At 49.2% G+C, this 57671-nt stretch carries 59 protein-coding genes and 6 pseudogenes (1 of these 65 running past the window's edge); 50 read left to right on the forward strand and 15 right to left on the reverse strand.

Translation table 11 applies throughout. The features are described from left to right. The first annotated feature begins 177 nt into the window (after positions 1–177). The 33 genes and pseudogenes from Selli1_RS11210 (at position 178) to Selli1_RS11370 (ending at position 28958) form a co-directional block, all read left to right on the forward strand. Positions 178–450 carry a hypothetical protein gene (locus tag Selli1_RS11210; protein WP_281873038.1) on the forward strand — a complete coding sequence of 91 codons (273 nt, stop codon included), beginning with the start codon at positions 178–180 and terminating at the stop codon, positions 448–450. Further along, the gene (locus tag Selli1_RS11215; RefSeq protein ID WP_281873039.1) at positions 404–1144 is read left to right on the forward strand and encodes a class B sortase; all 741 of its coding nucleotides are present in this window, start codon (positions 404–406) and stop codon (positions 1142–1144) included. Before Selli1_RS11210 ends, Selli1_RS11215 begins: the two co-directional genes overlap by 47 nt. 80 nt (positions 1145–1224) lie before the next feature. Next, the gene (locus tag Selli1_RS11220) at positions 1225–2739 is read left to right on the forward strand and encodes a DUF6788 family protein (protein ID WP_330616918.1); all 1515 of its coding nucleotides are present in this window, start codon (positions 1225–1227) and stop codon (positions 2737–2739) included. A 140-nt stretch (positions 2740–2879) separates the two neighbouring features. Next, entirely contained in the window at positions 2880–4715 is a 1836-nt protein-coding gene (locus tag Selli1_RS11225; protein WP_281873040.1) for a VirB4 family type IV secretion system protein, read from the forward strand. A 470-nt stretch (positions 4716–5185) separates the two neighbouring features. Further along, a pseudogene (locus tag Selli1_RS18555) lies at positions 5186–5662 on the forward strand (CHAP domain-containing protein); the annotation flags it as partial. A gap of 9 nt (positions 5663–5671) precedes the next feature. Then, positions 5672–5893 (forward strand): DUF5348 domain-containing protein, encoded by a 222-nt coding sequence (locus Selli1_RS11235; protein ID WP_281844953.1) that lies wholly within the window; start codon positions 5672–5674, stop codon positions 5891–5893. 12 nt (positions 5894–5905) lie between these two features. Next, positions 5906–6328, forward strand: a complete 423-nt coding sequence (locus Selli1_RS11240; RefSeq protein WP_281873041.1) for a hypothetical protein — start codon at positions 5906–5908, stop codon at positions 6326–6328. 18 nt (positions 6329–6346) lie between these two features. Further along, positions 6347–6655, forward strand: a complete 309-nt coding sequence (locus Selli1_RS11245; protein WP_281844950.1) for a hypothetical protein — start codon at positions 6347–6349, stop codon at positions 6653–6655. 129 nt (positions 6656–6784) lie between these two features. Further along, a complete protein-coding gene (locus tag Selli1_RS11250; RefSeq protein ID WP_281844949.1) occupies positions 6785–7834 on the forward strand; it encodes a DUF6329 domain-containing protein in 1050 nt (349 codons plus the stop codon). Positions 7835–7845: 11 nt separating this feature from the next. Beyond that, positions 7846–8106, forward strand: a complete 261-nt coding sequence (locus Selli1_RS11255; RefSeq protein ID WP_281844948.1) for a DUF6103 family protein — start codon at positions 7846–7848, stop codon at positions 8104–8106. A gap of 88 nt (positions 8107–8194) precedes the next feature. Next, entirely contained in the window at positions 8195–9835 is a 1641-nt protein-coding gene (locus tag Selli1_RS18790; RefSeq protein WP_281844984.1) for a DNA cytosine methyltransferase, read from the forward strand. 23 nt (positions 9836–9858) lie between these two features. Then, positions 9859–10542, forward strand: a complete 684-nt coding sequence (locus Selli1_RS11265; RefSeq protein ID WP_281844946.1) for a hypothetical protein — start codon at positions 9859–9861, stop codon at positions 10540–10542. A gap of 403 nt (positions 10543–10945) precedes the next feature. Then, positions 10946–11383, forward strand: a complete 438-nt coding sequence (locus Selli1_RS11270) for a hypothetical protein (protein ID WP_281844945.1) — start codon at positions 10946–10948, stop codon at positions 11381–11383. Positions 11384–11482: 99 nt separating this feature from the next. After that, positions 11483–12508 (forward strand): toll/interleukin-1 receptor domain-containing protein, encoded by a 1026-nt coding sequence (locus Selli1_RS11275; RefSeq protein ID WP_281873043.1) that lies wholly within the window; start codon positions 11483–11485, stop codon positions 12506–12508. Between the two features lie 231 nt (positions 12509–12739). Beyond that, positions 12740–13393 (forward strand): GNAT family N-acetyltransferase, encoded by a 654-nt coding sequence (locus tag Selli1_RS11280; RefSeq protein WP_281844943.1) that lies wholly within the window; start codon positions 12740–12742, stop codon positions 13391–13393. Continuing rightward, positions 13374–14078, forward strand: coding sequence for an L-2-amino-thiazoline-4-carboxylic acid hydrolase (locus Selli1_RS11285; protein ID WP_022789868.1), 705 nt, complete (start codon positions 13374–13376; stop codon positions 14076–14078). Before Selli1_RS11280 ends, Selli1_RS11285 begins: the two co-directional genes overlap by 20 nt. Continuing rightward, a complete protein-coding gene (locus tag Selli1_RS11290) occupies positions 14066–14938 on the forward strand; it encodes an acyl-CoA thioester hydrolase/BAAT C-terminal domain-containing protein (RefSeq protein WP_022789869.1) in 873 nt (290 codons plus the stop codon). Before Selli1_RS11285 ends, Selli1_RS11290 begins: the two co-directional genes overlap by 13 nt. Positions 14939–14940: 2 nt before the next feature. Further along, the gene (locus Selli1_RS11295) at positions 14941–15426 is read left to right on the forward strand and encodes a hypothetical protein (protein ID WP_281844937.1); all 486 of its coding nucleotides are present in this window, start codon (positions 14941–14943) and stop codon (positions 15424–15426) included. A gap of 102 nt (positions 15427–15528) precedes the next feature. Then, the gene (gene mobP3 / locus Selli1_RS11300; protein ID WP_281844936.1) at positions 15529–18684 is read left to right on the forward strand and encodes a MobP3 family relaxase; all 3156 of its coding nucleotides are present in this window, start codon (positions 15529–15531) and stop codon (positions 18682–18684) included. A gap of 120 nt (positions 18685–18804) precedes the next feature. Then, positions 18805–19383: a TetR/AcrR family transcriptional regulator gene (locus Selli1_RS11305; protein WP_281844934.1), complete on the forward strand. Its 579-nt coding sequence runs from the start codon at positions 18805–18807 to the stop codon at positions 19381–19383. A gap of 110 nt (positions 19384–19493) precedes the next feature. Beyond that, positions 19494–20108: a class I SAM-dependent methyltransferase gene (locus Selli1_RS11310; protein ID WP_281844932.1), complete on the forward strand. Its 615-nt coding sequence runs from the start codon at positions 19494–19496 to the stop codon at positions 20106–20108. Positions 20109–20112: 4 nt separating this feature from the next. Next, positions 20113–20718: a class I SAM-dependent methyltransferase gene (locus tag Selli1_RS11315; protein ID WP_281844930.1), complete on the forward strand. Its 606-nt coding sequence runs from the start codon at positions 20113–20115 to the stop codon at positions 20716–20718. 12 nt (positions 20719–20730) lie between these two features. Next, a complete protein-coding gene (locus Selli1_RS11320; RefSeq protein ID WP_281844928.1) occupies positions 20731–21636 on the forward strand; it encodes an alpha/beta hydrolase in 906 nt (301 codons plus the stop codon). Positions 21637–21680: 44 nt separating this feature from the next. Further along, on the forward strand, positions 21681–22364 hold the full coding sequence (locus Selli1_RS11325; RefSeq protein ID WP_281844926.1) for a class I SAM-dependent methyltransferase: 684 nt from the start codon (positions 21681–21683) through the stop codon (positions 22362–22364). A gap of 44 nt (positions 22365–22408) precedes the next feature. After that, positions 22409–23110 (forward strand): L-2-amino-thiazoline-4-carboxylic acid hydrolase, encoded by a 702-nt coding sequence (locus Selli1_RS11330; RefSeq protein WP_281844925.1) that lies wholly within the window; start codon positions 22409–22411, stop codon positions 23108–23110. Between the two features lie 27 nt (positions 23111–23137). Next, positions 23138–23914 (forward strand): ZIP family metal transporter, encoded by a 777-nt coding sequence (locus Selli1_RS11335; protein ID WP_281844915.1) that lies wholly within the window; start codon positions 23138–23140, stop codon positions 23912–23914. 8 nt (positions 23915–23922) lie between these two features. Then, positions 23923–24420: a hypothetical protein gene (locus tag Selli1_RS11340; RefSeq protein WP_281844913.1), complete on the forward strand. Its 498-nt coding sequence runs from the start codon at positions 23923–23925 to the stop codon at positions 24418–24420. 10 nt (positions 24421–24430) lie between these two features. After that, positions 24431–25204 (forward strand): alpha/beta fold hydrolase, encoded by a 774-nt coding sequence (locus tag Selli1_RS11345; RefSeq protein WP_281844910.1) that lies wholly within the window; start codon positions 24431–24433, stop codon positions 25202–25204. Between the two features lie 9 nt (positions 25205–25213). Next, complete coding sequence (locus tag Selli1_RS11350) at positions 25214–26056, forward strand: class I SAM-dependent methyltransferase (protein WP_281844908.1); 843 nt, start codon at positions 25214–25216, stop codon at positions 26054–26056. Further along, positions 26053–26979 (forward strand): ketopantoate reductase family protein, encoded by a 927-nt coding sequence (locus tag Selli1_RS11355; RefSeq protein ID WP_281844906.1) that lies wholly within the window; start codon positions 26053–26055, stop codon positions 26977–26979. Before Selli1_RS11350 ends, Selli1_RS11355 begins: the two co-directional genes overlap by 4 nt. Then, the gene (locus Selli1_RS11360) at positions 26937–27638 is read left to right on the forward strand and encodes an L-2-amino-thiazoline-4-carboxylic acid hydrolase (protein WP_330677565.1); all 702 of its coding nucleotides are present in this window, start codon (positions 26937–26939) and stop codon (positions 27636–27638) included. The genes Selli1_RS11355 and Selli1_RS11360 overlap by 43 nt, the downstream gene beginning before the upstream one ends. Next, a complete protein-coding gene (locus Selli1_RS11365; protein WP_281844902.1) occupies positions 27635–28234 on the forward strand; it encodes an L-2-amino-thiazoline-4-carboxylic acid hydrolase in 600 nt (199 codons plus the stop codon). Before Selli1_RS11360 ends, Selli1_RS11365 begins: the two co-directional genes overlap by 4 nt. Positions 28235–28253: 19 nt before the next feature. Then, on the forward strand, positions 28254–28958 hold the full coding sequence (locus Selli1_RS11370; RefSeq protein ID WP_281844900.1) for a DUF6796 family protein: 705 nt from the start codon (positions 28254–28256) through the stop codon (positions 28956–28958). 160 nt (positions 28959–29118) lie between these two features. On the opposite strand, the gene Selli1_RS11375 is transcribed toward Selli1_RS11370, so the two are convergent. The 6 genes and pseudogenes from Selli1_RS11375 to Selli1_RS11400 all read right to left on the reverse strand — a co-directional run. After that, positions 29119–30852, reverse strand: coding sequence for an ABC transporter ATP-binding protein (locus tag Selli1_RS11375; RefSeq protein WP_281844899.1), 1734 nt, complete (start codon positions 30850–30852; stop codon positions 29119–29121). Beyond that, on the reverse strand, positions 30852–32609 hold the full coding sequence (locus Selli1_RS11380; RefSeq protein ID WP_281844898.1) for an ABC transporter ATP-binding protein: 1758 nt from the start codon (positions 32607–32609) through the stop codon (positions 30852–30854). Before Selli1_RS11380 ends, Selli1_RS11375 begins: the two co-directional genes overlap by 1 nt. A gap of 21 nt (positions 32610–32630) precedes the next feature. Continuing rightward, positions 32631–33206: an MptD family putative ECF transporter S component gene (locus Selli1_RS11385; RefSeq protein WP_281844892.1), complete on the reverse strand. Its 576-nt coding sequence runs from the start codon at positions 33204–33206 to the stop codon at positions 32631–32633. 52 nt (positions 33207–33258) lie between these two features. After that, positions 33259–35421: an ATP-binding cassette domain-containing protein gene (locus tag Selli1_RS11390; RefSeq protein WP_281844890.1), complete on the reverse strand. Its 2163-nt coding sequence runs from the start codon at positions 35419–35421 to the stop codon at positions 33259–33261. A gap of 87 nt (positions 35422–35508) precedes the next feature. After that, positions 35509–36117, reverse strand: coding sequence for a TetR/AcrR family transcriptional regulator (locus Selli1_RS11395; RefSeq protein WP_281844889.1), 609 nt, complete (start codon positions 36115–36117; stop codon positions 35509–35511). Positions 36118–36398: 281 nt separating this feature from the next. After that, a pseudogene (locus Selli1_RS11400) lies at positions 36399–36653 on the reverse strand (recombinase family protein); the annotation flags it as partial. Here Selli1_RS11400 and Selli1_RS11405 point away from each other — a divergent pair. From Selli1_RS11405 to Selli1_RS11435, 8 genes and pseudogenes are all read left to right on the forward strand, one after another. Continuing rightward, positions 36652–36903: pseudogene (locus Selli1_RS11405) on the forward strand (tyrosine-type recombinase/integrase); the annotation flags it as partial. The pseudogenes Selli1_RS11400 and Selli1_RS11405 overlap by 2 nt on opposite strands. A 16-nt stretch (positions 36904–36919) precedes the next feature. Continuing rightward, positions 36920–38677, forward strand: coding sequence for a tyrosine-type recombinase/integrase (locus tag Selli1_RS11410; protein WP_281844888.1), 1758 nt, complete (start codon positions 36920–36922; stop codon positions 38675–38677). After that, a complete protein-coding gene (locus tag Selli1_RS18375) occupies positions 38667–39095 on the forward strand; it encodes a hypothetical protein (protein ID WP_330677567.1) in 429 nt (142 codons plus the stop codon). Before Selli1_RS11410 ends, Selli1_RS18375 begins: the two co-directional genes overlap by 11 nt. 22 nt (positions 39096–39117) lie before the next feature. Further along, complete coding sequence (locus tag Selli1_RS18380; RefSeq protein WP_330677568.1) at positions 39118–39849, forward strand: tyrosine-type recombinase/integrase; 732 nt, start codon at positions 39118–39120, stop codon at positions 39847–39849. Next, positions 39824–40207 carry a DUF6262 family protein gene (locus tag Selli1_RS11420; protein ID WP_281844886.1) on the forward strand — a complete coding sequence of 128 codons (384 nt, stop codon included), beginning with the start codon at positions 39824–39826 and terminating at the stop codon, positions 40205–40207. Before Selli1_RS18380 ends, Selli1_RS11420 begins: the two co-directional genes overlap by 26 nt. A gap of 250 nt (positions 40208–40457) precedes the next feature. Next, positions 40458–40691 (forward strand): annotated as a pseudogene (locus Selli1_RS11425) (flavodoxin); the annotation flags it as partial. A 23-nt stretch (positions 40692–40714) separates the two neighbouring features. Further along, on the forward strand, positions 40715–41248 hold the full coding sequence (locus Selli1_RS11430) for a flavodoxin family protein (protein ID WP_138373605.1): 534 nt from the start codon (positions 40715–40717) through the stop codon (positions 41246–41248). A 32-nt stretch (positions 41249–41280) separates the two neighbouring features. Continuing rightward, positions 41281–42327, forward strand: coding sequence for an aldo/keto reductase (locus tag Selli1_RS11435; RefSeq protein WP_281844885.1), 1047 nt, complete (start codon positions 41281–41283; stop codon positions 42325–42327). Positions 42328–42412: 85 nt separating this feature from the next. Here the strand turns inward: Selli1_RS11435 and Selli1_RS11440 are convergent. Both Selli1_RS11440 and Selli1_RS18560 read right to left on the reverse strand, forming a co-directional pair. Beyond that, a pseudogene (locus tag Selli1_RS11440) lies at positions 42413–42607 on the reverse strand (cyclophilin-like fold protein); the annotation flags it as partial. A 38-nt stretch (positions 42608–42645) separates the two neighbouring features. Then, entirely contained in the window at positions 42646–43047 is a 402-nt protein-coding gene (locus Selli1_RS18560) for a transposase (protein WP_281844883.1), read from the reverse strand. A gap of 300 nt (positions 43048–43347) precedes the next feature. Here Selli1_RS18560 and Selli1_RS11455 point away from each other — a divergent pair. The 7 genes and pseudogenes from Selli1_RS11455 (at position 43348) to Selli1_RS11490 (ending at position 48268) form a co-directional block, all read left to right on the forward strand. After that, positions 43348–44245: pseudogene (locus tag Selli1_RS11455) on the forward strand (IS30 family transposase). A gap of 400 nt (positions 44246–44645) precedes the next feature. Beyond that, positions 44646–44894 (forward strand): hypothetical protein, encoded by a 249-nt coding sequence (locus Selli1_RS11460; RefSeq protein ID WP_281873045.1) that lies wholly within the window; start codon positions 44646–44648, stop codon positions 44892–44894. A gap of 19 nt (positions 44895–44913) precedes the next feature. After that, complete coding sequence (locus tag Selli1_RS11465) at positions 44914–45351, forward strand: cupin domain-containing protein (protein ID WP_281873047.1); 438 nt, start codon at positions 44914–44916, stop codon at positions 45349–45351. A gap of 310 nt (positions 45352–45661) precedes the next feature. Next, positions 45662–46033: a GntR family transcriptional regulator gene (locus tag Selli1_RS11475; protein ID WP_087167909.1), complete on the forward strand. Its 372-nt coding sequence runs from the start codon at positions 45662–45664 to the stop codon at positions 46031–46033. A 3-nt stretch (positions 46034–46036) separates the two neighbouring features. Then, complete coding sequence (locus tag Selli1_RS11480) at positions 46037–46888, forward strand: ABC transporter ATP-binding protein (RefSeq protein WP_087167908.1); 852 nt, start codon at positions 46037–46039, stop codon at positions 46886–46888. Then, positions 46885–47544 carry an ABC-2 transporter permease gene (locus tag Selli1_RS11485; RefSeq protein ID WP_087167907.1) on the forward strand — a complete coding sequence of 220 codons (660 nt, stop codon included), beginning with the start codon at positions 46885–46887 and terminating at the stop codon, positions 47542–47544. The genes Selli1_RS11480 and Selli1_RS11485 overlap by 4 nt, the downstream gene beginning before the upstream one ends. Before the next feature lie 61 nt (positions 47545–47605). Beyond that, entirely contained in the window at positions 47606–48268 is a 663-nt protein-coding gene (locus Selli1_RS11490) for a hypothetical protein (protein ID WP_281873049.1), read from the forward strand. Between the two features lie 111 nt (positions 48269–48379). Here Selli1_RS11490 and Selli1_RS11495 read toward each other — a convergent pair whose 3' ends face one another. From Selli1_RS11495 to Selli1_RS11515, 5 genes are all read right to left on the reverse strand, one after another. Further along, positions 48380–49450 carry a tyrosine-type recombinase/integrase gene (locus Selli1_RS11495; RefSeq protein ID WP_281873050.1) on the reverse strand — a complete coding sequence of 357 codons (1071 nt, stop codon included), beginning with the start codon at positions 49448–49450 and terminating at the stop codon, positions 48380–48382. A 275-nt stretch (positions 49451–49725) separates the two neighbouring features. Further along, positions 49726–50424 carry a P-II family nitrogen regulator gene (locus Selli1_RS11500; RefSeq protein ID WP_281873051.1) on the reverse strand — a complete coding sequence of 233 codons (699 nt, stop codon included), beginning with the start codon at positions 50422–50424 and terminating at the stop codon, positions 49726–49728. After that, a complete protein-coding gene (locus Selli1_RS11505) occupies positions 50421–51938 on the reverse strand; it encodes a DUF1538 domain-containing protein (RefSeq protein WP_405593639.1) in 1518 nt (505 codons plus the stop codon). The genes Selli1_RS11500 and Selli1_RS11505 overlap by 4 nt, the downstream gene beginning before the upstream one ends. A 23-nt stretch (positions 51939–51961) precedes the next feature. Beyond that, entirely contained in the window at positions 51962–52522 is a 561-nt protein-coding gene (locus Selli1_RS11510) for a GNAT family N-acetyltransferase (protein WP_118638059.1), read from the reverse strand. Between the two features lie 89 nt (positions 52523–52611). Continuing rightward, complete coding sequence (locus Selli1_RS11515; protein WP_204863873.1) at positions 52612–53091, reverse strand: hypothetical protein; 480 nt, start codon at positions 53089–53091, stop codon at positions 52612–52614. A gap of 292 nt (positions 53092–53383) precedes the next feature. Here Selli1_RS11515 and lon point away from each other — a divergent pair, with 292 nt between their 5' ends. Continuing rightward, positions 53384–55654 carry an endopeptidase La gene (lon, locus tag Selli1_RS11520; RefSeq protein WP_281844872.1) on the forward strand — a complete coding sequence of 757 codons (2271 nt, stop codon included), beginning with the start codon at positions 53384–53386 and terminating at the stop codon, positions 55652–55654. Positions 55655–55690: 36 nt separating this feature from the next. On the opposite strand, the gene Selli1_RS11525 is transcribed toward lon, so the two are convergent. Together Selli1_RS11525 and Selli1_RS11530 are read right to left on the reverse strand one after the other, a co-directional pair. Further along, a complete protein-coding gene (locus Selli1_RS11525) occupies positions 55691–56425 on the reverse strand; it encodes a class I SAM-dependent methyltransferase (RefSeq protein WP_281873053.1) in 735 nt (244 codons plus the stop codon). Next, positions 56406–56903: a MerR family transcriptional regulator gene (locus tag Selli1_RS11530; protein WP_281873054.1), complete on the reverse strand. Its 498-nt coding sequence runs from the start codon at positions 56901–56903 to the stop codon at positions 56406–56408. Before Selli1_RS11530 ends, Selli1_RS11525 begins: the two co-directional genes overlap by 20 nt. 140 nt (positions 56904–57043) lie before the next feature. On the opposite strand from Selli1_RS11530, the gene Selli1_RS11535 reads away from it, so the two are divergent. Next, positions 57044–57671, forward strand: the 5' portion of a protein-coding gene (locus tag Selli1_RS11535) for an iron-containing alcohol dehydrogenase (protein ID WP_281873055.1). It continues 545 nt past the right edge of the window; only the first 628 of its 1173 coding nucleotides appear in the window; the start codon lies at positions 57044–57046; its stop codon lies off the right edge, out of view.

The raw sequence follows: 57671 nt of genomic DNA on the forward strand, positions 1-57671 counted from the left end.
AATGGTCTTTAAAAATGGTTTGTAATATATTCATAAGTCTATTATGCAGGAAAAACACATAAAAAGAAACCCCCAATTCCCCCATGAATGGGGGCTAGGGGGCTGAAGTGTCGAAGACACTTTTTTATGGGAAAAATCCCCCTATCCTACAAGCTATAAGGAAAGGAGGTCATATCCATGAACACCAAGATCTGCTATCTATATCGGGATGCAGGTAACTATAAGGTTCATAATGAGTGCGTTATCCAGGGGGAATTATCCAAGGAGCAAATCCAAAGCATTCTTGATTGCTGTGACATGGGGGAATATTTTATCCCAAGACAGGTCGGGATGCCGGAAAGGAGATTCGATGAGTATGATACCGAGGTCGATCATTGCTGGTTTGAAATCAGCGAAGATGGGTTTGAGCGCACAAATCAGCCTGCTGTCGGTTTTCATGGCGGGCCATGACCTGTGGAGGCAGAAACAGGCGCAGGATACTTTCGAGGATCTGGCGGAGCTGGTAACTGCGCCGGAAGATCCGAAGGAATCACAGGCGGAATCCTCTGCGCCGGAGGAATCTGCAGAAACCCAGGAGCCGCAGGAGGAACAGAGAAATCTCTCCTTATTATTCGAGCAGAACGCAGACTGCATCGGCTGGATCTGCATCCCAGGCACAGCGGTGGACTATCCGCTGATGCACACCCCGGAGGATTCTGAAAAATATCTTCGGAAGGATTTCTATGGGGCGTACAGCATAAATGGCGTCCCTTTCCTGGATGGCCGGTGCAGCCTGGAGAGCGCAAACTTAATCATCTATGGCCACAACATGAAGAATGGCACCATGTTCGGGAGCCTGAAAAACTATACGGATGCCAGTTACTATGCCGAGCATCCCACCATTGAGTTGGAAACTGTTGCTGGCAAAGCACTCTATACCATTTTTTCTGTGATGAAGGTGCAGAAGGAGGATGCCTGGTACCGTTTCCTTACCGTGGATACAGAAACGGATTTCCTGCACCAGATCCGCTACGCCAGGGAGTGTTCCCTCTATGACACCGGGATCATCCCGGCGTATGGCCAGCAGCTCCTCACCCTGTCTACCTGTTACGGTTCATCCGGCGGGGATGGGCGTCTGCTCATTGTGGCTGCGAAAACAGGATGATTTTGTTCTGCGATTTGTACCGTCTCATTGACAAAGGGGGTTAAAAAAGGGTATAATCCATTTGAGATGGAGGGCGGTCAATGGAAAAACAAGAGCTTCTGGAACAAATTGCAAAGCTGAAGGCTCAGATCAATGAGCTTCCAAAAGGATATATCTCCAGAAAAACCATCAATAACAAGACATACTATTATCATCAATGGTCAGAGAGCGGCGTCAAGCAGAGCCGGTATCTGCATGACGAGGAAATCGAACCTCTGGCTGAAAAGATGGAACAGAGGAAAACGCTGCAGGCACAGCTTCGCAGCCTGAAAAACAGGCCGGAAACATCTGGCAGAAAGCGAAATGAGGTGAACAGCTTGAAGTGTACCCTGATGCATAAACGGATCGCCGTGGCGGAGATGGAGTTGGATGACGCCACCGGCTTGATACAAAAGATCAGTACGGTCTATGCGCCGGAGCATTTTCCCGTGGGAATCACAGTAAAAAAAGGTGCTGCTGACCGGGCGGCGTTAAACGAGTGGTGGACAGACCGGTCTATCCCGGCCAGCCGATCCGGAGTCCGGGAGGCGCTGGAAACCCTGGAGATCACCAGTACAAAAATGCTTCTGGTGCGCTGTTATGGACTGAGCCTTTCGGATCAGTATTGGATCTGTCCGGAAGGTTCCAGTCTGACTTGGGAAACGATCAACTTTTTTGACAATGATTTCTCAGACGATATCGGAGACGTCCTGTTCGGGGCGGATAAGAAAGCGGATGCTTTGGATTTTTCTTCCCCGGATAATACTTCGGACGGGAACTTGAAAAAACGATGGAAGATCATAGACGGGAAACGATGTCTGGTAAAAGGCGGCAGCAACCCGTTCCGACAGCAGCCCTTTAATGAGGTCATTGCCGCCGGGATCATGGAACGCCTTAGCATCCCCCACATACCGTATGAGGTTACCTGGAACAAAGGCGCACCTTACAGTGTGTGTGAAGATTTTGTTACAAGGGATACGGAATTGGTTCCGGCATGGCGCATCCTCAAGACGCAGAAAAAAAGCAACAGCGTCTCGGTGTATCAGCATTTTGTCAACTGCTGTGAAGGGCTTGGCATCCATGATGCTGTTCCCTTCCTGGACCGCATGATCGTGCTGGATTATATTATCGCCAATGAGGACCGGCATTTTAATAATTTCGGTATGCTGCGGGAGGCTGAAACTCTGAAATGGATCGGTTTTGCACCGATTTATGACAGCGGCTCTTCCCTGGGCTATGATAAGATGCCCATGCAGATACGCTCGGAGAAAGATGTGGTCTGCAAGCCCTTTAAAAACCACCATGCAGAGCAATTAAAGCTGGTGTCTGACTTTAGCTGGATTGATTTTGACCGGCTGGAAGATGTGGATGAGCTGATCGAGAGTGTGCTGACAGCAGAAGGAACGGAGGACTATATAGATGAAATCCGTATCCGTGCCATCACAGGATCAGTCAAACGGAGAATCGAGTATCTTTCCCAGCTTGCCATAAGCCAGATACCGGTGCAGGAACATTCTACGGAGGATGATGTGGAGGAAAATATTGCCGCAGATTATGCACCAAAAATGGATCTGTAATCACGCAGTCTGTGATACCGTCACAGCTTATCGATACAAAAATCAAACAACGTAACAATTATCAGTCGTTTTGCGGAAGCAGAGCGGCTGTTTTTTCTTGCCTCTTTTGTTCCCGCAAAGCGGCGGCAAGGAGGTAAGAAATGTTCAAACGAAAACCCAAGGTGCTGACACCGGAGCAGATGGAAGAAATCCGCACCAAGGACTTCTTCGACTGCATCCTGCCGGGTACCATCAAGTTCCTTTCCGACCACTATATCGTTGGAGACAGTTACCGCTGCGTGTGGGCCATCCGGGAATACCCACCCTCCACCGAGGAACAGGCCATCCTTTCCCAGCTTGCTGACCGCAATGGCGTAACGCTTCGGATCTACCACCGGCTGGTGGAGGCCATGGAACAGAGGAAGATCCTGCAGAACGCCACCCGGAAGAACAAGCTGATGAGTACCGGCAGCGATGTGAATGAAACCATTGAGGCTGAAGGGAATCTGCAGGATGTGGTGGAACTTCTGGCCAATCTTCGGAAAAACAAGGAATCGCTTCTCCATTGCTCCGTGTTCATTGAGCTGAAAGCAAAGGGCATGGATGCTTTAAAGGAGCTGCAGTCAGAGATCGCTATGGAGCTGACTCGCTCCAAGATAACGGTTGACCGGCTCACTCTCCGACAGAAGGAAGGATATCTTTCTGTTCTGCCTGTGGGGGCCAATCAGTTCGGGGCGCAGTTCGAGCGTGTGCTGCCCGCCAGCTCCGTGGCCAATCTGTATCCCTTTAACTTTTCCGGAAAGACCGATCCCCGTGGCATCTACCTGGGCCGGGATAAGTATGGAACCAACATCCTGGTGGACTTTGACCGGCGCAGCGAGGATAAGACCACCAGCAATATCCTGATCCTGGGCAACTCCGGTCAGGGGAAATCCTATCTCTTAAAGCTGATCCTGACCAACTTAAGAGAAGCAGGAAAACTCATCATCGCCCTGGATGTGGAGGCGGAATACGAGGAACTGACAGAGGCCCTGGGCGGCTGCTATATCGATTTCATGAGCGGTGAGTACATCGTCAATCCCTTAGAGCCAAAGGCATGGGGCGATGGCACGGAAGGCGAAATCGACGCTACCACACCGCTGGCCTTCCGGAAAGTGACCAGGCTCTCCCAGCACATCGCCTACCTGAAGGACTTCTTCCGGGCCTATAAAGATTTCACGGATGTGCAGATCGACACCATTGAGATCCTGCTGGCCAAGCTGTATGCCCGGTTCGGCATTACCGACAGCACGGACTACAGCTCCAAAAAGCCTACGGACTTCCCTATCATGGAGGACTTCTATAAGCTGTGCGAGGAAGAATTCATGACCTACGATAAGCAGCGGAAGTACCTGTACACAGAGGAAACCCTCCAGCAGGTATGCCTGGGCATCCACTCCATGTGCGTAGGATCGGAAAGCAAGTATTTCAATGGATACACCAACATCACGGACGATGCCTTTTTATGCTTTGGCGTGAAAGGGCTGATGGACACCAACCGCAGGCTGAAGGATGCCATGCTCTTCAATCTGCTTTCTTTTATGTCCAACCAGCTCCTGGACAAAGGGAATACCGCAGCCGCCATCGATGAGCTGTATATGTACCTGACCAACCTGACCTCCATCGAGTATATCCGAAACGCTATGAAGCGTGTCCGGAAGAAGGAGTCAGCGATCATCATCGCCAGCCAGAACATCAATGACTTCCTGATGCCGGAGGTCTGCGAGATGACGAAACCGCTGTTTTCCATCCCCACCCATCAGTTCCTCTTTAACCCCGGTCAGATCAACCCCGCAGAGTTTATGGATGCCCTCCAGGTGGAGCCATCGGAGTTTGAACTGATTAAATATCCGGAGCGAGGCACCTGCCTGTATCGGTGCGGGATTGAACGGTATCTTTTACAGGTCATTGCGCCGGACTATAAATCGGCCATCTTCGGAAAGGCCGGAGGCCGATGAGCGCCACTGTGGGGGCGGCGCTTAAAAAGATTGCCGTATCCCTTCTCACAGACAAAAAGGTACTCAAGGTGGTGGGCGGGATCGTTCTGGGCATCATTATCATCATTGTGATGCCTATCGTGGCCATCGTCTCCATCTTCAACGGTACCATTGAATTTGATACCGCAGAGCTTCAGCAGATGGTGGAACAGAACCTCTCCGCCGAGGAAATCGCCAAGCTCCAGGGCGTGGAGGATACCATGTACGCCATCGAGGATGCCATGACCGCCGCCGGTTATGACTGGCAGAAAGTAAGGGAGGCCCAGGTACTCTATGTAACTGCCCTCTATGAATTTTCCTTTGAGCCGGATTTCGTGAATAAGCTGGTGGGCTGCTTTGCGCCGGATCAGACGGACGAGCAGCTCATTGCCGCTGTCAACGCCGCCTTCGGAACGGACATCGATGCGGCAGAGTTTACCCAGCTTATGGTGGGCGTCAACCAGGAGATCGTCTCCGTGGCCCAGTCGCAGATCGGCAATGAGGGCGGGCAGCCCTACTGGAGCTGGTACGGATTTGAATCCCGTGTGGAATGGTGCGCCTGCTTCGTTTCCTGGTGCGCCGATCAGTGCGGTTACATTGACCGTGGTATCTGCCCCAAGTTCTCCCTCTGCTCCGATGGCGTCAATTGGTTCCAGCAGAGAAACCAATGGCTGGCGGGAACAGAAACCCCGTCCCCCGGTATGATCATCTTCTTTGATTGGGCGGACAATGGGCAGGATGGCGTGTCCGACCATGTGGGGATCGTAGCCAGCGTGGAGAATGGAACCGTCCACACCATCGAAGGAAACTCCGGGGATGCCTGCAGGGAACGCTCCTACAGCGTGGGCTATTATGAGATCCTGGGCTATGGCGTTCTGCAGGTAGGCGACGAAACTGACAACAGTAACAATGAAACACCAACACAATAGGAGGATGTTATGGATCGAAAAAGACATGGAACCCTGATTTACGATAAGGAAAGTGGGCGTTATGATATCCGTTTTTCCCTGGAGCATTACTATGGCGGACTTCACTGCGGGGAATGCTTTGATGTCCTTATCGGCAGCCGGTGGGTGCCTACCCGCATTGAAATGGATGAACGATGGTACCTGGTCGGCGTAAAAACAGATCATCTTGCGGGGCTTCGAGTACGGATGTAAGGAAGGATCAAAATGAGATATGAAGATTTTACTGCCTATTTGAATTCCATCCGTCCTGGCAGCGACGCTACTGCAGCAAGATGGCTGGAATGGGCGAAAGAATTGGAAGGAATGGATAGCAGCGGATATGAATTACCGAAAGGCGCATATAAAACAGCGGAAAATTTCCTTCAGGAGTTCTCCCGGCAGCTCCAAAAAATCCAAGAACGACACGGGGATGAAATTGCAGGACAAGTCATTTCCCTTGCGGATATCCCGGTCTGCCCCTTCCCTTGGGAAATGAGATTGGCTGCGGAGCATCTGGCCAATGGAGGGAACCTTTCTGATATCGAACAGATGGAACGAGAAGGAACGCTTGAAGATGGTCAGTATCCTAACGACATTCCTGAAAATGATCGTGATGTTAATAGCGAAGATATCCAATTTCAAATGTAAAGAAATGGAGCAAACCACATGAATAAGAAAAAACAATTCATGCTCAAAGAGATTGCAAATGCACTCGTCCAGGAAGGAATCCAGCGCACCACCACAGGAACGTGGTCAGTAAGTTTTCAGGAAATCCGGGAACGGTTTGGGCTTGACCTCTTCGCCGACAGTGATGCCGGAAGGTTGATCGTGATTGCGTTAAAGCAGGAAGAAGAAATCAATGAGCTGATTATGACAGAGGATCATATCGAAATGTCTTACCATCTGGAATACTGTCCGGCCTGTAATCAGGGCGGCGCATCCGGCATGGGGAGTGTATTCTCTGCTGGGCTGTAATATCTACGTTGACCATCTCCTCCAGGGGAATGAAGGCGTACCAGAGAATCCATCAGAACCGGATGCAGCCAAGGAACAGACTGAGGACATGACATCGGATCTTGTTATGCGGTAAAGGAGGTGACAGGAATGGATCTCTATGCTTTTTTCCATCGCAAGGATGAAGAAATCCGCTCTCAGCATTGTGTGGTAGAGAAAGTGTTGGAGCTGTCTGAAAGCGAGTATGCCCGCTTCTACCAATCACCGCTGGCGGAGTATGATTTTATTGTCAAACACCGTGGAGTCATGCGTCAGGATGCGGACGGAACCCGGCACTGCCTGTTGGTGCTGGGAGAAAACCAGGAGGATGGTATCCTCGTTGACGCAGAAGGCTATGACTATGCCCGCTACCATGCTTTTCTTCCCAAGGCCCGCCAACTTTATCTTCTGGATCAGTACCCTACAATAGCAAAATTCAATCAGGAGATGGCGGAAATGGCGGAACAATACACACAAAAAGCCATCATCGACCAGCAGAGCGGAATGTACCGGATACTGACAGATGAGCTGGCATTGGATAAAGTTGAAACCCAGCTTCTCGTTGGAATGCTGGAGGATCGCCCGGAGATTGCGTATCTGGATGACCTGGGCGATGAGCTGTGCATCAAGCTGAACCCGGAATATGCTCATGAAGAAAAAGAACTTCCCCGGCTCAGCCAGGAGGACGTCGATGTGATTTGCGCCAAACATGTCCTCTGGCTTCACGATGCAGGCGGCGAACAGGCTGACTTCTCCGGATACGATCTGTCCGGACTGAATCTGAGCCATCGGAATCTGAACAGCGCCATCTTCGCAGGAGCCAGAATGTATGAAACGAATCTGGCGCAGACGGAGCTGTGCTTCTCTGATTTTACAGAGGCAACCTTGTTCTCCTGTGATCTCAAGGGCGTCACTGCTGAGGAAACATGCTTTAAAAAGATGGTGGCTGATGGCTGCACCTCCCGGGGAGCCATCTTTACCCACAGCAACTTTTCCGGCGCACTGATCCAGAGCTGCCGCATGGAACAGACCGACTGGACGAACTGCTGTACAGACAGTACTGTGTTCCATCAGACACCCATGGGGCAGGCAAAAATGATTCATGTAAGTGAGGACAAGCAGGACTGGAGCCAAGACTCCGGGCCTGCTCTTTCCATGTGAAGGAGGAACCTATGAAGAAAACCAATGTAACAATTTCTTTTGATGAAGAAAAGCTGACTGCGCTCCGGCTCTACATGGAGCAGAAAGATCTGCAGCTTGAAGATGAGCTAACCAAAGCCATGGAAGGATTCTATGGCAAACATGTCCCGTCCAATGTGCGGGATTTTATTGAGATGCGCTCCAGCGAACCAGCAGATCCTGCGCCCAGAGTAAGGCGGCCCAGACCGGAGAAAAAAGAACAGACACCGACAGCTGCGGGAGGGAATCCTTAACAACGCATCTGAAAGACCAATGAATAACGAATCGTGAGGTGATTGACATGCGAAAAGTTCTGTAATAGGAAAATCAACGGGAATCAGACTGCGGCTTGGGAGCCTGTTCGATGGGATTGGCGGTTTTCCTTTATCTGCTGTCCGGAACGGAATCCTTCCGATATGGGCCAGTGAAATAGAACCTTTTCCGATCCAGGTGACCAGGCAGCGGTTCCCGGAGACGCTCCATGTGGGCGATATTACGAAATTAAAAGGGGCGGAACTTCCGGCTGTAGATATCATTACGGGCGGATCACCCTGTCAGGATCTGAGCATCGCGGGAAAGCGCGCAGGCTTGTCCGGGGAGCGTTCCGGACTATTTATGGAGCAGATCCGGATCGTAAAGGAGATGAGAAAGACAGATGCAAAAAGACAACGAGGAAATGAAACAGTTAACCCTTGCGGAATTGTTCCCCGATTCATGGTGTGGGAAAACGTCCCCGGAGCATTCTCATCTTCAAACGGAGAAGATTTCAGAGCGGTCCTGGAGGAAATCTGCAGGATCGCCGACCATACCATATCTGTTCCTCGACCTCCGGCCGGGAGGTGGAAATCTGCTGGGGCCATATTGGGAAGTGGATTCTCTGTCGCTTGGAGAGTCCTGGACGCTCAATACTGGGGAGTCCCCCAGAGACGTAAGAGAATCTTTCTTGTCGCAGATTTTGGAGGAACATCCGCCCCGGAAATATTATTTAAGCAGGAAAGCCTGCCTGGGTATTCTGCGGAGATCAGCAGAACGGGGCAAGGAGCTTCCGGAGATACTCAAAAAAGCACTGGAGATCCAGGCGGGGATCAAATAGGTCAGGAAGGATTCATGGCTTTCCATATTAATCAAAGAGAGGAAACGATTAACCTGGGCCATGTTTCCGGCGCATTGATGGCAACAAGAAATATGCAGATGCAGACCTTTATCGCCGGATTCCCTGACCAGCAGAAAGAGCCGACTCTCTGCCTGAACGATCAGGGCGGCCAGGTGATGGACTGCAGTGTAGATGTGGCAGGAACACTTCGGGCGCAGATGTCCGGTCATCCTCCGCTGGTTTTTGATAACCATGGGCAGGATCTCCGATTCACCGGCCCCGTTGAAAAAGCACAGGCGGTAACTGCATCATACGGGATGGGAGGCAATACGCAATCCCTGGTACTATTTGAAAACCACGGGATCGATGGACGTTATACCGGACCGCTGCCGGTATCCCCGACACTGTCAGCCAGAAGCGGCACAGGTGGCAATAATCTTCCTCTGATCGCGGAGGAACCGGACAGCTATTGTATTGCCGGGAATATCATTGACCGGCAGAGTAAAAATGGCGGGAATGGGTTTGGCTATCAGGAAGATATCAGTTACACCCTGAATACAACAGACCGGCATGCAGTCTATAGCCGCCAGCGAGTGGATGAATTCCAGGAAAGCAAAGTCGCTGGCACAGAAAGCGCCAGACAATATAAAGATGCAACTGACCTAATCTGCCAGCCTGAGGTAAACAGAAATCTAATCCGCCGTCTCACTCCTCTGGAGTGTGAGCGGCTGCAGGGTTTCCCGGATGGCTGGACTTTGATCGATGGGGCATCTGACTCGCCAAGGTATAAAGCCCTGGGCAATAGTGTGGCAATCCCGTGTGTTACTTTTGTTCTGCGTGGGATTGTTCTGATTATGGAGAAAGAGTTTGCAGAGAAACAGAAAAACTGAATCGAAGATTGGAGGCATAACCAATGAATGATATCGATGTTACCGTATATTTTAACGAGTATCGGCTCGCTGCTCTGGACGAGATCCTGACTGATCAGGGGCGTACCATCGAAGGTGTGCTGCGGAAATGTTTTGAAGAAACCTATGCGTCTCTCGTCCCGGAAGAAAAGCGTGAGGAAATCGAAACACTGATCTGTCAGGAAGAAGCGAAAGCACAACGTGAGGCTGAAGCTGCCAGACGATTTGCTGTGATCCATTTCCATGAGGACGGGGATGATTTTCATTTCACTTCCGACCTGCGAAACAACTTCTACAGTGCGGCTTATCTCTATCGGAATTTTATGCGGGAGAATGAGGGCAGGCTGACCTTGGACAGTCTGGCGCTTTCTTTTGGAGAACATCAGCCTATTGATGACCTGACCTTCTCTGTCTTATGCACCGCTATGGAGCATGATGATCGAATTACCGCGCTCCTGGAATTTGATTTTGACGATGGAACGATCAGCGTAAAAGAGCAGGGCGATCCGGAGTGGCGGGCTTATCGTCTGAAAGATGTTTCTACTGCGGTCTACCGTGCTGAGCGCAAATCTACAATCCCAATAGCAGCAAAAGAGCTGATCTTCGAAGAAGCATTGCGGGATCGTGAGATTGACTGGCATTCTCCCGAACAGGCAGAAGAAACAACGCCGCCGGTTCAGGAGATGTGATGCGAAAAGGAACACCCCTGTGAGCCGCCTGTCGACCCCGTGTTGCGATTTTGTGGGCGAGGTCGAGGAAGTTATCCCTCCCCGCTGGTTTACGAGACGTTTGCGCCCCGTGTGAAGACAGGCTCCGCCCATGGAAAAGCAACGGTTCCCCGTGCGGATACAGGGTCGAAAATCAAGCAGGAGAAAGGGGCGGTGCCGCATGGCGGCCCCGCCCCAGCTCACTGTGTCCGGCAGAGCCGGCCACTTCAAGGCATTCCGCCGATTTCGAAAGAAATAGCATTACGGTGCCGGATTTGGGAAAAAGGTTCCTGGTCAGGTGCTTCCATTCCCTGAGAACCAGAGGTTTCAAGGAATGTTACGGTGCTTTGGCAGGTTCCTATGAATAAGAAGGAGGATTTCAGACATGCAGGATACAGAGGCAAAAAAGAAAGAAATCAAACGCCGCTTCCAGCTCTGGATCAGGCCATCCACCCTGGAGTTGGCGGACACTCTCTATAAAAAAGACAACTGCGACAGTAAGAGCGAGTTCATTGAAAAGGCTGTCATTTTTTATGCGGGATATCTTTCCGCAGAGGACAACAAAATCTATCTCCCCAATATCGTCACATCCACACTGAAAAGCATTGTGGCGGAGAGCGATCACCGGCAGAACCGGATGATCTTCAAGCTGGCTGTGGAGCTGGCGGTGATGATGAATGTGGTCGCGGCGAATAACAACATCGATCCGGTGTCACTGGAACGCTTGCGGGGAGAATGTGTCAAGGAGGTCAAAAGGCTGAATGGCTCCTTCTCTTTTGATGATGCGGTGAGCTGGCAGAAGGGATGGGAGGAAGACGAGTGAAATGGATAAAGTAGATTACAATTTAACGTACAGTATGATATAATAATTTTCAAGTTGTTTGGAAAAGAGAATGAGAAAAATATGTAGAAGGAGATGCATATGGAGAATAGAATTGTTATTTCCGATGAGGCAGAAAGTGTGTTGAAAGAGATAGTAGATAATGAGAAAGTATCGGATTATTGGAAAAATAGATTTGAAAATTTAAGTAATCGAGATGATACGATTCTCAGAGGCTGTTTTAAGGAATTAAGAGAATCTGGTTTGATACATGTTCAATGGGGAGATAACTATCCTTATCAAATACAAATCCTTAAAGATAGTTATTTGTATGAGGAAAAGAAAGAGCAAGAAAGAAGATTAGGCATGTCGCAATTTGAAAAGGAACTACATGATTTATTAAAAAGAACAGAAAGCATTCAACCTCCGGCTAATGCAGCAGCGGGGGATTTTGATTTACATAAGTATAATCAGCCAAGTGAGGATTGGATAAATGATTTTGAAATTTTTTATAACAAATATTTGAAAGAACATGCTCTTGGTTCAAGAATTAAAACTATTTTATTTCATCGTAACTTAGGCGCATATAGGCAACTTGTATCGTGTCTTAAAAGTATTAGTAAGGATCAGGAATTTATTGATAAAATGAATGGTATCGAAAAAACAACGGTTCCCGTATACCAAGCCAATATGCTTCCAGAATATGATGTTTTTCTTTCTCATGCCAACAAGGACAAAGCTGATCTCGTAGATGAGTTGAATGATTCTCTTGAAAAACTTGGCGTGAAAATATTTTATGATAAAAAATCTCTTGAATGGGGAGATAAATGGAAAGACCGTATTTTAGATGGAACGAAAAAAGCTGAATTTGCTATTATTGTAATTTCTGAAAATTTCTTTGATCGTGAATGGACAGAAAAGGAACTGAATGAATTCCTGAATAGGCAAAATAGAAATGGACAGAAATTGATATTGCCGATTGTTCACAATATTACTAACGAAGATTTAAGGAAGAAGTATCCCTCGGTTGCAGATATTCAAGCTATAGATTCTAAAGAATATTCTTGTGATGAAATTGCTTTACTCTTTGCTCGACAACTGATTAAACGATTGAAGGCTCAAAACTAGTATCAGCCTATTATATATATAATATATATAAGGGAATATAGTATCCCGGCAGGAAATCTCTTACGAGGTCTCCTGCTTTTTCTTTACTCTAAAACGGAAGGAGGATTCTCATGATCCGTCTTGTCACTATCAAATGATTAACAGGTAAAAAAGGAATTGCAGTCCCATATATCTTCTGATATAATATTAGTTAGTTATCACTAACCTATTTGCGCATAGGAGGGTACATCCATGTTTACTGTTCGTCCATATAAGGAAGAAGATGCTGCGGCCTGCAGGGATTGCTTCTACGAAGGATTCTTTTCATGCTCTGTGGATCAGAACGATAAAATACTTTTGCGTGACTACGCACAGATCCTGATTGAAAAATGCAATTTCACCTATGTTGCGGAAACGGAGGATCATCAGGTCGTAGGATTCATCTGTGGAAAATATGATAAGCGTTTCAGCAAGGCTCTGGCAGCTCAGTATGAGACAAAAAAGCACTATGGCCGTTGGTGTAAAATGTTCCTCAAGTTCTATCTGAAAAGATATAAAATGTCAGCACCATTCCAGAAGCAGTTTGATGCCTTTTTCCGTCAGCTACAGGAAAGGGATAAGGAAACCGTTGGGAAATGCGATCTGGAACTCGTTGCCCTTTCGTCCAGAAGGAATTACAGAAAGGGGTTGGGAACCGCATTGGTCACACAATTTTTGAATCGGGCAAAAGCTGATGGAGCAGATCGTGTGCGGCTTTTTACGAACACTCTTGCATCGTGGGAGTTTTATGAAAAACGTGGATTTAAGAAAGTGGCAGAGAAGCCCTTTCAGGATGGCTCTGGCAATCAGTCCCTCGTTTATGAGTACGTTTTGAAGGAGAATGAATATGAAAAACACCATCTGTGAAAAACTGATGTGGTCAGCGATGACACCTGCTATTTTCAAATATATCGCAGCCAATTGCAAAAATACGGATACATTCAGGGTGAAGAAGAAATCGCGTAAAAACTTTAAAGATATGTTGGCGAGGACACCCGACATAGGCGGTTTTACGAAAAATCCTCTGCGAATCTGTCTTTCCGGCGGAATTGTCTGGATGGCAGTTTATAAGGCAATGGATGGGGCGATGAGCCATGAGCAGTTCGGGGAAATGGTGACAGCCACGATGCAGGCGTCGCTCATTAAAAAAGCTTTCGGGAGTAAAAATCCATTTGATATGGAATATCAAAAAAAGAAAGTCAAGAAGGACAGAATTGCAAATGCCATATCCGACAGCGAATTCAACTGGATGACGGAGACGATTCCCGGAAGGGATGCAGACGAATACACCATCAACTATCACAGGTGCGGCCTGTGTGCGCTTGGAAAACAGGAGCATTTGGAAGAACTGATACCCTATATGTGTGCCATGGATTTTATTTCTGCTGATCTCATGGGCGGCGTGTTATACAGGACAGGTACACTTGCAGAGGGCGCAGAAAAGTGTGATTTCTATGTTTGCAAAAAGGACTCTAAATGGGATAAAGAAAGAAAATACGGACAGCAATCCAAGCTGCAAAAACAGGGAGAGTTGGGAAAGTGGAATATGTGACGGTTGCACAGGAGGGCTTCTATGGACTTTATCATGTCCCTGTTAAGGATCATGATCCCAAAAAGGTCGTCATCGTAGTAGGCGGCAGCGAAGGGAATGAAAATATCCCGATGAATGTGGGTGCTATGTTTGCCAGGTGCGGCATCGCCGCGTTAGGTATTTGTTACTGGAACGTAGACGGGCTGCCGAAAGAACTGGTTCGGGTGCCTGTCGATCCATTTGAAAAAGCGATCCTGTGGCTGAAAAACAAAGGATATGAAAAGATTATCATGTATGGCATTTCAAAAGGCGCTGAACTGGTATTGCTTTGCGCTTCTCTTATGCCGGATATCTGCGGCGTTGTTGCCCTCTCCCCGATCCACTGTATATGGGGAGGCATGTACGGGAATAAAAGCATGGCATCGAAAACTTTTTCATCTGCCTCCGAATTCACATACAGGGGAAAAGATTTTCCGTGTATGACAGCGCATCTGAAATATGGGCCGGCAATCCGGAACCTCATCCTCCATCAGCAGTTCGAGTTATCCTACATCTACGAAGAACCGCTGAAACATTTTGATGAGGATACAGCCATTCATGTGGAGAACATTCAGGGAAACATTTTATTTATTTACGCAAAGGAAGATCTCATGTGGCCCAGCAAAGAGGCGGTGGCATATATGGTAAACCGTCTGGAAAAACACCGATTTGCTTTCCGGGTGGATGTCCTGGAATATGAAAAAGCAAGCCACATTCTTGTTCCATTAAATCCATCTAAGCTGAAAATGTTTAAAATTGAGAGACAATATCCGGAAGATTGCAGGCGCAGCCGTGAAGACGCTTTCCATAAAACGATAAAATGGATATCGGAGGTAAAGTGAATATGGCGGTCATGATAGAAAGTCTGATTGGTATCTTATTATTCACAGTTCTGATTGTGTCACTGACGCTGAAAAATCCCCTTACCTCAGTGGGAGATTATCCCCCGGCCATACGGGAGAAATGTATGGAATTAGGATTGATCGAAAAAAGAGAACAACGCTTTACCAGGGCAGATATCCTCCGAAAGGGGATCGCCCTGCTTGCTTTTGTGTTCATCTTCGCTGTTGTCCTGAAACAGTTTAATGGAGCGGATACATTCTGGAAAGGGTTTCGGGATTCCTACCTGATCTGGCTGATCATTGATTGGTATGACGCTCTTGTTCTTGACTGCATCTGGTTTTGTCATTCAAAAAAAGTCAGGATACCAGGCACAGAGAATATGGAAGAATATAAGGACTATCGTTTTCATATCAGGCAGTCCTGTATTGGTATGCTTCTTGGACTGCCAGCTTGTCTTGCAGTGGGAGTGATTACAGCAATCCTCTGATCCGCCATCAAATGATATAGAACAGAATATGATTCGCATCCGGCAGGAAATCTCTTTCGAGGTCTCCTGCTTTTTCTTTACTCAAACGGAAGGAGGTTCCCCATGGCCCGTCTGGTTACCAAATTTAAGTACCTGAAGCCGGATCAGGAAAAGCCCATCGGCGGGTATGCCACCTACATCGCCACCCGTGAAGGTGTGGAGAAGATCGATGAGTCTTTCAAGCTGGCTCCCGCAACAGTGAAACAACAAAAGCTCATCGAAAAGCTCCTGCGGGATTTCCCGGATAGTGCCACGATGCTGGAGTATGAGGACTACCAGAGAGAAAAGACCGTAGGAGTTGCCTCTGAATTTATCACCCGTGCCATTGAGGATAATGCCCATGAGATCCTGAACCAGAGAACCTATGCCGACTACATCGGCACCCGGCCTGGTGCGGAACGGTTTGGCAGCCATGGGATGTTCACGGATGATGGTGTCCAGGTCAAGCTGAAAGAGGTATCCCAGGAGCTGAACGCTCATCAGGGAAATGTGTGGACGCTTATCATTTCTCTGCGCCGGGAGGATGCGGAGTGCCTTGGTTTCAATACCGGCATCCGATGGCGGGATATGCTTCGGACGCAGACGCAGGCCCTGGCGGACAGCCTGAAGATCCCCATGGATCATCTGAAATGGTATGCTGCCTTTCACAATGAGAGCCATCATCCCCACATCCATCTGCTGGCGTACTCTACCGTCGAGAATGAAGGTTTCCTTACCAAACAGGGTGTGGCAAAGATGCGGTCTTCCCTGGCCAAAGATATCTTTGAGCAGGATCTGCTCTGCATTTATGAAAAGCAGACGGTTCAAAGGGATGAGCTGCGCCTGCACAGCAAGGAGCTGATCGTAGAGATTGTCTCCCACATCAATGCCGGAACCTATGATAATCCCAAGGTAGAGGAACTGCTCCTGCGTTTGGCTGACCGGCTTTCTAAAACTAAAGGGAAAAAGGTCTATGGCTACCTGAAAGCGGATGTGAAAGCGTTGGTGGATGCCATCGTGGATGAGCTGGTGGCAGATGAAAAGATTGCCGCTCTTTACAATCTGTGGTACGAACAGAAAGAAGAAGCACTCCAGGTCTATACAGAAGCACTTCCACAGCGAGTGCCGCTCTCACAGAATAAAGAATTTAAGCCCATCAAGAATGCAGTCATACAGGAGGCCCTGGGTCTTCATGCTGACCGGCAGGATGTGGAGGAACCGGCTCAGGCCGATGCTCCTGATTTGGAAATGCCAGAAGCTCCGGAACCAGATTCTCAGGCGGACGATCCCATCGAGCCAGATCTGCCTCCCGCCTTTCGCTCTTATTCTGGCGGAAGGGGCCGGAAGAAAGATACCTGGTGGACGGATGAATATAAGGCGGCCCGTGCCTTCCTCTATGGCACGAAGACATCCAAACCGGATTTTGAACAGGCTCTGGCCGCTCTGAAGAAAGAAGCTCTGCGTGGCAATGGTTTTGCCATGCATGATCTTGGCAAAATGGTTCTGGCCGGTCTTGGCTGTGAAAAGGAGGAAGAACAGGCACAGGAATGGTTCCGAAAAGCATTCTCTGCTTTCTGCGCCAGAGAGCCAAAGGAGGAAAAGCCAGGGTATCTCCGATACCGGATCGGCAAGATGTACGCCTTCGGCTATGGCGTGGATCAGAACTATCTGAAAGCTGCCGAGTGGTATGAAAAATCGGTTGCAGAGGGAAATCCCTTCGTTGCCTATGCCTTGGGCAGTCTGTATCACCGAGGCCAAGGCGTGGATCAGGATGAAGAAAAAGCGTTTGATCTGTTTACCATGGCGGCCACAGATGAGAATAAGCCGAATGCCTATGCTCAGTATGAGCTGCTCTATTATTTGGATAATTTCTATGAGACGCTTGTTCGGTATGACAACGGTGAAATTATCCCCGGTCTTGCAGAAAAATGGGAAGTGAGTTCGGATGCTCTTACCTATACTTTCACATTGAAACGGGGAATCAAGTTTTCAGATGGTGAAGAGCTCAATGCGGAGGTTGTAAAACTCAATTTTGATAATATGCCAGCTATTTTAGGAGATTCCAACGGGGTCTTCGGCCTTACCAGCACGTTGATGGATGAAGTGACTGTTGTGGACGAATATACTGTGGCAGTCAAGCTAACAACACCATATTACGGTGCTTTGCAGGACTTCACATTGCCCTTGCCCATGGGAATCATGTCTCCCAATGCGTTCAATGAAGATGGATCACTTTCTGAGTCTGTTAAAACTCAAACCATGGGTTCCGGGCCATATATGTACAATGGTCAAAAGGAAAATGATGTATATACCTTTGTTCGCAACCCGTACTATGACCGAGGGGGGCCTGATGTGGACATTTTCCATGTGAAGGTGATTCCTGATAATGATGCCAAGCTGCTGGCCCTCCGCAACGGAGAGGTTGATATGCTTCTTTCTGCAAATAACATGAGCTACGATGCTTATCAGGAGTTGAGCCAGGATACTTCTTTCGGCACATTGACTTCTGATGCAGTCATTCAGACGCGGATTCTGGGAATTAACCCTGTGTCACAGCCGTTTGAGGACGTAGAGATTCGGCAGTCAGTCAATTACGCTATCAATAAAGAGTCGATTTGCCAGAATATCTTTAGTGGCGTGGAGGTTCCAGCAGAATCGGTAATGGACCCTGCTCTCCCATATTGCGATATAGACACTGGTTCCTATCATTATTCGCCAGAACAGGCAGTTAAACTGTTAGAAGATGCAGGCTGGCTCGACGTTGATGGGGATGGCGTCCGTGAAAAAGATGGGGTTAAATTGAGTACATCCATCTCCTGCAGCAGCGATCTTGCCATGCTGGAGGACGTAACCGCTGCTGTTGCCGAGGATTTGAAAGCGGTTGGATTTGAAGTTACAACATCGAGCAAAGAGACCATGACCTATTATCAGGATGTGAACCGTGGAGAATATGGGATAGGCATTGGCATTACATTTAATATTCCCATGGACCCCTTCCAGTTTATCGCGAACCTACGACGAGAGCCAATGCGTGACAATATGGTAGCACAGGGGTTGCAGAGTTTGTCTGGTTCGGACGCGCTGATCAACAGCCTTTATTCCATGGCAAATGACTCTAATTTTGATAGAAACCCGTTAAGGGGGTGCAATTACGGTTTGGAGGGGGGTGCATTTTTGATTTTAGGGGGGTGCAGTACTTTGCCAAAGGAAGAGGAGCGCCTTCATGAAATAATGTGTTAAGGAAAAATAATTTTTTGTTAAAATGCGTATGTTTTCTCTACATCCCTTGCAAACCAGAAAAAAGCGCGGTATAATATGACCAAAAGAACCGAAATGGTCATATTTAAGGAGGGTGCGACCTTGGCTTTTACCGATTACGAGACTGAGCAGCTCCGCAAGGCGTTGCTGAAGGAAACGAGACATTGTGCTGTCACGCTGGGGATGAAGAAAACCTCCGTAGAGCAGCTGACGAAGGCGGTCGGCATTGCAAAGGGTTCGTTCTATAAATTCTACGAATCCAAGGAAATGCTTTTCTTCGCGGTTTTGGAGAACATTCACTCCGAGCTTTACGGAGTGGCTGACCATGCACTGAGCGAAACTGACGGCTTGCCGCCGTCGGAGCGTGCGGCAAAGGCGGTTCTTGCCGTCTGCTGGCGGCTGTCCGATACCGGCGACATGGTTTTCATTGAACATGACGCCAAGTTGCTTTTACAGAGATTGCCGGAGGGCGTCAAAAAGGAACATTACCACGATGACGAGACGCACATTCGTCTGCTTCTGGAAAAATATGGCCTTGTTCCTAAACGGGGGATTTCACTTGCCGCCGCGACAGTACGCGGACTGATTCTGACCGTCTCACACAAGGAGCAAATAGGAGGACTGTACCCGCAGGTGCTGGAAACGCTGGTGTACGGCGCTTGCAGGGAGTTATTTAAATAAGCGGAAGGCCGCAGAGATGCGGCTTTTCCAAGACACAATGGTTAGCACCATCTAACCTACCGGATGCACGCGTCGGTTAGGTTAATCTAACATTGAAAGGAATGATAGCGATGCAGGAACACAAGAATTTCTGGGACAAAAATGCCGGACGTTACGACCGCTTTATGCGAAAGGATCGGGCAGCATATGACGAGATGTATGTGCTGATCCGGCTGGTTGTAAAAGCCAAGACGGTGTTGGAGCTGGCGACCGGCACGGGATTGATCGCAAAACACATTGTAAACGCGGCGGCGCACATCGAGGCGACGGATGCCTCCCCGGAGATGATCGCCGAGGCGAAGCGGGATAACCGCTCGGCAAAGCTGCACTTCTCCGTGCAGGATATGTTCCGCCTGCCCTATGCAAACCAGTCCTTTAATGTAGTGATCGTGTCCAACGCGCTGCATATCGTGCCGCAGCCGGAAAAAGCCCTGCAAGAGATAAAACGGGTACTGAAAGACGACGGCACGCTCATCGCGCCGACCTTCACCCACGCGGGAAACTCGTTTTCCGGCAAGGTCAAAGCCTTTTTCATGAAGCTGGCAGGCTTTCCTCTCCACAGCAAGTGGACGAGCGCGGAATACCTGCGCTTCCTACGACAAAACGGCTGGACGGTGCGGAAAAGCGCTGTTCTAAAGGCGTCCTTCCCGCTGACCTATGCGGAATGTGTGAAATCGGAGGTGTGATAAGATGTCATTTTTTGAGAACACCAGAAAGCCTGTGGGGCTTAGCGGGAAAATCATGGTCGCCATGATGAACCTGGGGCACAGTCCCGTGGCACGGTGGGGACTTCGCTTTTTGGAGCTTACTCCGGACGCCAAGGTGCTGGACTGCGGCTGCGGCGGAGGGGCGAACATCAAGAGACTTCTGAAAAAATGCCCGGAGGGTATTGTCAAGGGCATTGACTATTCCCCAGTCAGTGTGGAGAAATCCAAAAAGGTCAACGAGGCCGCCATAGCGGAGGGCCGCTGCACCGTTCTGCAAGGCAGCGTGGCGGATATGATCTTTGCAGGCAACTGGTTCGATGCGGTAACGGCCTTTGAAACCGTCTATTTCTGGCCCGATCTGCCGCAGTGCTTCCGGGAGGTTTACCGGGTGCTGAAGCCCGGCGGGACATTACTCATCTGCAACGAAAGCAACGGCGATACGGACAAGGACAAGAGGTGGACGGAGATTATCGGCGGCATGACCATCTACAAGGACGCCGAGCTGAAGACGTATCTGGAGCAGGCGGGCTTTCACGATATGCAGATACACAAAAAGAAAAGCTGGCTCTGCATCACGGCGCGGAAATGAGGGAGCTAAATCATGAGTATCTTTGCATCTATCTTACGCAGCGTATACAAGCTCTCCGGCGCGAAAAAGGCGTTTGCCTTGCCGGAGGATGCACTGCGAAAGGAAATTGAAAAGCAGAACCGGCATCGTGGCGTTTTTACGCCCACCGACCGCAAGGCATATTATGAAACGATCGCGGTAAACGGCTTTCCCTGCCTGATCGTGCGAGAGCATCCGAAGCCGACCGAGCGCGCGATTCTCTATTTCTTTGGCGGCGGCATGGTGATCGGCCCCGATAAGGGCGACCTGCCTGTGATGCGCAAGCTCTGCCGCGAGACCGGCTGTGATGTGTGGTTTCCGTTTTACCCGCTCTGCATGGAACACTGCATTACTGAAACATACGCGATGGTGTACGAATGTTATCGAAAAATGATTGCACTGTATGGCGGCGGAAATGTCAGTACTTGCGGCTTTTCCTCCGGCGGTGCGCTGGCTTTGGGGATCGCGGCGCATAACAACGCCCAGCCAGAGCCGCTGCCGCAGCCGAGGCACATTGTCGCCGTATCCCCCGGCGAGGTGCCGTGGAACGATGCGGAAAGGGCGCGGATGCAGGCGCTCAATGAAAGGGACGTTTCCATCGACTATGCCTTCATGGTGACGGTGGAGAAGTTCATGCGGCACGACTGTGAGAATGTGCCGGACTATATGCCTTCCGGCTCTCGGGGAGATTTTACCGGCGTAGGCGATATCCACTTCTTCTATTCTGCCGACGAGGTGCTCTATGGCGCATTGCCGGACTTTGAGGAAGCCTGCAAACGGGCAAATGTCCCCTATACGGTGTCCGCCCGCCCGAAGATGGTGCATTGCTACTGTATGCTACCGATCTTCAAGGAGGCAAAGGAGGACTTTGCGAAAATCGTGGACATTTTGAAAAAATGAGATCGGAAGCGGGCGTGTGTTGATTGAAACACGGAGAGAAAACCATGGAACGAAAAGAAGCCATTCGCAGTGCGTACCGAATGACGGGCGGAAACAGTTTTTATGACGGCATGATCACCTGCTCTACCCTGAGTGGGAAAGCGGTGTGCCGCTTGGTGTGGGCAATGAACAAGGCAGAAAACGACGCCTATCTGGAAAAGGCAATGTCCGGTATTCCGGAGCATTTCTCCGGCAAGCTGCTGGAAGTGCCGGTGGGAACAGGGATTCTGACCATGCCGGTTTATCAGACTATGCCGGAGGCGGACATCACTTGCCTCGATTACTCGGCGGATATGATGGGGCAGGCGCAGGAAAAAGCGAACCGACTGAATCTGAACAACATAACCTTTCAGCAGGGCGATGTGGGTGCGCTTTCCTATGCAGACGGCTCTTTTGACATTGTTCTGTCGCTGAACGGCTTTCACGCTTTCCCGGACAAGGAGGCAGCTTATCGGGAGATTTTCCGGGTCTTGAGACCCGGCGGGACATTCTGCGGCTGCTTTTATGTGAAGGGCGAGCACAAGCGGACGGATTGGTTTGTCCGGCACGTTTATGAAAAGGCGGGATTCTTCACGCCGCCCTATGAGACGGTTTCCAGTCTGAAAGCACGGCTGGATGGAATGTATACGGATGTGGACATGGGAAACCTGAAAAGCATGGCATGGTTTGTCTGCCGAAAAGCGGACTAAACGATTTCGTGCGCAAAACAGAAAGCAAGGACGAAAACAAACAGATGAAAGACAAGAAGCTCCTATTCGACCGCAAATGCCATGTGCTGTATTCCCGCCCCTGCAAGAAGGAGATACGGGCGAAGATCGCTCTGCACTATCCTGCAGTAGAGCGGGAGGCGGTTTGGGAAAAAGTACAGCGGCGGTATGCGGAATTTCTCTCCGACTGGCGTACCGATTTGGGCGGCAAGCGGAACTTCCACAACGGCGTAGGCGGCACCTACGACTGCATCGCCATTATGAGCTATTACGCGGTCTGCAAAGCCGTCACATTGTTCCGTGAGATCGAAGAGATGGAGGAAAAACTGATTCTTCCGACTTTCCGCAAGCTGAAATTTGTGGATTGCAACAAGCCGTTCTGGAGGAAGCTGATGTACAAGGCGTTTGTTCGTGCGAAAAGCGGCTGCGACAAATGGCACGATTACGAGATGTCGATTGCGCCTTATGAAACCGACAAGCCTATTTATTATGAATTTACGGCGTGCCCGGCAGCGGAGTTTGCTATCAAGCACGGTCTTACGGATATTATGCCCGCCTTGTGCAATGTGGACTACGCATCTATGGAGCTGCTCCACGCAAGGCTGGTGCGGACGACTACCTGCGTGGATGGCTGCCGATGCGATTATACCATCTGCGGCGATAAAGACCCATACTTAAAGGAACATCCCGAATATCGGGATGAGGCGGGCTTCAGAAGAAACAAATAAAAACGCAATGCAAAGGCGGTGAGACAAATGAAAACCTTTATCGGAATCATGATCCCTTTCTTGGGTACAACACTGGGCTCGGCCTGCGTGTTCTTTATGAAAAAATCCCTTGGCGATCTGGTGCAGCGCTCCCTTGCGGGTTTTGCCGCCGGTGTGATGGTGGCAGCATCCATCTGGAGCTTGCTGATCCCCGCCATTGAGCAGTCGGAGGATATGGGGAAGCTGTCCTTTCTCCCCGCCTTTATCGGCTTTTGGAGCGGCGTGCTGTTTTTGCTCCTGCTTGACCGTTTGATTCCCCATCTTCATGTGGGAAGTGAACAGGCCGAGGGTCCGAAAAGCAAGCTCGGGCGCACCACCATGATGGTGCTGGCTGTTACCTTACATAACATCCCGGAGGGAATGGCAGTCGGCGTGGTGTATGCAGGCTTCCTTTCGGGAAATACGCAAATTACGGCGGCAAGCGCACTTGTCCTGTCCCTTGGCATAGCCATTCAGAATTTTCCCGAGGGCGCGATCATCTCCATGCCGCTCCGGGCGGAGGGGGAACGCAAGGGCCGAGCGTTTCTCGGCGGTGTGCTTTCCGGCGTTGTCGAGCCTATCGGCGCGGTGCTGACGCTTCTCGCGGCGCAGCTTGTGATCCCGGCGCTGCCGTATCTGCTGAGTTTTGCAGCGGGCGCCATGCTCTATGTGGTGGTAGAGGAGTTGATTCCGGAAATGTCGCAGGGGCGGCACTCGAATCTTGGAACGGTGTTCTTTGCGGTAGGCTTCAGCGTGATGATGGTGCTGGATGTGGCGCTGGGATAAGGAAGTAAATGATGATTTTACAGGTGATTTTAGAAGGCATAGGACTTGGTGTTCTGCTCATTTTGGTTTGCGCCATCGGTATCCGCAAGGGCGCGGTGGACATGGTGCATCTTTACAGCCAGGAGGTGCAGGAGCGGTGCGTAACGCTGGGACTTACAACACACGCGAAAATCAAGCGAAACGCCCTGCTGTTCAAAGCCATCTGCGTTCCCGGCTATATTGCCTATGTGCTGGTGTGCGTCTATGCGGTGAACGGTGCGCGGGGTTTTCTTGCGGGCTTCTGGCAGCTGCTGGTCATACTGTCCGTTATGAATCTCATAGACCGATTTTGGGTTGACGGCTATTGGGTAGGACATACGAACGCATGGGAAATTCCGGGAACAGAAGACCTGAAACCCTACATTACAGCCAAGGATAAGGGCAAAAAGTGGCTGTTCGGCACAATTGGTATGGCGGTCATTTCGGCAGCACTGGCGGCGATTATGATGCTTTTTATGGAAAGCTGAGGCGATAGAAATGCTGTTTCAAACATATGGCGACAGGAATCATCCTGCCGTGCTGTTCTTTCATGCTATGGGCGTGACAGGCGCAAGCAGCGAACCGGTTGTGAAATATTTGCAGGATCGGTATTTCTGCATTCTGCCCACCTCCACCGTTTACTGCGAGGGGCAGAAATATGTCAGCAAGCTGGACGAAATACGGCAGGTGGAGGACTTCCTGCATCGACAGGGCGTGGAGCGGCTGGCGATGGTGGTCGCTTCTTCTATCGGCGCAGACCTTGCCATGGCGTTTTTGACAAGCACGAAGCTGCCCATTGGACACGTTTTCTTCGATGGCGGGCAATTTGCGCAAATCGGAAAAGGTACGCGCCGCATGATGACACCGTTTTTGTATCTGGCCATCAAGGGTCTGTATTGGTCAAAGGGCGGCACACTGAAAAAGATTTTGTGGTGTGACGATGACTCCATAAAGCCGTATTTTATAGCCGCAGGCGAAAATCTGACCTATACAAATCTGCGGCGGCAGATTTCGAACAGCCTGGAGGATAAACCCTTTCCGCCGCTTTCAAAAGAATTGCAAAAACATACCTATTTCGAGTTTGGCAGTATAGAAGATCATTTCAAATACCGTCAAGCAGTGATGGAAGCCTACCCCTGCGGCCATTATCCCGTGTTTGAGGGATACGATCACATGCAATATCAGATTCGCGATCCAAAGGGGTTCGCCGAAATGCTGGCACACATCGCCAAGCGTGACTGTATGCCGGAACTGCCATTTATCAGAAAGTGAGTGATACCCGTGAAATACAAAATCGAGAAAAACACCGTACAGGAAACGCTGATCATTCCTCTGTATGCGCGGAAGATCTGCTCAGAACTATACCCGAATCTCTACCGGGACGAAACAGCGGTTCGCCTGATTGACAAGATCGACTACGATTTTTCAGAGGCGGAGAAAAACTCCCGCAGCCTGATGCAGCGTTTCGGTTCACTGGAGGTGGCCATGCGGCAGAATGACCTTGCTTTTGAGGTGCGGGAGTATCTGAAATCTCACCCCAATGCGGCGGTGGTCAATCTGGGCTGCGGGCTGGACAGCACTGGAAGAAGCTGCGACAACGGCAGCTGTAAAATTTACAATCTGGACTTTCCCGATGTCATAGCCGTGCGTAACGAGCTTTTGCCCGCCGGGGAGCGTGAGGAAAATATCCCCTGCGATTTGAATAATACTGAGTGGTTTGCAAAAATCGATGCATCGGGCGGTGCGGTGTTCTTTGCCTCCGGGGTGTTCTACTACTTTTTGACGGAGCAGGTCAAGGCGCTGGTACAGCAAATGGCAGACGCTTTTCCGGGCAGCGTGCTAGTGTTTGACACTGCAAATCGGGCGGCGGTGAAGATGATTGCAAAAACATGGCTCAAGAGTGCGAAGATCAGGGATGTGGGCGCGTATTTCGCGGTTTCCGACGCTCCCAAAGAGATCGGTGCGTGGGACAGCCGTTTGCAGGTCTCCAGCCGGGGCTATATGCTGGGCTACACCGATTTGAAAGACCCATCCGTCAGCGGCTTTTTCCGTTTTCTCGCCAGGGTCGGTGACGGAATGATGAAGATGCAGATTGTAAAGATCAGATTTGGAGGCAAGCAATGAAAATTCTGGTATATGGTGCAGGTGTTTTAGGGTGCAATCTGGCAAGGAATCTGTTTCACGCCGGAAAGGATGTGACCCTGCTTGCCCGGGGAAACTGGGCAGAGGAAATCAGGAAGAACGGACTGCGGATCAAGGATCAATTCTCCCTCCGCACATCGGTCAGCCGCATTCCGGTGGTGACCACGCTTGCACCGGATGCAGCATACGATGTGATTTTTGTGGTTCTGCGCTATACACAGTTGGATTCCGTTCTGGACACGCTACGAACGAACCGGACGAAGAACATCGTTTTTGTGGGTAACAATGTGCAGGCAAGAGCGCTGGCGGCGGCACTGCCGGAGAAAAATGTCTTGTTTGCCTTTGCGCTCTCTGCCGGGCATCGGGAACCTGACCGGGTCGTTTCTATCGACCTGAAAAAAATCACCATTGGGCAGCTGCGTGGGGCGGTCTCCAATGCGGAACTGATCGGAGAGATTTTCGGCGGTACCAAATACAAGGTCGTCTATGAGCCGAATATGGAGGACTATCTGCTCTGCCATGCGGCCTTTGTGATGCCTGCGGCCTTCGCCTGCTATAAAACAGACGGCGACCTGAAAAAGCTTAGGAGAAATACGGTGTACCTTGGACGGGTGATCGATGCCAATATTGAAGGCTACCGTGCCATACGCAATGCGGGACACGACATTTTGCCAAAGACGGATGCAGACTTTGAGAGCGAAAAGTACCGCAAGGCCTGTCTGCGCTTCTTTAAACTCATGTGCGCCACCTCACTGGGCAAACTATGTGCCTCCGACCACGCCATGAACGCCATAGACGAAATGAGCGCCCTGAATCGGGATATCAAGCAGTTCTTTGATGAGAACGGCGCGGCTTATCCCGTGTGGCAGGCGCTGGAGGCGGAGGCCGGGAGATACTTACGATGAAATACGCCGGAATGCCTTTCGGAATGTGGACGCTGTTTGCGCCGTCCTTCCGAAACCAGCTGACAGCGGTCTTCGGCTACGGTACGAATACGGCAAAAGCCATCACAAAAAAAGCAAAGCCGAAATACAGGGAGATCATCTCCGAGCTGCCTGAATTTGAAAAAGGCGACCGGTTCAAGATGAACCTCGTCAACTGCGCGATGATCGGTGCGTTTATTCTCTCCATGCCGGAGCGCCCGGATGTGGAGCGGCTGACAGAGTATTATGCAAAATCCATGATGACAAAGCCGCTGAAATGGTTTTGCCGCAAGAGCGGAAAAAACAAGTTTACCCCCAAAGATATTTCCGGCATGAAGGCGACCGCCACCTTGAAAGCCGCCGACCGCAACCCATATTCGTGGAACATGGAGTTTTACGAATATCCCGACGGCAGCGGCTACGAGGGACGCTTCACCAAATGCGGCATCTGCGTGCTAATGAAAAAGCTGGGGCTATATGACCTCACTCCCGCGCTGTGCCGTCTGGACTACACCATGAGCGAGGCGGGCGGCGTGACCGACTTTGTGCGGCAGTACACTCTCGCCTCCGGCGGCCCATACTGCGACTGCGGGTATAAAAAGAAGGGCTTCGTGAAAGCTGGGACGGAGGCAGGACGATGAAGGAAACCTATCTCTCCCGTGATTTTCGGGAGACTGCGGCACAGTGCTTTCCCTCGCAGGCCAAGGAGCTTAATGCATTTTTTGATGCGCGGTTGAGTGTGCTGCTGGCTGAAAATGCAGATGCAAGCAAGGAGAAGCAATACCACCTCAAACGGCAGATATTACCGGGCATTGCGGCCTACGAAACCTTGCAGCGGGTCATGCCGAAAGAGGAGGCTCTGCAAACCGTTCATGGCTATGTGGAGGAGCTGGCGAGAACGAGCCACAAACAGCTTGCAGCCCCGCTGCACATACCGGGGCTTTACCGCCTTGTCCCCGGCGTTTTTGTCAAATCCACACGGAGCGTTTTCGGCCAGGCGGCGGGCTTTGACTCAAAGGAGCTGCAGGTCGGCAACGGTATATGGCGTGTGGATATGATGAAATGTCCATATCATGACACCTGCGTGGCATACGGATGTCCTGAGCTGTGCTGCTGCTTTTGCGACAGCGACGACATCAGCTACACCGGTCTTCATCCGAAGCTCATTTGGCATCGAACAAAAACGCTGGGGCGCGGCGATGCCCGCTGCGACTTTTGCATGAAGATCATGAAATAGGGGCGCAGGAGTGAAGAAAATGAAGAAAGAAAAATCAAAACAGTTCATCCACTGGTGCACTCTTGGTGCAATCGGTGGGATATTTATGGCTGCCGGGGACTGGCTGCTGGGGTGCATTCCACTTCAGCAAACCGACACTGGCCTTTTCAACAGAGCCTATTATCTGTCCGGCTCTTATGGGCTGTGGAAGCCTGTGCTTACTGTTGGGCTGGGAGCGGTCGGCGGCTTTCTCTATTACTTCGTAGTAAAAGCGCTGAATGCGGACATTGATACAAAGTACAGAAAAACAAAGATCATTCAGTATCTGTGCGGAATTTTCACCGTTGCGGTGGCGCTGACTATCCACACTTGGGTGGCTACCATGGCGTGGTTCACCACCTATCTGGGCCCGCGCATCGGAGAAGAAGCTGCCATCACAGCGGTCACAGCCTATCAGGATGACATGCTCCCCGCAATCCTCTCCATGTATGTTCCGATGCTATTGGTTTTCGGCATCCATTTCGTGATGCTGCTTGCCGGTAAAACCCGGTATCCCAGATGGATACTCGCTTTCCATCCGGTCACATGGAACATTCTGCTGGTTGCTGTTCCTGATATTGCACAGGCCATGCAGGTGCCGACAGCCACATGGATGTCCGTAATGAGCCAGAGCAGTACCAATACCGCCACCGTGATCTGGTGCATCGCGGCTGCGGTTTATGAGAAGAAGCGTATACAGGAATGACAAATATGCGGACACGTACCGCTGCCCAAACTGATGTCCTTACACTGTGAGCGACGGCTAATCACTTCATCACCGGAGTCAGAAAACAAACTGAGCGTAAAAGAACTCGTATCGGCAAAGTGCTGATACGAGTTCTTTTCTATCCTATAGACAGAAGTTGTCAGACCTTCCACCCGGCAGCCTGCTTGCGCTCCACTAAAAAACGGCGGTAGAGGCCGTCCGCGGCCACCAGCTCGTCGTGGGTGCCTTGCTGGACGATCTCACCGTGATCGACCACAAAAATTTGGTCGGCATGGCGCACGGTTTTCAGCCGGTGGGCAATCATGATGACCGTCTTATCGTGGGTCAGCGCCGAGACAGCCTCCATCAGCTCCTTTTCGTTCTCCGGGTCTACGTTGGCTGTGGCTTCGTCAAGAATGATGACAGGTGCGTCCTTCATAATCGCCCGGGCGATGGAGATGCGCTGCCGCTCGCCGCCGGAAAGGGTCGCGCCGCCCTCACCGATAACAGTTTCAAAGCCGTCCGGCATCGCCATGATAAAGTCGTAGCACCGGGCTTTTTTCGCTGCGGCCTGCACCTCCTCCATGGAGGCGTCGGGCTTGCCGAAGCGGATATTGTTGGCAATGGTGTCCGAGAACAGATAAACCCGCTGAAACACGAAGGAGAAATTGCGGATGAGGCTGTCGTAGCTGTATTCCCGCACATCGTGTCCGCCGAGGCGCACGCTGCCGGACTGCACATCCCAGAACCGCGCCATGAGATTGCACAGAGTGGTCTTGCCGCTGCCAGAGGGACCGACGATGGCGACAGTCGTTTTCTCCGGAATGGTCAGGGATACATCGTGCAGAATGGGCTTGCTGCCGTAGGAGAAATCTACATGGTGAAGTTCAATGTCCTCCCGATCCGGCGTCAAGTTATCGCCATCGATGTCCATAGGTTCTACGTTCAAAATGGCGTTCGCCTTGTCTACGCCGATGTCGATGGAGCGGAACAGAGCCGAAAAGCTCCCGGCAGAATCCAGCTGCTCAAAGAGGATAAAGGAGCAGATGAGCATCAAAAGGCAGTTTGTCAGCTCCATGGTACCGCCGAAGTAAAAGACGATGGCAGCGGTGCAGACGGCAACGCCGGTGAGCTTGTTGACGATGAACTGCCCCAGCATATAGAGCACCGACGGGATCTCCATGGCAAAGGATGTCTTCCGAGCATCCTCCACCGCCCTGTGTACCTGCGTTGCAGAGTCGTGGGTCAGGTCAAAATTCTTGACCTCGGCGATGCCCTGCACATATTCCAACACCTTGGAGACAAGCCGCTCGTCGGCATTGAACTTCCGCTGGGAAAGGGCCTGCTCCGCCCGCTGCATGGCGGCGTTGACGGCGAAGAACAGCAGAAGTCCCGCCAGCGTAATAAGCCCCATACGCCAGTCAAAGAGGAACATCATCACCGCGATGATGCCGGAAGTCAGGAACCCCCTCGTTGTGACCATGACCACCCGTGTGGCAATGTTGGACATGTTCTCCATGGTGTTTGTGGTGACGGAGGTGACCTCGCCGAGACTGTTGTCGTTGAACCAGCCCATAGGCAGATACCGTAGATGCTCCGCAATCTCAATCCGCTTGTTGGCGCAGGCGCGGTAGCCTGCACGGGTCTGGAGCATGGTGGCCTTCATGTTGATGGCGATGGTCACAATCAGAGAAGCGACGATGGTTCCAAGGCTCGTCCAGAGTGTCGCCATGGTGACATTCTTTTGCAGCAGCGCCTGAATGACAATGGCAGCGGCAGGAATACGCATGGCGGAGCAGATGGCGCTGACCACGCCCAGCCAGATGGATGCCATAAACAGCCTGCGGTTGTCCACCCCGCAGAAGGCAAAAAATTTTTTCAGTGTCTTGAGCATTACGCCACCTCCCCGTCGTCTTTAACGCTGATGTGGGCTTCCCACATGGTTTGATAAAGCGGGCAGGAAGCAAGCAGCTCCGCCTGTGTGCCGGTGGCTTCGATCTTGCCTTGATTGACAACAATGATCTGATCGGCATTGGCGATGGTAGACAGCCGGTGGGCGATGACCAGCAGCGTCTTGCCCCGCACCAGCCTTGCCAGTGCCGACTGGATGACCGCCTCGTTTTCCGGGTCAGTGTAGGAAGTAGCCTCATCTAAAATGACGATGGGCGCGTTCTTCAGCATGGCACGGGCAATGGAGATACGCTGCCGTTCGCCGCCGGAGAGGTGTCCGCCGGATGCACCGCATACGGTCTGATAGCCGTTCTCCAGCCCCATTATGAACTCGTGGCAGCCGCATTTCTTCGCGGCGTCAATGACCTCCGCATCGGTCGCACCCTTTTTGCCCATGCGGAGGTTGTCTATAACCGAAAGGTCAAAGAGGTAGTTGTCCTGCGACACATAGGAGATGCACTTCGTGTACTCCGCCAGCGGAAGTGTACGGATGTCCACGCCGCCCAGCTCGATAGAGCCGTCCTTCACGTCCCAAAGGGAGGCGATGAGACGGGCGATGGTGGATTTTCCGCTGCCGGAAGGCCCGACCAATGCATTGACCGTCCCCGGGGCGATGCGCAGATTGATTCCGTGCAGTACCTCCTTGTCGTGATAGGCAAAGCGGACATCCTTCAGTTGGATGGCGTTGTCGGCCGGCAGCTTTTCCGCGCTTTCCGGGCGCTGCATGTCCTCGCCGGACAGCACCTCCGCCACCTCGCCCACGATGGTCTTGACCTGTACAATGTCGTCGGTGTAGGAGAAGGCGGTGATCAGCGGCTGCATAACGCCGAAGGACAGAACGATAACCGTCAGGAACGTCTCTGCCGACAGAGTGCCATGCATATAAAGAACGCAGCCCACCGGTAAAATACCCAGCAGCGTAGAGGGAAATATCGCCATGCCCGCCACCTGCCCGAAGAGGCTGCCCCGCATCCAGTCGATGAAGCAGTCTGCCCCTTCCTTTGCAGCAGAGACAAACTTTGCGTAGCTGGTTTTGGACTGACCGAAGGCCTTGATGACCTCAATACCGCTGATGTATTCCACAGCCGTGTCGTTCAGCGCCTTTGTCGCGGTGACCGTGCGCTGAAACTTCTCGTGATAGCCGCTGAACATGGACATAAAGCAGATAATGCCCAGCGGCACGACGATCAGCATGGAAAGCCCCATGCGCCAGTCCTCCATGAACAGCAGCACCAGCACCGCCAGCGCACCGACGATGTTGGCAGTCATCTCCGGCAGCAAATGGGCAAGGGTGGTTTCAATGGAGTCCACGCGCTCGACGATAATGTTCTTATAGGAGCCGGAGGAATGGTCCAGCACCGTGCCAAGGGGCAGCGTCGTCAGCTTATCCAGCAGCCGTGTGCGGGTATTGGCCAACACATGGAAGGTGGCGTGATGGGAGAGGGACGTGGACACGCTGTGCAGCACATAGCGCAGCACCCAGAAGCCCGCCATCCACGCGCAGAGCGTCAGGCAGTACGTCAGCTCCGCCGTGCCGTTTACCAGTGCGGTGATGAGTCGAATGATGATGAAATACGGAATAAGCGAGCAGGCGACGCCCAGCAGCGCCGTAAGGACGCTCAAAGCGTACTCGCCGTACCGCCCTTTTGCCAGCTCTGCCAGCCACGAGGCGGCAGAGCGCTTTGGCTCAATTTCTTTCATGGTGAACTCCTTTCGGCTGCATTACGCAGCAAGATGCTTTTTCACGATCCGCTTGCCGATCATTGCGCCGATAAAGGCCGCCACGATCACACCGGCCACCAGCGCCACAGACACCCAGGACTGCAGCATCTGGGATGCGGCAAGGATGGCGTCCTGACGGCCATCGGTGACCATCTGATCCGCCATAGCCTTGGCTGCGATGGCGTAGGGAATGATAGTGCTGCCGAATGCGGCCAGCACCTGATTGATGATATAACTGACGGTCAGCGCCTTCGCATTGCCGTAGCCCATCTTCCACAGCAGCAGCTCGGCAATGACACCGGAGAGAATAAAGAGGATGATGTACGGCAGGTATCCGCCCATAATGGCACGGACGATACTGTAAATCAGGATCGCACCGGGCTTTTTCACCTTCGTACCGATGATGAAGTAGACGATGCCCTCCAGCAGGGCGAAAAATACCGGCATCAGAATGATGGTAATGGGCGTTGCGTACAGGACGGAGCTGGCGAAGAAAATGACCACATTGATCAGAGCCAGCAGGACAACGGTGATGATGTCCTTGACTTTCAGTTTATTGGGGTTTGCAGTACTCATGGTAAAGACTCCTTTTTGAATGAAATATGGTTGAACGTCGCAGAGACGGCGATCACAGGATAAGGCCGGCGGCGATCGATGCTGCCAGCAGGACGCAGAACACAACATCCCACGCAGAAAACCGAAGCGACAGATAGTTGCTTTTGCGGCGGGTTAAGTCGATGCCCCGTGTTTCGGCGGAGGCAGACAGCGTCTCGGCGATGCGGATAACGCGCAAAGCCATCGGCACGGTCAGTATTTCGATATAGGATGACAGTGCTCGCAGTTTCTGAAGCGGCGATGTGAACACGCCCCGGGTGCGGATGGATTGCCGCAGCAGCTTCATATCCCCGGACAACACCGGGAAAAAGCGGAAGATCACTGCCACGATCATGATAAATCGCTCCGGCAGGTGCAGATTGCGCAGCGCTGCCAGGGTGCGGCTGGCTTCATTTCGTCCAATCAGCGTCCGCATGGAAATGCCGATGGCGATGATGCGCGGGAACAGCACTAACATAAAGGAAAACACCGTGCCCGGCAGCAGAGCGTTTGCCGCCCACAGCAGCCCAAAGCTCATCCCGCCTGCCAGCGCCGTTCCGAACCAGCCGTCCGATGCGGTCAGCAGGATCAGTGCCGCATATGCGGCATAAACTAAGTGGTTGTTGGACATGGAGATCACGACCAGCAGGGCCAGCCAGTAAAGCAGCTTCGTCGCCGGGTGGAATCGTTCTTTATGCTGTTTTTTCGCCGGAGCATCGGAAGGATGAAAGCCCTCCATATATCGCTGGGCTGCTTGCAAATCTCGTTCCGAATGAACGGGTAATTCTATTTCTGCATGCCCATCCGACAGCCCAATGCAGCGGTCACACGCACCTGCAATTAGCTCAGGGTCGTGGGTGATGATAAGAACAGTCTTTTCCTTCCGCATCTCCCGGATCAGTTCCGCGCACCGCTCCAGACTTTCCGCGTCCTGTCCTGCTGTCGGCTCGTCCAGTATGACGATTGGCTTGTCGGATAAATACGCCATCATCAGCGTCAGACGCTGCATCTGCCCGCCAGAGAGGGAGAAGGGATGCCGGTCGCGGCAGTCCCACATATCCATGCGTTTGAGAAGCGCATCCGTCTTCTGCTCAAATTTCGGCGTAACCTTGTGTCCATATTGCAGCTCGTGCAAGACGGAGCCTGTGAAGAACTGGAACTCCACCTCCTGTAGGATGAACAGCACTTGCTTTTGCAGCTGCTTTAGATTTTTCGGCTTTCCGAAAAGCATTATCCTGCCGCCGGAGGGGCGGTAAAGCCCTGCGATCAGCTTACCGATGGTCGTTTTGCCGCAGCCGTTTGCGCCCACAAGGCCGACGATCTCATGCTCATGGACGGAAAAGCTGACACCAGAGAGGGTATCTCCGGCCTTCCTGCCGTATGTATAGCGGACATCTGAGACGGCAAGCGCCGTCGGCGCGGTTTTCGGCAGCAGCTCTTTCTCCGGCACGGTGATCTCCGCAAGGTCGAGCGTGCGCAAAGAAAGTGTTTGTCTCCGCTCCGCCGAGAACGCCTTTGTCTCTGCGGCAGTGTATTTTCCTTTGATCTCGCCGTCTGCCATGACCCAATATTCATCGGCAATATCCGCAAGATAATAGAGTCGATGCTCACTGAGCAGCAGCGTTTTGCCCTGCTTTTTCAGGGCAAGCAGAATCTCTTTTAACTGCTGCGTGGCTGCGAAGTCCAGATTGGCCGTGGGCTCGTCCAGCAGAAAAATATCTGTGTCCATTGCCCACGCGGACAAGATGGAGATGAGCTGTCGTTCACCGCTGGACAACTCGTAGACATTGCGATCCTTCAGCCGCTCCAGATGAAAGATCCGGAAGGCCTCATCTACCCGCCGTCGGATTTTATCTTGCGGCAGACCGTGATTTTCAAGACCGAAGGCCACTTCATTGGAACTGTTCACGGTAAAAAACTGACTTCGCGGATCCTGAAATACCGATGCTGCCAGCTCACCGATCTCGCCGATACGCATCCCGGCGGTGTCCTGCCCGTTCAGGCGGCAGAAGCCCTTCAGCTCTCCCTCGTAAAATTGTGGGATTAGTCCGTTGATGCACCGCAGCAGCGTGGATTTTCCGCATCCGCTGCCTCCGCAGAGCACCACGCAGCGTCCCGCCGGGATGCCGCCGCCGACCTGTCGGAGGATGGGCAGCTTTGCCTCCGCATATTGGAATTCAAATTCAAAATCTATCATCGCAAACTCTTTTCTTATTAGTTAGCCGTCTCTAACCAACAGTCGTAAGAAACGGACGGATGGACCGTCCGAATCAACTTTTCGGATTTATTGCAAGGTATCGCATAGCTGCCGCCAGCCAGCGTTGGTGAAATCAAGGACTGTCTGTAAGCAGGTAAGCATTCTGCCTTCCTCCATATGCTGATCCAGCAGCTGGCGGAAGTACCAGAACTGTGAGCCCATCAAAAGACGTATCGCATCGGCATTTGGCACTTTTCCATAGATATGTGAAAAGAACTCTACCGTTTGTTCCGCTTTACGGTTCATCAGTTCATGCAGCACGGTTTCAATGGAGCTGCCATCGCTGCGGCAGAAAAATAAAGTGCAGTCGTCATGGTGATCGGTCAGGAGCCGAAAATATACTTGTTCCTCGGCGTTTATAGCGCGGAGGATATCTTCCGGTTGTGCGCTGAACTTTGCTTTTTCGTATTCTTCCGCAACGGGGGTAAAGAGAACCTGCATCGTCTCAAAAAAATCCTGAAGCAGACTGGCAAACAATGTGTCTTTGTTTTTGTACCTTGTGTAGATCGCTCCTGTGGTGACACCGGCTTTTTTGGCGATCTTGTGCAGAGAGGCTTTCTGAAAGCCGTAAGCAAGAAATTCCGAATAAGCAGCCTGAATGATCCCATCATCCAGGGAGTGATCCCTATTGGCCATGTGTTGACCTCCCCAAATTACGATAACGGCATAATCGATAACGACGTTATTATAACATCTGTTTCACTGTTTGTCAATGAGAAGCCTGAAATGAAACAACAACAAATCTCGTCTATTTTTGGTTTTTTCTTTCATAAAAACCAACCAAACAGAGGCCTGTCCTCATCCGTTAGATTGTTTTCAGTAAAATGAAAGTATCACAAAAGGTCCCCAAAAGTAAGCATCCCAAACAGCATAAAAATGAGCCATTGTCAGCACCTGAAATAACCGCTACCATTAGTTTCTACGCCTTTTTCTTTCAGCTTGCGGATGGTAACCAGACTGTCAACCGTGTTTCGGGCGAAGCGGCTGACCGACTTTGTGACGATGAGGTCGATTTTACCGGACATGGCATCGGCGATCATTTCATTAAAGCCGATGCGATGTTTGGTGTTCGTGCCGGAAATGCCCTCGTCGGTGTAAACCTTAACAAACTCCCATTCGGGATTGCGTTTGATGTATTGCGTGTAGTAATCCACCTGTGCCTCGTAGCTGGTCTATGACATGCTGAACCGGATGGAGAAAAAGACAGGGATCGACCTGACTCCCCATATGCTCCGGCGGTACTTTGCCAATATACGCCGGAAAGACGGATGGCGGCTGGAGCTGATCCAGCAGGCATTGGGGCATAAGCATCTGAATACGACCATACGCTATCTGAACATCATGGATGACGAGCTGATCGAAGCCAGCCAGGAATTCTACGCCAAGCATTCCGCTCTGTATGGTGTGAAAGAACTTTTATAAGGGGAGGTGATAGGAGATGCCTGCCTACGCAATACGGGAATGGCGTCAGGAAGAAAAGCCCAAAGCGTTACCGGAAAAGATTGTTGAAACCATCGATTCCTGCGAAGATGTGACCAAGGCCGCCAAAAACAGGCTGAAGAAGTTCCTAACGGAAATGGAGATTCAGGATATCTTGGAGATGGACTATCCTCTGCGTCAAATATATCAGAACTATCTGTTCTCCACCTGTCAGATCCAATCGGCTGACCGTTATCTCCTTGCGTATGACAGGACAAAACAGGCGGATATCCGTAGACGGATGAAAACCCTGGCGGGAAAGAATCAATGCCGGTGGCGGCTGGAAGAAACCATCCTGTTCCTTCCCTATCATCCGGATCAGGAGCTGGCGATGGAACTGGATTCCGTCAGGAACCGCCCCAATATGGTCTGGGATTTCACAAAACCATGTGCATGGCATGTCAAGGAACAGATTTTTACAACGCTGAATGAAATCCTTGCCATTACGAAAAATTCGACCAAACGGAGACAGCGGCTGACCGGATTACAGTATCTGTACGACTTCTGTACCGAGCAGGAGATCCAGGACATTGAAGATATGGATCTGGCACAGGAGCAGATGTTCGATGCTTATCTGGACGAACACACTTCCAGCGAATCCTACAAATGCCAGATGCTTGCGATCCTGAATTTATGCCGGAGAACAGTCTTCCTGCACAATGAACAGATCAACTGGCAGGCGAATATCTGGTACCTGGATGGATTGGGAATTGCAGAGCATCGGCTGAATCGGAGCAGTTCAGTGGTCAGTGTGTCCTTTACAGAGATCAGCCACAGAGAAAACCGCAGATACGCCAAGGAATATATGAAATATCAGATCGGCGTTACCGGTCAGGCTATCGGCACGATAACGACAAGATACTGCTTGCTGGAGCGTTTCCTCATACGCTTATCGGAACAAAGTCAGGATGCCGCAAGCTGTACGACAAAACAGATTGAAGATTACCTCGATGAATTACAGGGAAGCGGGATTTCCGCAAAATCCTTCAACGCATATATATCCGGGCTGAATCATTTCTTCCGGTTTCTCATCGCCCGAAGCTATCGGAAAACGATGCCGTTTCAGCCGGAGTTCTATCAGAAAAAAGTCGTCGTCAAGCATCATGACCGAAGTGTGTCGCCGGAGGTTTGCGAGGAAGTGTTAGGAAAGCTGCATCTGCTCCCGGAACATCTTCGCTGTATGTATCTCCATCTCTGGTGCTTGGGCCTGAGGATCAGCGAGGTATGCACCCTAAAGGGAAATGCTTACTATCGCCAGAACCACGATACCTGGATTCAGGTGTATCAGGTAAAAATGAAGAATTATAAGCGGATTCCCATAGCAGAGGGCCTGTACCGGATCATGAAAATTTATATCAAAACCCACCAGATTGGGCAGGATGATTACCTGTTTACCAACAAAAACGGAGGCCCGTACCGGAGCCTGACTTTCCGCCAGCAGATGAAAAAGTTCTGCGAAGACCATGAGATTGACGGTGGAGATTACCTCTTCCAGTCCCATGATTACCGCCATACAGTAGCGACAATGCTGTATGACAACGGTGTATCCATTCAGGGAGTACGGGATTACCTGGGGCATGATTATCTGGAAATGACAGAGCAATATATTGACTACATGCCCAAAAAGATCGCAAAAGAGAATGTAGGATTTTTTCAGAAGCCGGAGCATAAGCTGGCGGCTGGCCTGAAAAGGAAAGGAGGCAGAGATGGAAAATAGACTGTACTATTGGGAATTGGCATGCTATGAAACCTCCGGAAATCTGCCGCAAAGAGCCATTGGAAAAAGTAATTTCATTGACCTTTCCCTTCTCCCAAAAGAAACCATGCGGGAAGAATACAGACGCTACTTCCTGTACAGGAGCGGCCAGGTGTCGCTGAACACCATCTGCCATGAAAAAGCATATTACAAACAGGTGTGCCAAGCCCTTCAATTGCGAAAAAACATACCTGACAGCTTCCTCGGCTGGCAGCCATCCAAATGGATCGAACTGTTAAAGATATGGATGCTGCAGAATGGTATCCCATTTTATAAAGAGAAGGAAACTTTGTATGGAACGATAAGCCGGACGGATGCTCCTGTGCTTCAGCACCTGAAACGCTTCCTGCGGTTCATCCAGCAGAGGAAACAGCGATGACATTCTGAAACTGAGGGCAGTATTGGAAAGTGTCGGCAAACTATATGGATACAGCCATCTGGAATCCTTATTCATCAACACAGATATTCCGCCGGAAGTGCAGCCGGTATTCCGAGCTTATTCCGATGAGGAGCTGAAGCGGTTGAACGCCCATATTACAAAGCTGGATGTCCAGTTGGCACGATGCATGGTCATCCACCAAATGCTTGGTACGCGAATCTCTGATACGCTGACACTGCATACAGACTGCCTGTCAAAAAGAAACGGTCTGGATATTATCCGGATTGATCAGGTGAAAACACGAACCTTTGAAAAGCCTATCAGTGCAGAATTAGCAATGCTGATTCAGAAAGCCATCGATTGTACTTACGATCAGTATGGTAAAACCGAGTATATCTTCGTGGACGCCAAAGATCCCTGCCGTCCACTTCAATATACAACCATAAAGCATAAGGTACTGCGGTTGATCAAAAGTGAAGACCTACGGGATGATGAAGGGAAACTGTTTAAATTCAGCTCCCATATGTTCCGGCGGTCTTACGGAGTTAAACTGACAGAACTGCATTTGGATGACTGGACGATAGCAAAACTCCTGGGGCATAAAAACATAAGCGCAGTAAAGCATTACAGAAAAATGAGCAACCAGCTCCTTGCTGAAGAAACCCGAAAGGCACGGGAGCAACAGACCAGAATCCTGCTGGCAAATTTAGATGGATGGGGTGAAGAATATGAACAAATACGACAGGATGATTGAAATGAACCGGGAACGAAGCGATGAAAAGATTGCTGCGGCGAAACAGGCAATCCGCAAACTGTTAGATCAGGGAGAGCGGGTATCGGTTCCGCAGCTCGTAAAGATGACAGGAGCTTCCAGAGGATTCTTCTATAAGAATCCCATTGTGAGGGCCGAAATTGACCGGGCTATGGAACAGCAGGCCGGAACCATCAATCCACGCAGAGGTATCCTAGACAAAGCAATGGAAGGACGGATCGATCTCCTTCAGGAAGAAATTTTCCGGCTCCGGCAGGAAAATCAGGCGCTCCGTGATGAAAACCAAAGACTTCAGAAAATCATTAGCAAGAAAAGCCGGAGTGAATTCCGAAGCTTGTAAATAACAAAATATAGGAAAATACATAGAGACAGCGGATCAAACAGCCGCTGTCTCTTATCATTCGCAAAACGTATGGAAAAGCATTAAACATAGGTATTTGTATAAACAGGTGAGCCAGAGTACAATGTAAATAGGAAAGGTCGGAGCAATATGCTACTAAAAAAGAACAGAAAACACACTTGTGTAAGCCGTTAAGCCCAGTGTTTTCAAGGGCTGGAGAGGACGGGCTACATTTTAATATCCGAACTGGTGGTACGGCGTACCGATGGCACTTCTGACATTTCTGGAAGAAAACGATCTGTCCGGAAAACAGGTGTATCTGTTCTGCTCCCACGGAACCGGAGGGCTTGCAGACAGCGTAGAGATTATTTCGGAAGCCGTTCCGGAAGCGGAAATTTCGGATGATATTTTTGACTGTTACGAAGAAGATGCCTCATCTTCTCAGGAGGAGATTCAAAGCTGGGCAGCCGGACTTGGCTATTAAAAAAGAGAATGGAGGAAACACAGATGAAGATTGTTGTACTGGAAGGAAGTCCGAATAAGAACGGTTCATCCAACATGCTGGCAGAGCAGTTTATCAAAGGTGCTCTGGAAACCGGGCATCAGGTGGAGGTGATCGATGCAGCACGTGCAAAGATCCATCCTTGTACCGGATGCATTCACTGCGGTTATGACGGACCGTGTATTCAAAAGGATGAAATGGAGCAGATCCGTGAAAGCATTCTCGGAGCAGACATGATGGTATTCGTCACACCGCTCTATTATTACGGCATGTCAGCACAATTAAAAATACTGATCGACCGTTTCTGTGCATTTAACGGAAGCATCCAGAGAAAACAAATGAAATCAGCAGTGATCTCAGCGGCATGGAACAGCGACAGCTGGACCTTTGATGCATTGAAAGCACATTATGACACGCTGGTACGCTACCTGAATCTGGAAGATCTGGGGGCCGTTTACGGGAAAGGATGCGGAACGCCGTCCATGACAGCGCGGTCCAAATATATGAAACTGGCATATGATCTTGGACGATCCATATAAGGATATTTAATATGAATGAGGAGGAATCAGTCATGAAATATACGAAATTAGGAAATTCTGATCTGCAGGTGTCACGCATCTGCATGGGCTGTATGGGATTCGGTGATGCAAAGAACGGACAGCACAGCTGGACTCTGGACGAGGAGCACTCAAGAGAAATTATCAAAAAAGGACTGGATCTGGGTGTGAATTTTTATGATACTGCGATCGGTTATCAGAGCGGGACGAGTGAACAGTACGTGGGACGGGCGCTGAAAGATTTCGCGAAGCGGGACGAGGTCGTCGTGGCAACGAAATTTCTCCCGCGGACAGAGGAAGAAATCGCACAGGGAATCACCGGGCAGCAGCATATTGAACGGATGATCAACACCAGTCTTTCCAATCTGGGCATGGATTATGTCGATCTGTATATTTACCATATGTGGGATTATCAGACTCCGCTTTATGATATTATGGATGGTCTGAACCGCATTGTGAAAGCGGGAAAAGCACGTTATATCGGCATTTCCAACTGCTTCGCATGGCAGCTTGCCAAGGCAAACGCGCTGGCAGAAAAAGAAGGATTTGCAAAATTTGTATCGATCCAGGGACATTATAATCTGATTTTCCGTGAGGAAGAAAGAGAGATGGCAAAGCTCTGCGAGGAGGACAATATCGCCATGACACCGTACAGCGCTCTGGCAGGCGGAAGGCTCTCCAGACATCCGGGCGAGACATCAAAGCGTCTGGAAGAAGACAGCTATGCAAGGCTGAAATATGATGCTACCTCCGCTCAGGACGCAGTCATCATTGACCGTGTGGCAGAACTTGCAGATAAAAGAGGGGTCAGCATGACGGAAGTTTCTCTGGCCTGGCTTTTAACGAAAGTAACTGCTCCAGTTGTCGGCGCAACGAAACTCCACCACATTGAAGGGGCCGCAAAAGCAGTAGATCTGGTGCTTGCAGAAGAAGAAATCAACTGGCTGGAAGAACCTTATGTACCGCACCGCCTGGTCGGTGTGATGGCGCAGAATACAAAGTCTGCGGCAAAAGAAAGTCATGTATGGTCTACAGGTAATCAGGAGATCGAGACAGAATAGAAAAATTACAAATCTTTTTACGGACAAAGGAGCCGCTGCATCAGTTGCAGCGACTCTTATAAAATCGTGCGTTCGCTCTTTCCGGTTATTCCGTGCCGGAACCGGATTCTGCTTCCTGTCCATCCTGCGTACCGGCAGTAATTTCCAGTGTTCCGCTCATACTTTCGATCAGCTCTTCGCCGGAAACAGCCTGGCCAAGTTCATACAGACCACCTGCGGCCCCAAAGTCATCATAAAACATAACGACATCGCCCCACGGCTCATAGTAAGCAAGGGTACCGGCACCTGCATCCGCTAGCGGAGTACCTGAGGTGTGAACTACTCACGACTAAAGTCGCGAGCTTCCGATATAGTTTGAACCGACGTTTTTAAGTGACGGCTCACTTGTAAAGGTATTTCCTGCTTCATTTGCCTGATGCCTGCCTTTTGGGCGGGTCTTATTCTGGCTCTCTGTACCGGACTTCCGGAAACAGTCTGCGCTATACGCAGTGCAGGCTTTGTGGGCTTTCCACGGCTCCCACGGTTCCCCGAGGTACCACGATCTTTGTTTACGGGTTCCATAGTTTCCAAAAGGTGCCGTTTTGTTTCAGCTGCAACCATCCCGACAAGTACGGGTTTCCGGTATTTTGTCACCCAAACAATATGATATTGTAAAAGATACACGTATCCCCTACCATGTGTAACGTTGGTATGTTCTGCAAAAATATAGTTTTTATCCATATTTAAAGTATACCATATACAGGTAAAAAAGAACAAACGTTCTGCTTGATTTGATTTAAAAAAGGACGGCTTACTCACGACTAAAGTCACGAGTGTGCACCGTCTATTTCATCAAATACCTATATATAATGCTTTGCCATAGCTTGCACGAGGTTAATTGAAAAATTAATTGCAACATAGGTTGTTGCAGTTAGAATTACAAGGCATATGGGCCATGAAGTTGCAGTTGTAACTTCATGGTTTCTTTTTGCCTTTTTTCCAGTATACTATCCTTGTCCTGTCTTCGGATTGGAGGTAACCATGAGTAATAAACACCTTACATATGATGACAGGCTTACTATCCAGGCAGGTCTGCAGCAGGGATTGAAGATCGCACAGATCGCCAAAAACATTGGAAAGGATCGGTCTACTGTTGGCAGAGAGATCAAAGCACACAGGAGACTGGTCTCCACTTCCAAAGGTAACAACTTATTCCTATATTGACGCAGGTCTTCTGGATGCCAGAAATATAGACCTGAGAAGGAAACTACGCAGGCCGGAACGTAAAAAGAGCGGTCCGGTTCTCAGGGTAGATCGAAAATGCCATATCGGACGCAGCTATGAAGAATGCGAAGAATATATGCGCCAGAATCCAGATGCCATAGTCAGCCAGATGGACAGTGTGGTTATACACAAAGGCGGCCAGACACTGCTGACAATCTTGTTTACCAACTGTGACGTACAGCTCATGTTCCTAAGAGAGCGCAACACAGCGGGATCAGTAACAGAAATATTCTGCCGGCTGAGGGAAGCACTTGGAGATGAGAAGTTCCGGATGCTTTTTCAGGTTATTATTACCGATCGGGGAAGCGAATTCAGCGATCCTGAAAAAATCGAAGCAGATATGGAGACCGGAGAGATCCAGTGCCGCGTATTCTATTGTGACCCGATGAATACAAATCAGAAGAGCAACTGTGAACGGAACCATGAATTGATCCGTTATATCATACCTAAAAATCATGCAAAGGATGAATATACGGAAGAAGAGATCAGGGAAATGATGAACCACATCAATTCCTATCCGCGAAAAAAGTGGAACGGACAGGCTCCTATAGATCTTTTTATCAAGATCTACGGCCAGGAGACTGCGAACCTCCTGGGCCTTGAAAAGATCCCATCCGATTCCATAACCCTTACACCGGCTTTGTTTAAGAAGTAAACCGGAATTTTAGAGAAGACAGGACACGGTAAAAAAGGTAACACAAACAGGGTGCATTTACAACTTCTGCGAAAAGTAAAAAATGCAGTCTGTGTTTTGTCATGTCTTCCTTTAAGAAATTTTACAAGGAAAATCGAAAAAAGGCAATCCAAAGCCAGAAAAACAGCTTAAAACTGTTGCAATTACTCATGATATTATGCAGTTACAACTTCATAAAGTTTTCAATGTGAAGTTACAACTTCAATGTTGCAGTAAGGATTTCAATTAACCATAGCTTGCACGAATGATAGAATGTATAATCAAAAGCTATGTCCCATTATAATGAATAGGTATTTGCTATTGTGGCGGCAGAAGACTATACTGATATCAGAAACAGAATTAGAGATAGGAGTGAAGCACTGTGAGGAAACAGGTTCATTCACCACCGGACAGCGAAGCGGTAATTCAGAACCTGATCGATGCCGGGTGTGATGACAAATTGGTAGAAGAATTTCTCTCACTGGAAGAATCCGGCCAGACCGGAAAACAGCTGACATTACTGTCAAAGCACCGTCAGAAGCTGCTGAACCGGGTGCATGTGGAAGAAAGACGGATCTACTGTCTCGATTATCTTGTATATGAAATTCAAAAACAGCAGAAGAAAAATTAGTTCTGCAGGAGGTATCAGTATGAAAACAATGAACGAAGAAGTATTCAGCAAAGAAAACGTATTTGGAAAAGGACAGGCAAACACAGCCTACGCACAGTATTTTATCGGAGAATCTTTCCTGAATCCACTGACTTCAGCAGGCTCTCCGGCAGTTGGACTTGCGAATGTCACATTTGAACCGGGATGCCGGAATAACTGGCATATCCACCATGCTGACAAGGGCGGCGGACAGATTCTGATCTGCACAGCAGGAGAAGGATGGTATCAGGAAGAAGGAAAAGAAGCAGTCAGCCTGGTACCGGGTACTGTTATCACCATTCCGGCAAACGTAAAACACTGGCATGGAGCAAAGGCAGACAGCTGGTTCAGCCATATAGCAATGGATGTACCGGGAGAAAATGCTCAGAATGAGTGGTGCGAACCTGTAACAGATGAAGAGTACGCAAAACTCGGCTAATAAAACGAAGTAAAGAACTTTAGAAACAAATAAAAAGCTGTGAATGGCCCGAAATGGGATTCACAGCTTTTCCTTCTTGTAGAATTATTTTGCAGTGTTATAAAGATAATGTAACAGTTACATCGCCATCTCCAAGGATCTGCTTCAGCTCTTTTGCCGAAATATGATCGATCGTGCCCAGCCGTGTAAAATTCCAGCTGTTTCTGTCGTAATAGATGACAAACTCAAAAAACTTAAAATAAACAGTGTATAACAATTGACAACAGTTATATACTGTTATATACTGTTTATTAAGAAGAGGAGGAACCAGATGAAACTGATAATTAACAGTTCTTCCATGATTCCGATTTATGAACAGATTGTAGAACAGATTAAAGGGATGATTCTCAATGGTACATTACAGGAGAATGACATCCTGCCCTCGGTCCGAAGTCTTTCCAAAGACTTGAAGATCAGTGCCCTGACAGTGAAGAAAGCGTACGATTCTCTGGAACAGGAAGGGCTCACCGTGACGATTCACGGAAAGGGAACATTTGTTGCAGCTGCCAATCAGGAACTGATGAAAGAAGAGCAGCGCAAAGAAGTAGAAGCCGATTTTGAACTGGCCATTCAGAAAGGCAGACGCTACGGCATGGAAGATAAGGAATTTCGGGAGATTTTAGAACTCATTTTGGAGGAATAGGCTATGTTAAAAGTAAATAAGATCGAAAAGAATTACAAGAATTTTCACCTGAACTGCACGATGGAAGTCCCGGCCGGATGCATTACCGGTCTGATTGGGGAAAATGGGGCGGGCAAAAGCACGACCTTTAAGGCAATCGAAAATCTGATTTTTCTGGATGGTGGAAGCGTGGAGCTGTTTGGGAAACCACACGATCAGCTGACCGCCGAAGAAAAACAGAAAATCGGCGTGGTTTTATCCGGAAGTACTTTTTCTGATGTCTATATGATCAAAGATGTGGTGAAGATTCTGGAAGCAGTATATCCGGATTTTGAAAAGGAGAAATTTCTTTCCCTTGTGGAGCGGTTCCGGCTCCCTCAGGATCAGAAGCTCAAGGAATTTTCCACCGGTATGAAAGCGAAACTCAAACTGTTTATCGCGCTGTGCCACAATGCCAGTCTTCTGATTCTCGATGAGCCGACCGCCGGCATGGATGTGGTTGCAAGGGATGAGGTCCTGACACTCCTCAGAGAATATATGGAGGAGGACGAAAGCCGCGCGATTCTGATCAGTTCCCATATTTCCGGGGATCTGGAAGGGCTTTGTGATGATATTTACATGATCCATGAAGGCCGGATTGTCCTGCACGAAGATACAGACCGTCTGCTTAGCTCCTACGGACTTTTAAAGATGACGGAAGAACGTTTCAGGACAGTCGACCGCAGCCATCTTCTCAAAAAGAAGAAAGAGTCCTACGGGTACAGCTGCCTGACGGATGAAATTCGGTACTACATGGAAAATTATCCGGACATCACGGCAGAAAAAGGAAGTATTGATGAAATCATTATGATGACAGTAAAGGGGGAAGCAGTATGAAAGGATTGTTAGTAAAAGATTTATGTCTGATGCGTGAACTGAAAAAAATGGTGCTTATCATTGTCTTTGTTTCCGCTATTTTCGTATTCAGCGGAACTGATCAGGCTTTCCTGACCGGATATGTTATCATTCTCAGTGCATTGATTGCAGGAATGACTCTCAGCTACGATGAGATGAACGGCGGTATGGCATTTCTGATGACCCTGCCTTACAGCAGAAAACAGTATGTGGCAGAAAAATATCTGATCGGACTGCTGATTATTGCCCTCGGTGTCGTTTATGCCCTGGCTCTGGCAGTCATTCAGAACCTGACGGGCGGCGGCGCTGACATGAAGACGACACTGCTCACGACAGCGGTATGTGCGTTCGTTGGGGTTATCATGCTTGCATTTTCCCTTCCTGCGGATCTGAAGTTTGGAGCGGAAAAGGGACGGGTTATGCTGATCTTCGGTTTCATGATTGTCTTTTTCGGAATTTTCTTTGGATTCCGGATTCTGGAAAATAATTTTCCGGATCAGCAGGCAGCCATAATCCGCTGGCTGAATGAGGCCCTGATGAGCAGATATATCTATCCGGGATGCATCATCCTTGGGATTGTTGTCCTTGGAATTTCCTTCCTGCTTGCGTGCCGGATTCTGGAGAAAAAAGAATTCTAATTTGAAGATCACAGTCGAAGAGGAAACTGTTTCTTGTCCATTTGAAAAAGAACTTGCTCAAATGAAAGAAGACAATGACTTACGCGAGGCTCAGGGAACTTCTGTTTTGACATCTTCGACTTATCAGATCGGTGAGATCATCGAGAACAAAGAAGTACAGGAAGCGACTAGAGAAAAGATTCAATATCAGGTAGAGGAAATCCGTGTAAAGGATCAGATTGATATGAAAGAATTTTCGGAAGAATATTTTATCCCGGATTTTGAATCAAAAATAAAATCATGGCTGAATGAAGATGGTACTTTGAAAGAACATGAGAGATATCCGCTCAAAGAAAATGGAACGCCAGATCAGACAAACGCAGAAAAAGTACAGGGACAGTTTGTCGTAGTCCACGTGAAAGCAAAAAATGCAGGAGAAGATGCCGTGGATACTATGCTTGCACCGCTTCTGTATACATATGAGCAGCAAGTCAACAACACGTTACAGCAGGTATATCGTTATACTAACGCATCTGAATCTTATCAGTTTTTGAGCGGAGAGATGCCGGTTTATCAGAACATTCAGGAGAATACAGAAAACGAAAAACAGCACATATTTTTCAAAGAGCTCCAATCGGGAGAAGAAGCAGAATATACATTGATCTATGTCATTGATAAAGATCAGGTACAGGATGCATATTTACAGTTCTTTGAAGGTGCAGGACTAGTGAAAGTAGAGAAATAAAATTTAGAAAGAAAAAGCCGGAAAATCCATTTTATGGAGCATTTCCGGCTTTTTCTATTCTGAACGTTATATTTGCATCGGATTACTACTTGCCTGGAGGGCCGTTTTATTTTACTGTGTATACAGTTTTTCCCTCAAAACCACAGCCTTAGATGCGCTTCTTCGGCGTTCATCGCTTAATTTGGCATAGTGTTTCTTTGTCGTGTTGACGTCGGCATGACCAAGTACATCGGCCACCAGATAGATGTCTCCGGTTTCACGGTAGAGGGCAGTGCCGTAGGTGCTTCGCAGCTTATGCGGTGTGATGGTTTTGACTGAGACTGCGGAGCAGTATTTCTTTACCATTTTTTCTACCGCATCGACGCTGATCCGTTTTTTCTGGCCGGAAAGAAAGAGGGCGTCTTCGTGGCCGGAGAGGGGAGTGATGCCGTTTCTCTGGAGCTCCAGATAGTCTTTCAGTGCCTTTTCCACTTCCTCACCGAAGTAGACGATCATTTCGTTTCCACCTTTCCGGATGATCCGGATGCCGTTGTTTTTAAAATCAACATCAGAAATGTTCAGTCCTACAAGTTCGGAGACTCGAACACCCGTTCCGAGCAGGAGAGTAACGATTGCAATGTCGCGGTATTTCTGTTTCTGATAATGATACAGTTTGACACCGGTCAGATCATTTCCATAATTTTCAATATAATCAAGAAGCGCGGCGACTTCATCTGTATCAAGCTGTATGATCGCTTTTTCTTTGATTTTCGGCATATCGACCAGACGGACCGGATTGCTTGTTAACAGTTCGCGTTTGCACAGATAATCATAGAAACTGCGCAAACAGGACATTTTCCTGGCGATTCCGGTACGGGAGTTGGTTTCGGTCCGGTTATCAGGCGTCTTATAGGCCTTGAGATATTCTTCAAATTCTTCAAAATCTACGGGCTTTAACATGGACAGATCCTTAATAGAAATCTCGGAAAGTGCCTTGTCATGAAGCGTGGGATTTGTTTCTTGAAGAAACCGGAAGAACACGCGCAGATCATATGCGTATGACAATCTGGTTTTATCGGATGTTGTGGTTTCCTTGGCACGGAAATATTCCTTTACATAAGGAGGCAGTTCGGATAAAAATTCCCGAAGCCTCATGGTATTTTCAATTTTTACCTGTTCACGGTAAGTAGCAGGCTTAGCCATAAATAAAATCCTCCAAATTCTGTAAAAATGTTCCAGTTGCGGGCCGTTGGTCAAATTGGGGTTTCTGAGAGTAGTTTAACATAAAACAAAGGAAAAAGCCATACTTTTTCGGATAAATCTGTATTTGTCCGCTAAACTAATTGTGCAGACAAACTGCTGTTTTGAGCTTGTTCAGAAGCCATGGACGTAAAAAAGCCATGAAAAATCATTTTACACAAAGTATGTAAAAAAGTTCTCATGGCTTTCAGTCTTCTTTTTACTTTTATTTTCTTATTCTACGGTTCATGGATTCCGAGAACTTCATCGACCGGTACTGAGAAAATGATTCCGTGTGCCTCGGTCTGTAATCCGCAGGCAGAACTGATTTCGTTCATGATATAGGATTTTTTCTCTCTTGGCACAATGATCATGACAAATTCCTGTTCCTCCTGCATGGAAATTCCTAAAAACTGTACAACGGCTTCTGTTCCCCTTCTTCGTCCACGAATGACAGATCCTCCGCTTGCTCCCGCCTTTGTTGCGGCATCGATCACCTCGTCACTGAACCCTTCACGAACCGCCACCGTAATCATGGCATATGAAGTTTCGTTAATCATTTGCTGAACCTTCCTTTCTATATGAGCTTTTGCTATTTTTTCCTGTTCTGCACTAAGTAAGTTAAGCATGCTTGCCTGGACACCTGTGATCGGCAGCGTCAAGGCAATACCCTTCCCTTTCTTGCGGATCTCAAAGGTTTTTTCCAGCAGTTCAAAGATCTCGCTGATTTTACTCTTTGGAATAAGTGCGGCCGTAATCACTCTCGTACTTCCGTCAAGACCGCAGATATCAAGAATCTCTGTTTTGGCCGTTCCCTGGGCGCGGAACTGGTAATAAATCGGCTGTTCTGCTTCCGTAAACAGATGATTGATGCTCTTCTCTGTGTCGGTATCTGTGATAATCAACAGCAGACGAAGTGCGAATAAATGTGGCGTCATACCTCTTCATCCTCCAATTCGATAATGGTATCTTCCAGAATGTGTTCCTGTGTTCTGGAAGTTTTTTTCAGTTTGTGTTCATATACAAGGCCCATGATCTGAATCGCGATCAAAGGTGCCAGGGCAACCAGGGCGACGACTCCAAACGCGTCTGTCACGACATTTCCTCCCAGTGCGGTACATGCGCCCATTGTCAGAGGGAGAAGAAATGTAGATGTCATCGGACCGCTTGCCACACCGCCGGAGTCAAATGCAATTCCTACAATGATCGGCTGAACACGGTAACTCATTCCAATAGCAAGAATGTATCCGGGAATCAGGATCCAGTAAACCGGAATTCCGGTCAGAACCCGGATCATTGCAAGCCCTACTGCTCCTGCTACTCCAATCGACAGACAGATGTTCATTTGTCCTCTTGTTACCATACCGTCCGTGATATCTTCTACCTGATGATTTAATAGCTGTACGGCAGGTTCCGCTTTTACAATATAATATCCGATCAGAATTCCTACCGGAATCAGAAGCCACTGGTAGGAACTCGAAACCATCTGCTCTCCCAGAAGATTTCCAACTGGAGCAAATCCGACATTGACTCCGACAAGGAACATGATCAGTCCAATAATCGTGTAGACAAAACCAATACACATTCTAAAAAGCTGCTTTCTGTGATATTTTTTTGTTGCCGCCTGAAACAGTACAAATACGGCAAGGATCGGAAGCATGCTGATGATCACCTCTTCCGTGTACTGTGGCAGTGCCCATAGAAATTGATCGATCACATCCCGTGTAGTTGTTACATCCGGAATGGTGACCGCTGTATAGACGGCGTCGGTCGGGTGATAAAAAATCCCAAGGAGCAGAACCATCAGAATCGGTCCGATACTGCTGAGAGCAATCAGGCCGAAGCTGTCATTGGCACTGTCTTTATCACTTCTGGCCGCTGACAGACCGATTCCAAGTGCCATAATAAAAGGTACGGTCATCGGTCCGGTCGTTACTCCGCCGGAATCGAACGCAACCGCAAGAAATTCACCGGGTGCTGCAAGGGCAACCCAAAACAGGAGAAGGTACATTAACGTCAACAGACGTGAAAGACTGATTTTAAACAGAATTCTAAGAACTGCAACGACAAGAAAAATACCTACCCCGACTGCGACTGTCAGTACGAGGACTCTGTTCGGAATTGATGCCACCTGGTTTGCCAGAACCTGAAGATCCGGTTCCGAAATGGTGATCAGAACACCCATCAGGAAGCATCCACCGACAATAAATAGAAGATTTCGTTTTTTGATAAGCTGTCCGCCGATGCCCTGTCCGAGCTGCGTCATGGAAATGTCGGCACCGAGCTGAAAGAATCCCATCCCGAAGATCAGGAATACCGCTCCGGCAAGAAAGAGGGAAAACGCTCCCACTTCCATCGGGATCAACAGAATACTCAAAAGCAGCACAATGACAGTGATCGGAAGGACGCTTGAGAGAGATTCTTTTACTTTTTCTCTGAGTTTTTCCATCATCAACCTCTTTTCTTTTTAGATTTTCATAAAGTCGCATACTCCTCTGCCAGAATACTGTAAACGGCCAGATCCACAATTCCCCGGTTATTCTTCCCGCCCTGACGAAGAGTCCCCTCATATGTCATGCGGCATTTCTGCATGACTTTTCCGGAGGCAGGATTCTCTGTATCGTGACAGGCTTCAATCCGGTTGACGCCCACCTGCTCAAAGAAAAAGCTTATAATGGCAGAAAGTGTCTCCGTCATAATTCCACGGTTCCACCAGGCACTTCCAAGACAGTATCCGATGGAAATGCTCTCAAGCTCCTCATCAATCTTGACTGCGCTGATAGTTCCGATCGGGTTTTCGGGGCAGTCTTTTAGCGTGATACTCCACTGGTAAAAATCAGGCTTTAGATAGGATTCGATCCATTCCAGAAGAATCTGTCTGGTAAGGTCAGGATCGACATGTGCAGGCCAGGAAAGAAATTTTGTGACGTGCGGATCTTTTGCCCAGTTTTCATAGACAGCATGGACGTCTTTCATTGTAAACCGGCCAAGATACAGCCGGTCCGTCTCAAGAAGACATGTTCCTTTATGTTCCATACCTATTTCCCTCTTTTCATTTTCACAGGAAACTGTGACAAATTATACCTTATTATAACATATTTATGCAGAATCTTCTTCTAAAAATTTTATAAAAATGCATTCCAGAACCGAAGCAGAAATTTTTTGAACGGATTTGCGGACGCATAGAAGAACCGTACTGTCTTTTGGCAGATTCCGCGAAGAAGCACATTTTCCTCTTCAGAAGGCGCTTTGTCGCCATAAGCGGCCGCATTGACAGCGGCCATCATGCTCCGGATCTCTTCATTTTTAAGAACCGGTACCGTTGTTTTCAAAATGTCTGCAAAGTCTGCTTCTGCCCCATGAAAGGATTTCATTTTTCCACACGCATGCAGGATCAGAATCAGATATCCAAAGGACTGGCGCACCTGATATCCGGCGGCACGTTTCAGAAGAATCGTACGCCTCAGCAGAACAAGAATGACGATGAAAGCCAGAGCAGGGATCAGATACCATACGTGGAAATATTCGGATAAGCGAAGGCTGATTCCCTCTTCTTCTGCTTCCTGACTGTCGGTATCTGCATTGGAATCTTCTTCGTCCTCCAAGGATCACCTGATTGACCTGTTGAAGGACTGCTTCCGCTTTTTTATGATAATCATTCATTGTATATCTCCTCATCCTGATAGTTTCATAATATAATTGTGTAATTCTACACCAGATTTACCTTAGCGGAAAAATGTGAGAAAATTATGAGGAAATTGTAAAAGATATACTAGAACCGGGTGCTGTACGACAAAATAAACCTTTCTTTTACATCTGTTTGACAACCGCTGAAAATCATGTTATTTTATAATCGTTAGCACTCAATAAGTATGTTGGCTAATAAGGAGGGGTTTTATGATTGTAAGACCAATGTATAATCTTGTATTGCTTCCGGATGTAAATTACTATTTCAAGAATGATTTCTTAAAAGACTGGAGTCCGGTTCAGATAGAAGCACAGGAACGAATCCTTTTCCTCGTTCTGCGGGATAATAAACCGCGGGAAGAACTGCAGCCTGAGGACTTTTATCCGATCGGCGTTTCGGCCCGGATCGATTCGATCGAGGAAGACGGCAGTATCCATGTTCATACTCTGGAAAGGGTAGATATTTCAGAGATCGAAATTCACGACGGGTATATTGAGGCGGAGGCATGTGTCCGGGCAGAGGTAGATGATCTGCCGAAGGAAGAAGAATCCGAGCGGTTTACACGGATCCAGCGTGCGCTTCTGCAGTTTGTGCAGAAATACCAGTGGGGAATGTGGGCCAGAAGCTATATCCTTCAGTGGAACAATATGGAGGAAGCGGTCTGTACACTGACGGAATATCTGAATCTGACACCGGATGAAAAATATCAGATTCTTGCGGCAGATTCAGAAAGGGAGCGCTTTAATCGTATGGAGCAGGCCATATATGAGCTTGTGGAAGTTTCCAAAGTTTCCGAGGAAGCACAAAGCGCGCAGAAAGATGATCAGGAACAGCTGTACCGGGAGGCAGCCATCAAAAAACAGATCGGATATCTGCAGCAGGAACTGGATGAAATGCATCCGGAAAATGTGACGGATATCCAGATGTTTGAAAAGAAAATTGAAGAATCCAAAATGAACGAGACCGCAAGAAAAGAGGCGGAAAAAGTACTTGGACGAATGAAACAGGAAGGCCAGGACGGTCACGAGTACGGAATGCTGTATGATTATCTGGATTTCCTTACTTCTCTTTCCTGGGAGATGCCGGAGTCCTCACCGGTAGATCTGGATGAGGCACAGCGGATTCTGGATGAAGACCACTACGGCCTGAAGAAGGTCAAGGAGCGGATTATCCAGCAGATTGCCGTTATGTCCCTGAACAAGAAACAGTCCGGCTCGATCCTTCTGTTTACCGGTGCACCGGGAACCGGAAAGACAAGTATCGGACAGAGCATTGCCAGAGCCCTTGGACGGTCCTACGCACGAATCAGCCTGGGCGGCGTCCGGGATGAGGCGGAGATTCGCGGACACAGGCGGACCTATATCGGAGCCATGCCGGGCCGGATCATGCAGGGCATTAAGCGCAGCGGATCTTCCAATCCGGTTGTCGTACTGGATGAGGTAGATAAACTCTCCAAAGATTACAGCGGCGATCCGGCGAGCGCCCTTCTGGAGGTGCTTGATCCGGAACAGAACAATACCTTTACGGACCACTATCTCAATGTTCCGTATGATCTTTCCAATGTTCTGTTTATTTGTACGGCGAATACAACCGATACCATTCCGGAACCGCTTCTGAACAGGATGGAGGTTATCTCCTTCAGCGGATACACGGAAGTAGAAAAACTTCAGATTGCCAAACGCCACCTGATTCCAAAGGCGGAAAAAGCCATGGGGATTCCGGCGGAAAAGCTGGAGATTCCGGAAGAAGTCTTAAGACAGATCATTACAGAATACACGATGGAGTCTGGTGTCCGTGGACTGAAAAAGCAGATCGATGCCATGTGCAGGGCACTGGCTGTCCGGCTTGTGAAAAATCCGGAGGAGAAGCTCTCTGTCCAGCCGGGAGATCTGCGTACACTGCTTGGAAGAAAACAGCTGCATCATGACATGAGGCTTACCGAGGCAGATCCGGGAACTGTGACCGGCCTTGCCTGGACTGCTGCCGGCGGAGAGATCCTTTATATCGAAAGCCGTCTGATGCGGGGTGACGGTAAAGTCACCATCACAGGACAGCTGGGAGACGTGATGAAGGAGTCCATCCAGATTGCCCTGAGTCTTGTCAAAATTTATTATCCGGAAGAGACAAAGGTACTGGAGGATCACGATTTACATATTCATATTCCGGCAGGAGCGATCCCGAAAGACGGACCGTCCGCCGGCATCACACTGGTTACCGCCCTCTCCTCTCTTGTGACAGGAAAGGCAGTACCTACGGAATATGCCATGACAGGCGAAGTTTCCCTGCGTGGATATGTTCTCCCGATCGGCGGTCTGCCGGAAAAACTGATGGCGGCTCAGAGAGCCGGAATCGAGAAGGTATTCATTCCGCAGGACAATGTGGAAGATCTGGAAGATGTGGCAGAGGAAGTAAAAGAACGTCTGACCATTATCCCGGTCAGAAAAATCCGGGACGTACTGGATGTACTGATCGGCGAATAAAAAAATACAAAAAAAGACTGACGGAAATGAATTCCATCAGTCTTTTTTCTGTGCTGCGATCAGAAGCATCATCGGCCTGCGCATCTCATCTTTCATTCCGGGAAGATCAATCATCTCCTGCGGCGGCATCGGCTCCACAAGATCCAGAAGCGTAAACCCGTTTGCAAAAAGTGTCTGGAGATACGTTGTCAGTGTCCGGTGATATTTGGTCACATGCTCTCCAAGAAAGACGGCGTCCCGCTGCCCTTCATAGTAGTAATTATCTACCGGGAAGTGCAGGATGTTTCCCTCTTCATCGTAGTACCAGTCCTGGCTTCCATAAGCCGTAAATACCGGATGTTCTACAGAAAAGGTAAAATATCCTCCCGGTGTCAGCCAGCGGTGAATTTTTTTTACGACCGCCTCAAAATTTTCGACATAGTGAAATGCGAGAGAACTTAATACGATGTCAAATGATCCGTCTTCCAGGTCCAGATCTTCCATAGCACTCTGACGGTAGGTAATCTTCGGACGGTTGTTTTTCTCTTTGGCGGTCTCGATCATTTTTGCGGAAATATCTGTTCCGAGTACACGGGATGCCCCGTTGGCAGCGGCATATCCACAGTGCCATCCGTACCCGCATCCCAGATCCAGGACACTGCGGTCTTTAAAATCCGGGAGAAGCTTTTTCAGTTCGCTCCACTCTCCCGCACCGTCTAATCCTTCTCTGGATCGGAGCATCTCGCTGTATTTCTTGAAAAAAAGTTCATTGTCATAAGTATTCTCTTTCATTGCCTTTTCCCGGCCTTTCCAGCGTAACGATATTCTTTTTCTTATTGTGAAGGGCAATCTCACGGAATTCCTCCGGGATGTCCTCCGGCTTCATTGTCTTGTGCACGTCGCAGGTGCCAGCCTGCTTTGCTGTCTCGTAATACCAGCGCTTGTAATTCAGAATCTTCAGATTTTCCTGAATAGCCTCTATCTGAAGCCTCACGACTTCCTGCTGCTCTTTGATGAGCTCCAGTCTCTGGTCGATGGTGGAGTCGCCCTCCATGCTCCAGTCTACAAACTCTTTGATCTCCTTGATCGGCATCCCGGTCTTTTTCAGGCACTCGATGATCTCAAGCCAGTCAAAATCCTCATCCTGAAACATCCGGATTCCGCCGCTTGTCCGCTCTACAAACGGCAGCAGACCCTCTTTGTCGTAATAGCGCAGAGCAGACGTGGAGAGATTCATTCTCTTTGCCGCTTCTCCGATCGTATAATACATCTTTTCACCACCTTTTTTCAGTTTTTTATATTTTTCTATTGACTTAAAGTTGACTTTAAGTTGTATATTCTAAACGAAGGTTAAGTTCAAAGAAATTATACCTGTAAATACAATAGAAGTCAATCAGGAGGTAAAGCAAAATGAGTTTTCAAATGTATGTACCGACAAGAATCCTGTTCGGAGCAGGACAGTTAAATCATCTTCATGAACAGGCAATGCCTGGAACAAAAGCGCTGATTATCATTTCAAACGGAAAATCCACGATCGAAAACGGCGCACTCTCCCGTACACAGGAAGAGCTTGAGAAAGCCGGCATTCCGTTTGTCGTATTTAATAAAATCATGGCAAATCCGCTGAAATCCACAGTGATGGAAGGGGCAGCATACGCCAGAGAAAACGGCTGTGACTTTATCGTTGCACTCGGAGGAGGCAGCGTTATGGACGCGTCCAAAGCAATCGCCGCAATGGCAACAAATGACGGGGATCTCTGGGACTATGTAGCAGGAGGAACCGGAAAAGCCCTTCCGTTGAAAGAAGAACAGCTTCCAATTATTGCAGTGACAACGACGGCCGGAACAGGAAGTGAGGTCGATCAGTATGGCGTTATTTCCAATGATGAAACAAAGGAGAAAATCGGCTTTGGAGGATACGATTCCCTCTTTCCGCGCATCGCTGTTGTAGATCCGGAGCTTATGACATCAGTTCCGCCGAAATTTACGGCATATCAGGGATTTGATGCCCTCTTCCACAGCGTGGAGTGCTACATTG

It is taken from the genome of Sellimonas catena (assembly GCF_027924685.1).
In the GTDB taxonomy this organism is placed as follows: domain Bacteria; phylum Bacillota; class Clostridia; order Lachnospirales; family Lachnospiraceae; genus Sellimonas; species Sellimonas catena.

Coding starts and splice junctions, on each gene's coding strand:
- Selli1_RS11345 (WP_281844910.1), top strand. CDS start 24,431: ATGCTGTTTCAAACATATGGCGACAGGAATCATCCTGCCGTGCTGTTC.
- Selli1_RS11265 (WP_281844946.1), top strand. CDS start 9,859: ATGAATGATATCGATGTTACCGTATATTTTAACGAGTATCGGCTCGCT.
- Selli1_RS11275 (WP_281873043.1), top strand. CDS start 11,483: ATGGAGAATAGAATTGTTATTTCCGATGAGGCAGAAAGTGTGTTGAAA.
- Selli1_RS11235 (WP_281844953.1), top strand. CDS start 5,672: ATGGATCGAAAAAGACATGGAACCCTGATTTACGATAAGGAAAGTGGG.
- Selli1_RS11255 (WP_281844948.1), top strand. CDS start 7,846: ATGAAGAAAACCAATGTAACAATTTCTTTTGATGAAGAAAAGCTGACT.
- Selli1_RS11430 (WP_138373605.1), top strand. CDS start 40,715: ATGAAGATTGTTGTACTGGAAGGAAGTCCGAATAAGAACGGTTCATCC.
- Selli1_RS11410 (WP_281844888.1), top strand. CDS start 36,920: ATGCCTGCCTACGCAATACGGGAATGGCGTCAGGAAGAAAAGCCCAAA.
- Selli1_RS11510 (WP_118638059.1), bottom strand. CDS start 52,522: ATGGAACATAAAGGAACATGTCTTCTTGAGACGGACCGGCTGTATCTT.
- Selli1_RS11380 (WP_281844898.1), bottom strand. CDS start 32,609: ATGAAAGAAATTGAGCCAAAGCGCTCTGCCGCCTCGTGGCTGGCAGAG.
- Selli1_RS11365 (WP_281844902.1), top strand. CDS start 27,635: ATGAAGGAAACCTATCTCTCCCGTGATTTTCGGGAGACTGCGGCACAG.
- Selli1_RS11295 (WP_281844937.1), top strand. CDS start 14,941: ATGGCGGTCATGATAGAAAGTCTGATTGGTATCTTATTATTCACAGTT.
- Selli1_RS11525 (WP_281873053.1), bottom strand. CDS start 56,425: ATGAAAGAGAATACTTATGACAATGAACTTTTTTTCAAGAAATACAGC.
- Selli1_RS11390 (WP_281844890.1), bottom strand. CDS start 35,421: ATGATAGATTTTGAATTTGAATTCCAATATGCGGAGGCAAAGCTGCCC.
- Selli1_RS11220 (WP_330616918.1), top strand. CDS start 1,225: ATGGAAAAACAAGAGCTTCTGGAACAAATTGCAAAGCTGAAGGCTCAG.
- Selli1_RS11480 (WP_087167908.1), top strand. CDS start 46,037: ATGTTAAAAGTAAATAAGATCGAAAAGAATTACAAGAATTTTCACCTG.
- Selli1_RS11340 (WP_281844913.1), top strand. CDS start 23,923: ATGATGATTTTACAGGTGATTTTAGAAGGCATAGGACTTGGTGTTCTG.
- Selli1_RS11330 (WP_281844925.1), top strand. CDS start 22,409: ATGAAAGACAAGAAGCTCCTATTCGACCGCAAATGCCATGTGCTGTAT.
- Selli1_RS11335 (WP_281844915.1), top strand. CDS start 23,138: ATGAAAACCTTTATCGGAATCATGATCCCTTTCTTGGGTACAACACTG.
- Selli1_RS11310 (WP_281844932.1), top strand. CDS start 19,494: ATGCAGGAACACAAGAATTTCTGGGACAAAAATGCCGGACGTTACGAC.
- Selli1_RS11485 (WP_087167907.1), top strand. CDS start 46,885: ATGAAAGGATTGTTAGTAAAAGATTTATGTCTGATGCGTGAACTGAAA.
- Selli1_RS11210 (WP_281873038.1), top strand. CDS start 178: ATGAACACCAAGATCTGCTATCTATATCGGGATGCAGGTAACTATAAG.
- Selli1_RS11375 (WP_281844899.1), bottom strand. CDS start 30,852: ATGCTCAAGACACTGAAAAAATTTTTTGCCTTCTGCGGGGTGGACAAC.
- Selli1_RS11270 (WP_281844945.1), top strand. CDS start 10,946: ATGCAGGATACAGAGGCAAAAAAGAAAGAAATCAAACGCCGCTTCCAG.
- Selli1_RS11245 (WP_281844950.1), top strand. CDS start 6,347: ATGAATAAGAAAAAACAATTCATGCTCAAAGAGATTGCAAATGCACTC.
- Selli1_RS18375 (WP_330677567.1), top strand. CDS start 38,667: ATGGAAAATAGACTGTACTATTGGGAATTGGCATGCTATGAAACCTCC.
- Selli1_RS11355 (WP_281844906.1), top strand. CDS start 26,053: ATGAAAATTCTGGTATATGGTGCAGGTGTTTTAGGGTGCAATCTGGCA.
- mobP3 (WP_281844936.1), top strand. CDS start 15,529: ATGGCCCGTCTGGTTACCAAATTTAAGTACCTGAAGCCGGATCAGGAA.
- Selli1_RS11240 (WP_281873041.1), top strand. CDS start 5,906: ATGAGATATGAAGATTTTACTGCCTATTTGAATTCCATCCGTCCTGGC.
- Selli1_RS11530 (WP_281873054.1), bottom strand. CDS start 56,903: ATGTATTATACGATCGGAGAAGCGGCAAAGAGAATGAATCTCTCCACG.
- Selli1_RS11250 (WP_281844949.1), top strand. CDS start 6,785: ATGGATCTCTATGCTTTTTTCCATCGCAAGGATGAAGAAATCCGCTCT.
- Selli1_RS11325 (WP_281844926.1), top strand. CDS start 21,681: ATGGAACGAAAAGAAGCCATTCGCAGTGCGTACCGAATGACGGGCGGA.
- Selli1_RS11500 (WP_281873051.1), bottom strand. CDS start 50,424: ATGACGCCACATTTATTCGCACTTCGTCTGCTGTTGATTATCACAGAT.
- Selli1_RS18560 (WP_281844883.1), bottom strand. CDS start 43,047: ATGGATAAAAACTATATTTTTGCAGAACATACCAACGTTACACATGGT.
- Selli1_RS11465 (WP_281873047.1), top strand. CDS start 44,914: ATGAAAACAATGAACGAAGAAGTATTCAGCAAAGAAAACGTATTTGGA.
- Selli1_RS11435 (WP_281844885.1), top strand. CDS start 41,281: ATGAAATATACGAAATTAGGAAATTCTGATCTGCAGGTGTCACGCATC.
- Selli1_RS11370 (WP_281844900.1), top strand. CDS start 28,254: ATGAAGAAAGAAAAATCAAAACAGTTCATCCACTGGTGCACTCTTGGT.
- Selli1_RS11320 (WP_281844928.1), top strand. CDS start 20,731: ATGAGTATCTTTGCATCTATCTTACGCAGCGTATACAAGCTCTCCGGC.
- Selli1_RS11505 (WP_405593639.1), bottom strand. CDS start 51,938: ATGATGGAAAAACTCAGAGAAAAAGTAAAAGAATCTCTCTCAAGCGTC.
- Selli1_RS11475 (WP_087167909.1), top strand. CDS start 45,662: ATGAAACTGATAATTAACAGTTCTTCCATGATTCCGATTTATGAACAG.
- Selli1_RS11490 (WP_281873049.1), top strand. CDS start 47,606: ATGAAAGAAGACAATGACTTACGCGAGGCTCAGGGAACTTCTGTTTTG.
- Selli1_RS11285 (WP_022789868.1), top strand. CDS start 13,374: ATGAAAAACACCATCTGTGAAAAACTGATGTGGTCAGCGATGACACCT.
- Selli1_RS11395 (WP_281844889.1), bottom strand. CDS start 36,117: ATGGCCAATAGGGATCACTCCCTGGATGATGGGATCATTCAGGCTGCT.
- Selli1_RS11420 (WP_281844886.1), top strand. CDS start 39,824: ATGAACAAATACGACAGGATGATTGAAATGAACCGGGAACGAAGCGAT.
- Selli1_RS11385 (WP_281844892.1), bottom strand. CDS start 33,206: ATGAGTACTGCAAACCCCAATAAACTGAAAGTCAAGGACATCATCACC.
- Selli1_RS11495 (WP_281873050.1), bottom strand. CDS start 49,450: ATGGCTAAGCCTGCTACTTACCGTGAACAGGTAAAAATTGAAAATACC.
- lon (WP_281844872.1), top strand. CDS start 53,384: ATGATTGTAAGACCAATGTATAATCTTGTATTGCTTCCGGATGTAAAT.
- Selli1_RS11280 (WP_281844943.1), top strand. CDS start 12,740: ATGTTTACTGTTCGTCCATATAAGGAAGAAGATGCTGCGGCCTGCAGG.
- Selli1_RS11225 (WP_281873040.1), top strand. CDS start 2,880: ATGTTCAAACGAAAACCCAAGGTGCTGACACCGGAGCAGATGGAAGAA.
- Selli1_RS11315 (WP_281844930.1), top strand. CDS start 20,113: ATGTCATTTTTTGAGAACACCAGAAAGCCTGTGGGGCTTAGCGGGAAA.